Genomic DNA, 55,603 nt, shown 5'->3' with positions numbered 1-55,603 from the left:
ATGACGGGAGAACAGCCATCACTCGCGACAAGAAACTGGTGATCGGAGCCAGCGGCTTTTTGGGATCACATGTCACACGTCAGCTTGCCGCCTCGGGTGCCGACGTGCGAGTGATGTTGCGCCGCACCAGTTCCACCAGGGGCATCGACGATCTCGCGGTCGAGCGCTGCTACGGGGATGTCTTCGATGACGACGCCCTGCGGGCCGCGATGACCGGCTGTGATGTCGTCTACTACTGCGTCGTCGATGCCCGGATGTGGCTGCGTGACCCGGCGCCGTTGTTCGCCACGAATGTGGTGGGCCTGCGCCACGTGCTGGACGCGGCGCTGCAAGCCGACCTGAAGAAGTTTGTATTCACCAGCACCGCAGGCACTCTGGCGATCAGCGACAGCCGGCCGGTCACCGAGGAAGACCCGCACAACTGGCACGAGGGCGGAGCCTACATCGAAGCTCGGGTCGCGGCGGAGAACATGCTGCTGTCATACGCGCGGGACAAGGGCTTGCCCGCCGTCGCGATGTGCATATCCACCACCTACGGCCCGCTCGATTGGGCGCCCACTCCACACGGCTCGATGCTGTCTCTCGTTGCCAACGGCCGGTTTCCGTTCTATCTCGGGTATTCCTCCGAGGTGGTGGGCATCGAAGACGCCGCCAAGGCGATGCTGCTGGCCGCCGAACGCGGGCGAAGCGGCGAGCGTTACATCGTCTCTGATCGGTACATGAGCGTGCGCGAGTTGCACGCGATTGCCGCTACCGCCGTGGGCAGAAAGCCGCCGCGCATCGGCATCCCGATGTCGATGCTGCGTGCCGGCTCGCGGGTCAACGACGCGTTGGCGCGGCTGCTCGGGCGTGACCTGCCTTTCGCCTACGCCGGAATGCGGATGGCCGAATTGATGTCGCCCCTGGACCACGGCAAGGCCGAGCGCGAACTGGGATGGACACCCGAACCCGTCGAAGACTCGATCCGCAAAGCCGCGGTTTTCTTCGCTTCGCGCAACTAGTCTGCTTGCCGATCGGCGTGCGCCAGCGCCGCTGGGCCGTACTTGTTTTCGATCATCGACCAAGGGTCGGCGTACGGACCACGGCCCTCGGCGCGGTTCTGTACCTTGATCGCGATGCGCAGCACCGGCCGCAGCATCGGACCCAGGACACGTAGGACGATGCGCATTTTGCCCTGCGATTCACCAATCCAGGCCATCGTCTGTTTCCAATCGTGCTCTTGAAAGTCAAGCAGGGCTTGGGCTTCGGTGGTGTCGTACCAGCCGGTGAAACTCCAGCCCCGGTCGTCGTCGGGATCGCCGGGCAGGCCCACCGACGGACCGAGGCGACCCAGGCCGACGGCGCTCATCAGGTCGCCCTCGAGCTCGTGCTCGAGCATGACGCACGTTTCGTTTCCACCGATCAGCAGCGCCTTGCCGGAGATCGTGGCTTCGCGATCGACACCGTTGGCGAATGCCAGCGCCGCGTCTCGTGCGTCCACGGTGTGCAGGCGATTGTCGACCGGCATGGAACGCATGATCACCAGATTGTCGCCGTCGATACCCCCCGATTGGGTGTCCGGCGAGATGACGCCGGCGAGCCGGTACAGCGCATGCGGCAGACCGCTGGCCCGGATCGCGGCTTCGGCCAGCACTTTGTCCTGCCCATATTGATCGATGGGGTTGACCGGGGTATCGGGGGTGATCCGCTCCGGGTACCGGTACGGATTGCGCGAGCCGTAAACCGCGGCACTGGACGCCATCAGGAACAGTGGGGGGCGCGGCAGCGCGGTGGCAGCCGCCAAAAGGTTCTCGGTGCCGCCGACGTTGACTTTTCTTGCCAGCGCCGGATTTCGGTACGACGCCGGTGAGACCACCGCCGCGAGGTGCACGATGGCTCCCGGCTGATGCGTCATGACCAGCTCGCGCACCGCGTCGGCGTCGGTCAAGTCGACGTAGGCGGGAATCAGTGCCTCAGGCTTGGCGCTGGCCGACAATTCTTGTTGCACCGCAAGGGTTTTGTCGTTGCGCAGGTCGGTCGCGATGACCGTTCGGCCTCGATCGAGCAGGATTTGCACGCATCGCTTGCCGACCTGTCCGAACGCGCCGGTAACCAAGATGGTGTCCACAGTCATGAAGTTTCCTCCTATTTCTCCAGCAGCCGGTTGGCGAACCTGGCGGCCGTATCGCGGATCCGGTTGGAGATGTAGAACGAGAAAACCGGCGTGACGATGTCCTCTCGCAGGCGAGTTAGCTTGGAGCTCTTGATAAGCCACTGCCCGGCTATGTTTTCGTAGGTCTCGTGGTAGTGGCCGTAGCCCACCAGGTGCAGCCCGGGACCGAATCGCACGACGTCTTGCAGTGCCCACACCCCGCGCGCCGTCGTCGCCGACGTGAGTTCGATCTCGGGAGCGTGCACCTGATGCGCCGTGGCCTGCGAGGGGCGGCCGATGCTCTTGCGGGTGAACGCGACGAAGTCGTCGGCGCCGGCGATCAGCTTGCCCCCCGCCTCGGAGGTGTCGCTGACGAAGTCGTCGGCGAAGATCGCACGCCACGCCGCCCAGTCCTTGGTGTCCAGGTACCGGCAGTAACGCGCTTTGAGCTGTTTGATGGATTCGATTGCCAGCAGCGCTGCGGCCGTGTCGTCAGCTGTCACCGGCCCAGCCTGACATTTGTGCCCAATCCGAATACCGGCGGGGCCGTCAGGCCTTGAAATAGACGATCTGATGCGTGCCGGCCAGCAGCACGCCGTCGCGACTCCACACCTGCGCGCTCTGGTCGGAGTGTCCGTGCGTGAAGCGGTTGGCGTGGGCGCACGCCAGGACGTAGTCGCCGTCCAGGGCGTCAAGCTCGGCCATCCAGTGCTGGGTGCTGCGGTTGGTGCGCGGCGACCCGCAGGCCGAACACGGGGGTTTTTCACATTCGCGGGCGCCCATGAAACCGGTGTTATTTTAGATCTCCGCTGCGGGTGCCTTGGAGGGCCGGTATGACAGAGTCGTCGACGCGCGAGTTGCTGACGGCACTGGTGGCCGCGTTTGGCGATGCCGAGCGCGTCACCGAATTGCTGGCACCCAAGGCGCAGTGGTGGATCACCCCGACCGTCGGCGTGCTGGGCAGCCCGACGGTGGGGCGCGACGCGATCCGCGCCGGCATGCGCATCATTTTCGGCCAGCTCTACGCCGACGTGCACACGACCGTGCACCACGTGCTGTGCGACGGCGACCTGGGTGCCGCGCGTTTCACGATGCGGGCCACCGCGCTGTTCGCCGGCCGGCAACCATACGAGAACGAGTACACCGTCTGGGTTCAGGTCCAGGATGGATTGATTGTCCGGGTGTGGGAATACCTCGACGTCGCCCATGCGACAGGGCAATTCAGTTCCTGATCGATCGGTGTTGCGCTGACGCATGACACCATGATTACACTGTGATCACCGATGCATGACAATGCGACCGATGACGAGGAACGCGATGGCCTGGGATTTCGAGACCGAACCGGATTTCGCTGAAAAGCTCTCGTGGATGCGCGATTTCATCGATTCCGAGGTCATCCCGCTGGAACCAATCCTGGACGAGATCTCGCCCGAGGAGTGGCAGCCGGTCAAGCGCTACCTGCAGGGCAAGGTCAAGGCGCAGGGGTTATGGGGCTTGTTCCTCGATCCCAGCCTGGGCGGCGCGGGGCTGGGCCAGCTCAAGCTCGCGCTGATGTCGGAGATCATCGGCCGGTGCATGGTGTCGATGGAGCTGTTCGGGGTCCAGGCGCCCGACAGCGGGAACATGGAATTGCTGGCTCACGGCGCGACCGACGCACAAAAGCAGCGCTGGTTGTATCCCAACCTCAACGGCGAGATATCCAGCGCGTTCGCCCTGACCGAACCGTTCCTGGCCGGCGCCGACCCCACCGTCATCGCCACCACCGCCGTGCTCGACGGCGAGGACTGGATCATCAACGGCCACAAATGGTTTACTACCAACGCGTCCTGCGCGGACATCATCTTGGTGGTCGCGGAGACCGACCCCGCCGGTCGGCCGCACCGGCACGCTTCGATATTCGTGGTGCCGACGGGAACGCCCGGATGCGACATCGTCCGCGACATCCCGACCATGGCGCACCCGGACCCCGAGTTCGGCCGACGGGGCAACCACGCCGAGGTGGTGTTCACCGACTGCCGCGTGCCTGCGGACCATCTCGTCGGCCCGCGCGGCGGCGGATTTGTGCTGGCGCAACAGCGTCTCGGCGGCGGCCGTATCCATCACTCGATGCGATGGCTTGGCCAGGCCCAGCGCGCCCTGGACATCATGGGGGAGCGGGCGGTCTCGCGCCGTTCACACGGCCGGCTGTTGGGCGAACATCAGATGGTGCAAGACTATATCGCGCTGTCGCACACCGAGATTCAGGCAGCGAGGCTGCTGACCTTCCAGACCGCCTGGAAAATGGATCGTCTCGGGGCCGGCGAGGTACGTGCCGAACTGGGCATGATCAAGGCCCACGTATCGAAGGTGGTGCTCGCCGTCCTCGATCGAACCATCCAGGTATGCGGGGCGTTGGGCTACTCCGGAGACCTGCCCGTCGAATCCTGGTACCGGATGACCCGATTCGGGTCGATCGGCGACGGACCGGATGAACTGCACAAGTCCGTGTTGGCCCGGCAGGTGCTCAAGAAGTACCGGCCGGTGGAAGGTTGGCCGACCGATCATCTCCCGTCGAGGCGGCCGGCGGCCGAACAGAAGTGGCAGGCACTACGCCAGGAGGCAGGCGTCGCATGAGCATTCCCGACCGTCAGCGCGCCATCGTGATGACCGGGCCCGGCGCGCCCGTGCAGACCGTCGAGATGCCGGTGGCCGAGCCCGGACCCGGGCAGGTGCTGGTCAAGGTCAACGCCTCGAGCCTGAACTTCCATGACAACGTGAATCTGACGGGCCTGCTGCCCGGGCCCTGGCCGCGGGTCCCGATGACCGATGGCGCCGGGGAAGTGGTGGCGATCGGGCCGGGAGTCGACGACCTGCGGGTCGGTGATCGCGTGATGGGGGCGTTTCATCCGGGCTGGCACGACGGTCCGCCCAACCCCGAAGCCAAGCAGCAGGTGCCCGGCGACACCTGCGACGGCTGGCTACAGCAGTACCGGGTCGAACAAGGCAACGGCCTGGTCCGCACGCCCGCGCACCTGTCCGACGTCGAAGCCGCGACGATCCCCTGCGCGGGCGTCACGGCGTGGAGTGCGTTGGTGGAAGCCAACATCGGTGCGGGCGACGTCGTGGTGACGCAGGGCACCGGTGGGGTATCGCTGTTTGCCGTGCAACTCGCTCGGGCGCGGGGCGCCACCGTGATCCTGACCTCGTCGTCCGACGACAAACTCAAAATCGGATCGGATTTGGGGGCAACGCATCTCGTCAACTACCGGACCACCCCGGATTGGGAGACCGAGGTGAAGCGACTGACCGGCGGTCGCGGCGCCAAACTCGTCGTCGACCTGGGTGGCCCCGCAACGCTGCCGCATTCGCTGCATGCCGCGGCCATGGGCGGCACGATCGCGGTGATCGGCGTGCTCAGCGGGTTCGACACGGCGTCCGTCGCGGTCGCCGAGGTGATGCTGAACAATCTGCGCATCATCGGAATCACGGTGGGCAGCGTGCGGGCTCACCGGGAGATGTGCGAGGCGGTGGCAAGGGACGGCATCAAACCGCACATCAGCCACATCTTCGGCTGGGAGCAACTCGACGAGGCGCTTGCGGTGATGCGGGCCAATGAACACGTCGGCAAAATCGCCCTGACCATCCCATAGCCTCGCGAGGAGTGCAGACGTGCCCAGCGAACTGGAGCTCGACGCGGACCAGATCGTCGCTGCCGCAGTGGAAATCATGCGGGAAAGCGGCCTGGATGCGATCAGCATGCGCGGCGTGGCCACCCGCTTGGGCGTCACGCCGCCGCCGGTCTACTCACGAATCGGCAACAAGGACGCGCTGATTGACGCGGTCGCCGAGCACCTGCTCGACGATCTGGCGCCCGAGCCGCAACGCGACGAAACCTGGCCGGATTACGCGCGCCGTTGGACGCGGCAACTTCGGGCACGGCTGACCGACGCGGCCGACTGCCGGCTCTTCCTGCAGGCGAAGCGTCCGGCCTACCTGAAGGCATCGCGTCCGCTGCTGAAAAGCATGCGCCGCGACGGCATGTCGACCGATATGTCGGTGCGTGCCTGCCGGCTGTTGACGTGGGCGACCGTGGGTTTCGTCGCGATAGATCATCCGCCTAGCGGGCACTCGACGCGCAGGCGCGGCCGACTGGCCGGCAGCGACCCGGCGGGGGTGACGTGCGAGGAAGTCGACGAGTTGTTCGAGACGCACATCGACTACCTGATCGAAGGTATTCGCCGCGACAGCGCTTAGCCTGCGGTGTCGACACCGCCGGGGCTTGTACGATGCAGCGATGGCCAAGCCGTTGATCCCGGCCGACGACATCCTCACGCATGCGCTGGACCTGCTGGATTCCGAAGGCATCGAGGCTCTCAGCGTCCGCCGACTGTCGGCCGCGCTCAAGATCTCACCGCGCACGCTCTATCAGCAGGTCGGCAATCGCGAGGCATTGATCAGGGCGCTGGTGGCCCGCCACTTCGCGCAGCTCAAACTCGACTTCAAGGAATACGACACCTGGGAGTCGACGGCGCTGCACTGGTGCCTGGCGCTGAACGACGCCCTTCGTGCCCATCCGTTTCTGACCGAGCTGATGACCATCGACGACCGCACCGCCGTCGCAGACTATGTCAACGCCCTGCTCAAAGCCACGCTGCGGGAAGGGATTCCACGCCCGCTGGCCACCGAGTGCTGCCGCGGCCTGGCGCATCTGACGATCAACCACAGCATCGTCGAGGTGCGCGGGTTGCGCGAACCGGGGCGCTCGGAATCCGAGACGGCCAAGATCGAGCAGAATTTCCCCCGGCTGGTCGAATGGGTGATTTCCGGGGTTCGGGCCGAGGCGGACGGCGCCGACGCCAAAGCGAAGCGGTCCCGCTGATCAGCCGGAGACGCCGCCGTCGATGGTCATGAGTGACCCCGTCATGTAGCTCGACGCGTCGGAGAGCAAATAGACGACGGCGCCCACGATCTCGTCGGGTCGCCCGACGCGTCCGAGCGCGATGCGGCGCACCAGCTCCGGCAGCAGATCGGGGTTGCGGACGAAGCCAGATGCCGCATCGGTATCGAAGGTGCCGCAGATGATTCCGTTGACCCGCACGCCGGCGCCGGCGTATTCAAGGGCCGTTGCGGTGGTCAGGGCGTTCAGGCCCGCTTTGGCTGCCGCGTAGACGGTGGTAACCGGGGTGGGTTTCACCGACGCCAGTGAGCTGATGTTGATGATCGACCCGCCGCCGGTCGAGGCCATCGCCGTGGCGGCCAGCGCGGTCAACCGGGTCGGCCCTTTCAGGTTGACGCCGATCACCTTGTCGAACAACACCTCTGAGGTGTCAAGGAGTGAAGGGGCAAGTGGGCTCATGCCGGCGTTGTTGACCAGCCCGTCCAGTCGGCCCCAGCGGGCCACGGCGGCCTCGACCACGCCGGGCAGCGATTCCCAATCGCCGACGTGGCACGCCAGCGGAAAGGCTTGGCCGCCCGACTCGGTGATGGTCGCGGCCAGCGCCTCGCACGAATCGATTTTTCGGCTGGCGATCACCACTTTCGCGCCTCGTGCGGCCAGCCCGACACTCGTTGCGGCGCCCAGTCCGCGGCTGCCGCCCGTGACCAGAACGACCCGCTCCGCCACGTCGAACAGGTGGTCGGTCATTGCGCGAACCTCCTTGCACGGCTGAGCAATTCATCGATGACCGGGCCGAAGAACTCGTGGATCGGGTTTCGGGACTCGCCGCGCAGAAATTTGGCGTAGGAGGCCTCCAGGACGATCGCGAGCTTCCATGCGCTGAACACCTGATACCAGTCGAACCGGGACAGGTCGCGGCCGGTGGCCTCGGCGTAGCGCTGGATCAGTTGATCCGGTGTCTGGCAGTGAGCGCGGTCCATACCGTGCGGGACGTCCGGCGATCCCAGCGCGATCGGGTTTCCTTCCTCGGGCCAGAAGATCATCGCCCAGGCCAGATCGATCAGGGGATCACCCACCGTCGTCATCTCGAAGTCGACCACGCAGGCGATCCGGGGTGGCGGCGCCGGAGCCCAGATGACGTTGTCCAGCTTGTAATCCCCGTGCATCACGGTCAGGTCGCCGTCGGCGGGCAGGTTCGCACGCAGCCAGCCGGCGAGTTCGTCCACGCCGTCCAACTCGCGGGCCCGGTAGCCCGCCAGTTGCGCTAGCCATCGATCGACCTGGCGCGGCAGAAACCCTTGCGGGTGCGACAGTTCGGCCAGCGCGGTGCCCGTCCAGTCGACCGAGTGCAGCGCGATCAGGGTGTCGATCAGTTGTTCGCCGATCAAGCCGTGTGACGACGGATCAGCAAGCAGCGCTTCGGGGAGTCCGTCGCGACGGATCACCCCACCGTCGACGTAGGACATCACGAAGAACGGCGCGCCCAGGATCGTGGGGTCGTCGCTGCGGGCCAGCACGGTGGGCACGGCTATTCCGGCGGTGCCCAGTGTCTCCATGATGCGTGCCTCGCGGATCACTTGGTGGGCGGTGTCGGAAACCGTGGCCAGTGGCGCCCGGCGCACCACCCAGGCCCGCCCCAGCCGGTCGACGCGGAACATCTCGCAGCTGCCGCCCCCGCGAATGGGAGTCACCGACACGTCCGCGGCCTCACCCGTGGCCTCGGCCAGCCAATCGCGAAATCGGGGGACGTCGAAACCCGTTGCGGCAGCGGCCATGCCCCGGTCCTCCGAAGGTCAGTTAAAATAACGCCGATTCTGTAAACTTACCAGCCGGGATACATGATCGGCCAGGACAGGCGAACGCGTCGAGCCTGTACAGTAATTAGCCGGTGTTGTACAGTCGCCCAGCACAAGCTCAACGTTCGGATACGACAATGGCGTCGGGAGGTCATCGGTGATGACGCACAAACGGATTCGGCACCGCTGGTGACTGCCGGGACCGCGGAAACCGTCGCGGAGTTTCGCGCCCGGGCCCGGGCCTGGTTGGCCGAGAACATGCCGCGGCAGGGGCCCGCCGAGGCGGCGCTGCTCGAACGCGACGCGGAGGTGTCCTGGCACCGGGCGCGCGAACTGCAAAAGAAGTTGTACGACGGGGGATTCGCCGGCATCTGCTTTCCCCGGGAGTACGGCGGGCTCGGGCTGGGCTATGAGTACAAGAAAGCTTTCGACGCCGAGGCGCAAGGCTACGAAACGCCGTTGCTGCTCAACGTGCCGTCCTTCGCCATCTGCTGCGCGACCATCCTGGACATGGGTAGCGAGGAGCAGAAACGCACCCACATCCATGCGGCGCTGCGCGGCGAGGAAGTGCTGGTACAGCTGCTGTCCGAACCCAGCGGTGGTTCGGACCTCGCGGGCGTCATCACCCGCGCCGACCGCCGGGACGGACGGTGGATCATCAACGGCGCCAAGACCTGGAGCACGTGGGCGTTCGCCGCGGACTACGGGCTATGCCTGGCCCGGACCGATTGGGACGCACCCAAACACGAGGGGCTGACGATGTTCCTGGTGCCGCTTGCGCATCCAGGGATCACGATCAACCGCATCCAGCAGATCAACGGCTCCGTCGAATTCTGCGAAGAGTTCTTCGACGACGTCGAAGTCGGCGATGACGCCGTCGTCGGGGAACCGGGCAAGGGGTGGGAAGTCGCCTCGCGGCAGCTCTACCACGAGCGCCGCAGCATGGGCGACGGCTCGGAGTACACGAGCGGCCCGGGAATCTCTGAGGCCGAGGACGTTTCGATCGACCTGATGGCGCTGGTCGAAAAGACCAACCAGCAAGACAGCGAACGCGTCCGGGAGATGGTCGGTCGCGCCTTGGTCCACCGCGCGGTGGCCCGTCAGCTCAGTGAGCATGTCTTCCACGCGGTGGCCGGCGGGACCCTGCCGCCGAGCGCGGGATCGATCATCCGGTTGTCGATGGCCGCGACCCACGACGTCGAAACCGATGCCGCGATTGCCGTGGCGGGAACATCGGCGGCCATCGACGACGATGCGCGGTTGCTCGACATCGGCATCCGGTACCTGGGCCGCCAGATCGCCAGCATCGGCGGCGGCACCACCGAAATGGCGCGCAACGTGATCGGCGAGCGGGTGCTGAACTTCCCCCGCGAATACGCCGCCGACCGCGGCGTGCCGTTCAACCAGGTGCGGCGAAACAAGTTGTCGGAGAAAGGCGGCCGAAATTGAGCGACCAACTGCGAGACATCCGAGAGTTGGCCGGCGACGCGGACGCTTATCGTGACGAGCTGTACCGCCGCTGGACGGGTCTGCTCAGTTACCGCTACATCGGTCGCAAGCACTCGTCGATGGACATCGGCGACGTCGACGACACCGTCGTGATCCGCCGCGACATGCGCAACGAGGCGGGCGGAATCATGGTTGCGCCGCTGGCCATCTCGTCACCCGAGGGGTGTCAGACCGACATGGTCGCGGTGCCCAACCCGGTGATCGCCTCGGTGCAGATCATCGACCCCGGCTACGACGTATCCAGGGTCGAGATCGTCGGATCCGGCGTCGTGCACCAGGGCCGGACCATGGGCTATGGGCGGTGCAAGATCGTCGACGCCGACAACCCGGACCGGGTTATCGCCTTCAACGAGGGGCAGGGCGCGATCATCGGTATCCCACCGGAAGGCCTTGACAGAATGGATGTTTCTGGCACCGAGCTGGTTGTCGAGGATTCGCCCGACCTGCCGCCGCTGTGGGCCGCCTTCGGCGCCGCCAAGCGCGACGACGGGCACTGGGTGCTGCCGGCGCTGTCCGTCGAACTCGCGTCACCGGATGCGGCGTTGCACATCGGGCCTCAGCACGTCGTGCTGGAGACCGCCGCGATCGACCTGGCGGCCGACGTCGCCGGGACCCGCAAGCTCCAGGTGATCAGCTGGCACGTCATGTTCATGTCGCGCGGGAAGGTGGGGCCCTTCCGGGTGACGGGCACCGCATATGCCGGTGGTCCCGGGCGCATCGGCGTGCGCATGTTGTTGCACGACGAAGGCAATGCGGACAAGGCCGTGACCTCTGCCGCGGCGATCTTCGAGGTGGTCGGCTGACCGCACCCAAGGGCTGCTGAGATGTCGGGGTTCGGCTTCGACACGCTGGCGCTGCTGGCCGCGGTAGGCTTTGCCGGCCCGCTGGTGGCCTCGTTGCCCCGTCTGCGGATTCCGCTGATCATCGGTGAACTCCTCGCGGGACTTGTGCTCGGCAAGACCGGTTTCGGCGTGCTCGATGAGGCGAACCCGACCTTTCAGTTGTTCGCCAACATCGGCTTCGCGCTGGTGATGTTCGTCGCGGGCACACACGTGCCGGTGCGAAGTAAGCAGGTGCGCACGGCGCTGCCGCGGGCGCTTGCGCGCGCGATGCTGTGCGGTGTCGTCGCGACCGGCCTCGGTGCGGCGTTGGCGTGGCAGTTCGGCACCGGCCACGCCGCACTGTATGCGGTGCTGATGACGTCGTCGTCGGCGGCGCTGGCACTGCCGGTGATCGGCTCGCTGGGCCTGCAGGGACCGCCCGTGCTGTCACTGACCGCACAGATCGCCATCGCCGATACCGCATGTATTGTCTTGCTGCCGTTGGTAATCGATCTGCGCAGAGCGCCGACGGCGGCCCTCGGCGCGCTGGAGATCGCGGCCTGCGCCGGCTTGCTCTTCGTGATTCTGCTCGCGGTCGATCGCCGCGGCTGGCGCCAACGCGCGCATGACTATTCCGAGAAGCAAGAGTTCGCGCTGGAACTGCGGACGAATCTGCTGGTGCTGTTCGCACTAGCGGCGCTCGCGCTGCGCACGCACGTGTCGATCATGTTGGCCGGCTTCGCATTGGGCCTGGTGATCGGGTCGGTCGGGGAACCGCGACGGCTGGCGCGCCAGCTGTTCGGGATCACCGAGGGCTTCTTCGGCCCGTTGTTCTTCGTCTGGCTGGGCGCCTCGCTACACGTGCGCGAGCTGGGTGCGCACCCGAAATTGATCCTGTTGGGCGTCGCATTGGGGCTGGGCGCCGTGCTGGCACACTGCGTGGCCGGATTGCTGGGCCAGCCGATCAGCCTTGCGGTGCTCTCGGCCGCGCAGCTCGGTGTGCCGGTGGCCGCGGCCACGATCGGCAACCAGGGAAACCTGCTCGCCCCGGGCGAAGGTTCGGCACTGATGCTCGGTGCCTTGCTCACGGTCGCGTCCACCTCGATCGCCGGCGCCGTGGCGGCGCGTGGCCAAGCCAAGTAGTGGCACAAAGTCCTTCACGACTAGGGCCGTCGGGCCCTCCTCCGGCCGCGGCGGTCGCGCAATCGTTGACGTGACGCTTCACCGAAGGGAGCAATGGCTATGAATGCGAGCCTTCCCGACGCCGCCACGATCGAGACCGCCCTGGGTCTGGCTTCTCGTGCTCCCTCGGTCCACAACACCCAGCCGTGGCGCTGGCGAGTGGAGGGGGCGAGCCTGCATCTGTACTCCGACGCCGGCCGGCAGCTGCCCAACACCGACCCCGATGGCCGGGATCTGATCCTGAGTTGCGGTGCGGCACTGAATCACTGCGTCGTTGCCCTGGCGGCAATCGGGTGGCGGGCGAAGGTAACCCGGCTTCCGGATCCTGCCGACCCCAGCCATCTTGCCGCGATCGAAATGTCGCCCTACCGGGCCGATTCCCTCGATATCGCGCTCGCCGCGGCGATACCGCGGCGGCGAACCGATCGGCGCCACTACAGTTACTGGCCGGTGCCGGTCGGCGATATCGCGCTGATGGCTGCGCGGGCGGCCCGCAACGGAGTCACGCTGTGCCAAGTCGAAAACATCGACCGGCTGCACAAGATTGTGTCCCAATCCATCTGGAATCATCTCAACCACGAGTACCTCGCCGAGCTCACCGAATGGAGCGGGCGGTACGCGTCGGTGGCCGGGGTTCCCGCCCGCAATGTGCCGGTGCCCGACCCGCGGGCCAAGATTCCGGGCCGCTTGTTCGCCGGCCCCGCCCTGGCCATGCCACCGGGCAGCTCCGCCGACGACGACAACGCCGTCGTGCTTGCACTCGGAACCAGGACCGATGACCGGCTCGCGCAGCTACGGGCCGGCGAAGCCACCAGCGTCGTGCTGCTGACCGCCACGTCGATGGGTTTGGCGAGCTGTCCGGTCACCGAGCCACTGGAGGTGGCCGAAACCCGCAAGGAGGTGCATGCGGACATCTTCGGCGGCGGCCGCTACCCGCAGATGCTGCTTCGCGTGGGATGGGCGGCGATCAACGCCGACCCGCTGCCGGCCACCCCGCGACGTGAACTCTCCGACTTCGTCGAGTGGAGCGCGGACGCCCAGCACGGCGTCTAGCTGACGATCTGCAAGACCTCGTCCAACGGATGCCGCGGTGTGGGTGGGGGCACCGTTTCCATCGGCGGTGCGACCCCGACGCGGACGAGCACCTGCGGCTGGCCCGGCCCGTCGAGCAGGCCACGAACGATGTCGCGGCTCTCGGCCACTTCGATCAGGTGCGTCAGTGGGCAGGTCCCCAGACCTGCCATCGTGCATTCCAGCAAGACCGCCGATAACGCTTCACCGCAACACAATGCGTCGGATCGGGTGTCTTCCGGCGTGGACAGCAGCAGGATCTTCGACCAGTCGACCTCGACCTCGGGACGCCGACTCTGATGGCTCCTGCCGGGAAAGTCGCGCGCCAGGTCGACGCGTGGACGTTCCTCGTCGGAAACCAGCGCGCTCGGCGGAATGCCTTCGCTGACCACGAAACGTGAAGTCCACCAAGCAAGTTCCTCGTGATACGAGTAGTCGTCGCGGCGAAGCGCGGCACTGAGTTGCGAGGCGGCGGCCAACTTCGGGTGCGCATCCTCGTCGAGCACCTGCAGCGTGACGTTGCGGTCGTCGAGCGCGCGCCGCAATACCGGTTCGAACAGACTCCAGAACGTCGGCTCGGCCAACGGCAGCCGATCCGTCCGGCGCGCCAGTATGGCCTGGACGCGGTCGTCCGCCGACCTGGTGACGTGCTCGGCGCGACGGAATTCGATCGACGCCAGGTGGTCGGGGTTGTTCGGGTTCGGGAACCGTCCGATCACCGCCTCCCACCCGGCGGCCAGCATCGCGACCTGAAGATGGTCCAGGGCGCAACCGCAACTGATGATCGCTTGCCGACCCGAATGATCCGTGCCCGGCACCAGGTGGCGCCGATCGAGGAACAACCGCAGAGCCCCACCCTCGGCCACCCACCGCCAGGGCTGGCTGTTGTGCACTGACGGAGCACGGCAGGCCAATCGAACCGCTTCCGTCAAGACCTCGCTGCCCGGTGTGGTGGGCATGCCGTCAACTCCTCGTCAGGCTCGTCGTGCTATCCCTCAACCTAGGGGACGAACGGCGGCGCATGAAGGGCCTTTTGGCCCCTCCGCGGCCGGCCATACGTCCATAGCCTGAATATTGGGCGAATCGAATGATCTCACCCGGGCACGCTAGTCAGGAGCCAACATGAGCCAGCTGCATTGCAAGTCGGTGGTCGTCGGTGTCGACGGTTCGAAAGCCGCGATCAGCGCTGCCAAGTGGGCGATCGACGAAGCGATCAGCCGAGAACTGCCGTTGCGTCTGGTCCACGTCATCCCGCGTGACGAGGCGCGTAACACCCAACCCTCCGATTGGGAGATCGAGTGCGGCGAGATGGCGCTCAGCCAGGCCGACGGCGCCGTGCAAGGCGTCGGGAAGCCGGTCGAGATCGAAACAGCGCTTCTCTCAGGCGATCCCGAGCAGGTCTTGATCAACGAATCACAGGATGCGGCAATGGTTTGCCTGGGCGTCGGCAAGCGTGAATGGGGAAGCGACGAATTGCTGGGACCCACCGCCGCCGCGTTGGCGACGCAGGCACATTGCCCGGTCGCCATCATCCGCAGCGATTCCGACGAACCGCCGACGGTCGGTGGCGTGATCGGCGTTGTGCTCAACGACGAACCCGACAACGACGACGTCGTGCACCACGCCATGGAGGAGGGGCGGCTGCGCAAAGCCACTGTGCGCCAGATCGATCGGCGGCTGGACAGCTGGGTCCGGCGGTACCCGGACGTCCGTGTCGAGATCGTCGCCGCCGGGGCCGGCGCGCGGTTGACCGAAATCCACGGCAACGCAATAGACCTCGCAGTGGTGGGTCAGGCTGACGCCGACGAGATCACCGGCCTGGGTGCGCTCAACTGTCATCCGATTCCGGGCTATCCCGACTGCTCGGTGTTGCTGGTCCGTCACTGAACCGCCGGAGGAGCCTGCGATGGAGTTCGTCACGCCACGATCGATCGTCGTCGGAGTCGACGGCTCGAAAGCAGCGCTGCGTGCTGCGCACTGGGCGGTCGACGAGGCGATAAAGGGTGACGTGCCGCTGCGCTTGCTCTACGCGATCGAAAACGAAACCGGAGCCGCCGGCACGGCGGACCGGCGCGCCATCGCCGAAGCCGCGCTGCGCCGGGTCGCCGCGACAATCGAGGCGCTGAATCGGCCGGTCAAGCTCGAGACCGAGATCGCACACGACTCGCCGGTCAAAGCGTTGATCCGCGCTTCGGCAGCCGCAGCCATGGTCTGCGTGGGCGCCGTTGGCTTGCAACACTTTCGGGCGGGCCGGACCGGCTCGACCACCACGGCCGTGGCGATATCGGCACACTGCCCGGTAGCGATCGTTCGGGACCGCGATGTCCACGACCGGCAGCCGGAGCACGACATCGTCGTCGAAATCGACCGAGCTCCCGACAACGGTCTGGTGCTCGGTGCCGCGATGGAAGAAGCATTGTTGCGTGACGCCGGGCTCCAGGCCGTGATCTGCCGAAACGGCGACGATGACCGTCGGGCGCTGGCCGACCTGGATCGCCGCCTCGTGCGGTGGAAACGCCAGTATCCACAGCTGCGGGTGGAGTCGGTCGCGGTGCACGGCACCCTGATGGAATATTTGGCCAGTCGCCGCCGGTCGGTGCAGCTGCTCATCGTCGGGTCCCACGACCGCCGCCATGTGGCGGAGCTGGTCGGACCGGTGGGCAATACCGTCCTGCGCGGCGCCGACTGCTCGCTGCTCATCGTCAATCGTCAACACTTGTGAAGGGGGCGATGATGAACATGGCGCAAATCGCCCCGCCCAGCCGGCAGGAAGGACTCGCAATGGTCACGGTATTTCTCGTCGACGACCATGAAGTCGTTCGTCGCGGCCTCGCCGACTTGCTCGCCTCGGACTCGGAGCTCGAAATCATCGGTGACGCCGGTTCGGTATCCGAAGCGATGGTGCGGATACCCGCGCTGAAACCCGACGTCGCGGTGCTCGACGTGCGCCTTCCCGACGGCAACGGCATCGAATTGTGCCGAGAGCTGCTCTCCGAGCTTCCCGACCTGCGCTGTCTGATGCTGACGTCCTTCACCTCCGACGAGGCCATGCTCGAGGCGATACTGGCCGGCGCCAGCGGCTACGTCGTCAAGGACATCCGCGGCATGGAGCTGGCGCAGGCGATCAAGGACGTCGGGGCCGGCAAATCGCTACTGGATAACCGCGCCGCGGCCGCGCTGATGGCAAAACTGCGCGACAACACCGAGCCCCCCGATCCGCTCTCCGGATTGACCGACCGGGAGCGAACCCTGCTCGGACTGCTCAGCGAGGGATTGACCAACAAGCAGATCGCCGCGCGCATGTTCCTCGCCGAGAAGACCGTCAAAAACTACGTCTCGCGATTGCTGGCCAAGCTCGGTATGGAGCGGAGGACGCAGGCGGCGGTGTTCGCCTCGAAGCTGGATCAGCGGCCCACCAGACCACCGTTGCCGTAGCTCGCGTCGCAACGATCCGCTTAAGCTGGGCCAGGACGTCTTACATTGCTCAGGCTTCGTGGAGGTATCGGGTCGAGTGGCCACCGATGAGAGCGACTCGGCATTTGCCGGACTCGGCCGGCGCGGGCTGGTTGACCGAATGCATGAGCAACTCGACGAGTTGCTGGCAGGGCGCGACCAAATGGAGCAATTGCTGCGGGTGATCGTCGAGATCGGTTCAGATCTCGACCTGGATGCGACGCTGCGCCGGATCATCATGTCGGCCAGGGATTTGACGTCAGCCCCCTACGGCGCCTTGGCAATACGCGATCCCGAGGGTGCGTTGATCTCGTTTGTCCACGACGGAATCGACGACGAGACGGTCAAGCAAATCGGGCCGTTGCCCGTCGGCAAGGGAATTCTGAGCGTGTCGCTGCTCGACACCCCGGCGTTGCGGTTGCACGACCTGACCACGCACCCGGCCGCGGTGGGGTTTCCCGAGCATCACCCACCGATGCGTGCCTTCCTCGCCGTGCCGATCACCATTCGGGGAACGGTGTTCGGCAACTTGTATCTGACCCACGACGAGCCGGCCCGCGTATTCTCCGAATCCGATGAGGTCGCCGCCCGGGCTTTGGCGTTTGCGGCGGCGGTCGCAATCGACAATGCGCAAGTATTCGAACGCGAGCGCACGGCGGTGAAATGGATGGATGCCAGTCGCGAGATCACCACAGCGCTGCTGTCCAGTGCCGACTCGGAAACAAGGCCGCTGCACTTGATCGCCGAACGTGCCTGCGCCATCACCGAAGCCGAACAGGCGATCGTGCTCGTCCCGGTTGACGGCGATCTACCCGCCGACGAAAACGACACGTTAATTGTCTCCGCAGCGGTCGGGCTGAACGCCGATGAGGTTGTCGGGCAACGGGTTCCGGTGGAAGGATCCACCAGCGGCGGGGTCTTCCGCTCGGGTACGCCGCTGATCACCGAGTCGATGAGCTATCCGATCCAGGCCTTCACCGACGTCGGCGAACGCTCGGCGATCGTGATGCCGCTGCGGGCCCACGAACAGGTCGCCGGTGTGATCGCGGTCGCCCGCAACGCGGACCACCCGCCCTTCGACGACAGCTACCTCGACCTGGTCAGCGATTTCGCCAAGCACGCCGCGATAGCGCTGATGCTCGCCGAAGGCCGCGAGAACTCGCGCCAGCTGACCATCGTGGCCGAGCGCGAGCGCATCGCACACGACCTGCACGACCATGTCATCCAACGGTTGTTCGCCGCCGGCATGGACCTTCAGGGCACCGTCGCGCGGGTGCGTTCACCCGAGGTGGCCGAGCGGCTCAATCGCACACTCGACGACCTGCAAACCATCATCGAGGAGATCCGCACCACGATCTTCCAGCTGAAGTCCCCGCTGGGCAGCGATGGCGGCTTCCGGAACCGGATCCAGCGGGTGGTCGCCGACCTGACCGGTAATCGCGACATCGTCACCACGGTGCGCATGCACGGGCCGATGACCGCCGTGGGCGGCGAACTCGCCGAGCACGCCGAGGCGGTCACCGCGGAAGCCGTCAGCAACGCCATCCGGCATTCCGGTGCGACACGGCTGACCGTGGATGTCAGCGTCGCCGACATGCTGACCGTCGACGTCGCCGACAACGGTTGCGGCATTCCCGCCGACAACCCGCGCCGCAGCGGATTGGCCAACCTGTCCTACCGCGCCGAACAGGTCGGCGGAACCTGCGAAGTCAGCACCCCGGACGGGGGCGGCACCAGGGTCCGTTGGACCGCCCCGCTGGACGACCACTGACGGCGTTGCGGGGCAGGGACTTTGGTCCTGCGCTCTGAGGCCTTTGGACAGGCGCGACGTCGTACCCGGCTGCGTAGCGTCGTCGTCATGACCTACGTGATCGGCAAAGCCTGCGTCGACGTCATGGAGAAATCCTGCGTCCAGGAATGCCCGGTGGACTGCATCTACGAGGGCGACCGAACGATGTACATCAACCCCGACGAGTGCGTGGACTGTGGGGCCTGCAAACCGGCTTGCCACGCCGGTGCGATCTACTGGGAGGGCGACCTGCCCGACGACGAGCAAGTGCATCTGGGCGACAACGCCGCATTCTTCGCTCTGCCCCTACCGGGTCGCGCCGGTCCGTTGGGTTCCCCGGGCGGAGCCACCGGTTTGGGGCGAGTCGGCGTCGACACCGCGTTGATCGCGGCGATGCCACCGGCCGCGGGCTAACCCGCCAGACCCTGGTCATACATCCCTGCGCAAATGTATGGTGATCGCCAGCGTCTACGCCTGGCGCACCGACACGACAGGAGATTTGCGGTGGCAGAACGGTTGGCCGGAAAGGTCGCGCTGATCAGCGGGGGTGCGCGGGGGATGGGTGCCTCGCATGTGCGGATGCTGGTGGCCGAGGGGGCCAAGGTCGTCTTCGGCGACATCCTCGACGACGAAGGCAAGGCCGTGGCAGCCGAGGTCGGCGACTCGGCTCGTTACCTGCATCTCGACGTGACCAAGCCCGACGACTGGGATGCGGCCGTCGCGACCGCGATTGGCGAGTTCGGCGGCATCGACGTGCTGGTGAACAACGCCGGCATCATCAACATCGGCACCCTTGAGGACTACGCGCTCTCGGAGTGGCAGCGGATCCTCGACATCAATCTGACCGGTGTGTTTCTCGGCATCCGCGCCGTGGTGAAGCCGATGAAGGAAGCCGGACGAGGCTCGATCATCAACATCTCCTCGATCGAGGGCATTGCCGGCACGATCGCCTGCCATGGTTACACCGCAACGAAATTCGCTGTCCGGGGTTTGACGAAGTCGGCGGCGCTGGAGCTCGGGCCCAGCGGGATCCGGGTGAACTCGATTCATCCCGGCCTGATCAAGACCCCGATGACCGAGTGGGTTCCCGACGACCTCTTCCAGACCGCCCTGGGTCGGGCCGCCGACCCCAAGGAGGTCTCCAGCCTGGTGGTCTACCTGGCCAGCGACGAATCCAGCTACTCCACCGGCTCGGAGTTCGTGGTCGACGGCGGCACCACCGCCGGCCTAGGGCACAAAGATTTTTCCGCCGTGCAGACCGACGCCCAGCCGGAGTGGGTTACCTAAAATCTTCCGCGAGACTGTAACTGGCGACGTGCACCCGAGTAGCGTCGGCAGCTACAGTCTCGCGGCTATCAAGCGTTTGTGGTTACGGCTTCGGGCTCCTCGGCCGGCTTGGGCCACGGCGATGGGACCGGGCGTTGCCGCACGCGTTGCGGCCACCAGAACCACTTGCCCAACAGCGCGGCGATGGACGGCGTCATCAGCGACCGCACGATCAAGGTGTCGAAGAGCAGGCCCAGACCGATGGTGGTACCCACCTGGCCGATGACGGTCAGCTCGCTGACTGCCATCGTCATCATCGTGAACGCGAAGACCAATCCCGCCGAGGTGACCACCGAGCCGGTGCCGCCCATCGACCGGATGATGCCGGTGTTCAAACCGGCGTGGATCTCCTCCTTGAACCGCGCCACCAGCAGCAGGTTGTAGTCGGCGCCGACGGCCAGCAGGATGATGACCGACATCGCCAGCACCATCCAGTGCAGCTGAATGCCGATGATGTGTTGCCAGATCAGCACCGAGAGCCCGAACGATGCGCCCAGCGAGAGCAGCACGGTTCCGACGATGACCGCTGAGGCCACCACGCCTCGGGTGATGATCAGCATGATGATGAAAATCAGGCACAGCGAAGCGATTCCGGCGATCAACAGGTCGTAGGTGTTGCCGTCACTGAGATCTTTGAAAATTGCCGCGGTGCCCCCGAGGTAGATCTTCGAGCCCTCCAGCGGGGTGCCCTTGAGTGCCTCGTAAGCGGCCTTCTTGATGGCTGCGATGTGCGAAATACCTTCTTGGGACATCGGATCGCCGTCGTGGCTGATGATGAAGCGCACGGCATGACCGTCGGGGGAGATGAAGTTCTTCATGCCCTTCTTGAACTCGGCGTTGTTGAAGATCTCCGGCGGCAGGTAGAACGAGTCGTCGTTCTTGGACGCATCGAACGCCTTACCCATGGCGTTGGAGTTCTTCTGTGCCTCCTTCTGCTGATCCTGCAGACCCTTCTGGGTCGAATACATGGTCAGCATCGTCGTTTTCATGGCCTTCATGTTCTCGATCATCGACGGCATCAGCGCCACCATCTGGGGCATCAGGGTGTCGAGATGATCCATGATGGGCAGCAGGCTTTCGATGTCGTCGGTCATCGTGTCGATGCCGTCGAGGCCGTCGAAGACCGAGCGAAGCGACCAGCAAATCGGGATGTCGAAGCAGTGCTTCTCCCAGTAGAGATAACTGCGGATGGGCCGGAAGAAGTCCTCGAAATCGGCCATGTGGTTGCGTAATTCGTTGATGTCGATGGTCATGTCGTGCATCTTCTTGACCATCTGATGCATGTCGTTGGACATCTGCACGGTGATGCTGGACATCTTCTCCATGCTGTCGATGGTGGTCTGCATCATGTCGGCCTGCTTGAGCATGTCGGCCATCTGGTCTTCTTGGTACTTCTGATTCATCTGCTGGGTGACGCCCTGCATGCTGATCTGAAACGGAATCGAGGTGTGCTCGATCGGCGTGCCGTCGGGCCGGGTGATCGCTTGCACGCGACCGATTCCCGGTACCCGGAAGATCGTCTTGGCGATTTTGTCGATGACCAAGAAGTCCGCGGAGTTGCGCAGATCGTGATCGCTTTCGATCATCAGCACCTCGGGGTTCATCCGCGCATGCGAGAAGTGCCGATCGGCGGCGGCGTATCCCTCGTTGGCGGGCAGATCCGCGGGCAGATAGTTGCGGTCGTTGTAGTTGGTGCGGTACCCGGGCAGTGTCAGCAAGCCGATGAGTGCGATCCCGATCGTCATGACGAGGATCGGCCCCGGCCACCGCACGATGACCGCACCGATCTTGCGCCACATGCGAATACGCTGCGTCCTTTTGGGTTCGAGCGTCTTGCCGAAACGGGTGGCCACCGTGATGGCCGCCGGACCAAGCGTCAATGCCGCGAACACCACGACCACCATGCCGATGGCCAACGGGATACCCAGCGTCTGGAAATACGGCAGGTTGGTGAAGTGCAGGCAGAACGTCGCACCGGCGATGGTCAAGCCCGAGCCGAGCACCACGTGTGCGGTGCCGTGAAACATGTCGTAGTAGGCGTCTTCTCGGGAATAGCCTTTACCCCGGGCTTCCTGATACCGGCCGATCAGGAAGATCGCGTAGTCGGTGGCGGCCGCGATCGCCAACGTGACGATCAGGTTCGTCGCGAAGGTCGAGAGCCCGATGATCTTGTAATAGCCCAGAAATGCGACCATCCCGCGTGCGGCCGACAGCTCGAGCACCACCATCACCAGGGTGAGCAACACCGTGACGATCGACCGGTAGACCAACAGCATCATCGCGATGATCACGGTGAACGTGCACATGGTGATGATTTGCACGCTGCGGTCGCCGGCCACGTGCTGATCCGCGGACAGCGCCGCGGGTCCGGTGACATAGGCCTTCACCCCCTTGGGCGCGGGCACACTCTTGACGATGTCTTGGACGGACTCGACGGATTCGTTGGCCAACGACTCGCCCTGATTACCGGCGAGGTACACCTGGACGTACGCGGCCTTGCCGTCGTTGCTCTGAGCACCGGCCCCGGTCAGGGGGTCGCTCCACATGTCCTGAACGTGCTCAACGTGTTTGGTGTCGGCGTCGAGTTTTTTGACGATCTGGTCGTAATAGGCGTGCGCATCCGCGCCGAGCGGCTGTTGCCCCTCGAGAACGATCATGATCGAGCTGTTCGACTTGTATTCCTTGAACACCGCGCCCATGCGCTTGGTCGCGACCACCGATTGCGCATCGTCGGGGGCCATCGACACCGACCGCATCTTCCCGACCGTGTCCAGGTCGGGGACGATCGTGCTGAGCACCGCGATCACCGCGATCCAACCCAGGATGATCAGTACTGCGAATTTCCGGATGAACCGCGGGATCTTCTCGCGCACCGGCTCTGCGGCCGTGGGGATGGCGTCGGTGCGGGCGTCGTTAAACGTTGTGCTCATGCGGATTTCACCAGGCAGAAGGTCAGGGCGTGCACGCCGGTGGTTATCTTCTCGTCCTTGACTTCGTCATCGATGGTGATGCGGCAACCGAGGTAGTCGCCGTCGCTTTGCGCCGAGAGGTTCGGGAAGACCGACGGGGCGGTCGTTTTGAGGACCATCGTCCAGGGCAACGGCGCACCGTCGATGCGCTGCGGGTCAGCGGACAGATCCAAGTAGTTCACGTTGGCGTGGCTGGCCGAGCCGAAGACCTCGTACTTGACGACCTTGGGCTTGAACGGCTTAGAGTCGTCCAGCCGCGGGCTCGTCAGGATGCCGGTGTCGTTGGCGCCGAAGAAGGACTTGACCCGCACGACGGCGAAGCCGCCGACGACCATGACCGCCACGATCAAGAGCGGCAACCAAGCGTTCCGCACGATCTTCGATAGCAGCAACTACGTGAGTCCTTTTCTCGTCACCATCGTGGGGCCCGCGTACATATACCTCGCGGGCGTACGTGCGCACGAGCCGCATGACTCAGCATCGGATTTCGGCCTCGTCGTGACTTGCGCGCCCGATCGTTCCTTGCAGATGAAGCAGATGGCGCGCGACGGCGATCGTTCCGGCGCCGACGCATGCCTCGCTTTGCGGATGCGTCCCCGAACACCGCCACCAGCGCATACTACATGATGTGCATATCTTGCACATCATGCAACGTTTGCTAGCGGTGTTTCAGATCACTTTGTGAAGATGCTGTTCACCAGGGCGGCGGCCCGCTCGACATAAGGCATCGGCGTGTCGTCGGGGTCCACTGGCTCACTGCTTGCCCACTTCTCCAGGCCCGACCGCACCGCCGTCAACGCCAGTGCGGAAATCAGGGCGGCCATCTCGTCGTCCGGCTTCATGTTCTGGCGGCGCACGATGATGTCGGTCAGCTGAAGTTGAAAGCGCTCCAGGTCGGCGAGGAACGCGGCCAACACCGCGGGGGAGGTTTTGGCGAGTTCGAGCATGTGGGCGGCCTGTTCGCGCAGTGGGGGAACGTCGCGCAGATGATGCGCGGCCAGGGTGATCAGCTCCGCCAGCACCACCGAGTAGGGGGCGGGGCCGGCCGCGACGAATTCCGCGACCAGCTCGGGCGGGATGTCCGAAGGCCCGTAGGCGATGGCCGACTCTTTGTTCGGGAAGTAGTTGAAGAAGGTGCGGGTCGAGATTCCGGCTTCGGCGCAGATTTCCTCGATGGTCACCTTGTCGAAACCACGAGCGAGGGCCAGCCGCACCGCGGCGTCGCGGATGTCTGCGCTCGTCTCGCGGCGACGCCGCTCGCGCAGTCCCATTGGGTTGGCCATACCCCCATAGTTGCACGTTCTGCACATTTTGCAGTCAACTAGACCGAATGGGTTGCCGGGCTGAGTCGGCTCGCACGCCCGTTGTCAGTGCCGCGGGATCGCGAACCTTCAACGCGTACAACGTAACTGGTCGATAAGTGACCCGCTTAGCAGGGCTGGTCTTCCACGGGTGCAGCCAGGGCGGCCCACAGGTGGTCGCGCTGGCTGGCGAAGAATTTCACCGAAATCGGCGCCTTGTCCACGATGTGGTCGAACGCGTGGAATGCGCCGGGGGCGATCTCCTCATGGACCGGCACACCCGCTTCGCGCAACCGCCGTGCGTAGCCCAGACACTCCTGGTGGTAAAGATCCAAGGTCCCCACACCAATCCAGGCCGGCGCCAGACCGGACAAATCCGGACGGCGCCCCGGGGCCGCGTCGACGGGGTCTGCTCCGTCGAGGTACCACTGCCAGGCAAGTTGGTTGTCGGTTTCGGTCCACATGATGCGCTTGGGGCCGTCACGGTTTGCGCCGGTGCGATCGTCGAGCATCGGGTAGACCAGCATCTGATAAGCAAGCTTGACGTCGCCGCGGTCGTGTGCCCGCTGCGCCAACGCGGCCGCGAAATGTCCGCCCGCGCTCGCTCCGCCGACCGCGATTCGGTCCGGGTTCACCCATGGTTGGCGTGCCAGCCAGAGCAGCGCCGCATAGCAGTCCTCGAGCGGAGTCGGGTACGGGTGCTCGGGTGCGAGTCGGTGCTCGACTGCTGCTATCGCAACACCGGTCAGGCGAGATAGCTTGCGGCAGAACTTATCGTCCTGGATGGCGGTCCCCATGATGGTGCCACCGCCATGAATCCACAGCAGCGCGGGTGCCGGCCCGGGGAGACCGGCGGGGCGGTGCATGCGAACCTTGACGTGTTCGTTGACCGTCATCACCGGTACGTCGCGGAGTCGGCCGGCGTTGCCGAGGACCTGCATGATGGCGCGCTGGACCTTGTAGCCGCGGTGCAGGGCGTATCCCCGCGGCAGAAAGCGGGCGACGTTACGCAGATCGGGATCCACCGCCTGTGGCGAGGTGAAGGCATTATCGGGCAACGCGTTTGCCATGTGTGTCCTCTGCTCCCTCAAGCCGACGGGGTAGCCGGCGTGCAAGATCCGTTGCGCTCCAGGTCGAGCAGCACGCGCTTGGCGACGGGTCCGCCGCGGTAGGCACCGACGCCTCCGTCGGACCGGATCACCCGATGGCAGGGTACGACGATGGGGATCGGGTTTGTCGCGCAGGCGGTGCCCACGGCGCGTACTGCCTTGGGTGAGCCGGCCAGCCGCGCCAGCGCGGCGTAACTCGCCGTGGCACCGTAACCGATGCCGGTGTTGAGGTGTTCGAGCACCGTGCGCCGAAAGCCATGTGACAGTGACCAATCCAGCGCTATGTCGAAGCTGCGCCGGCGGCCGGCGAAGTATTCGTCGAGCTGTCGCACGATCGGATCCAGCCGCGTCGGCGCCTCGAGCATCCGTGGGCTGATCCGCTCGGACAGCGACAGCAGCACGCCGTCTGGGTCCTCGTTCGCGAAAGCCAGCCGAACCAGCCCGAGCGGTGTGGCGGCCAGCAGTAGCGGTCCTACAGCGGAATCCACTGTGCGATAGGCGATATCGAGCAGATCGTCGGCCTGGGCGTCGGATTCCAGGCGGGCGCGCAGGCGCTGCAGATGAGTTGGGTCGACGGGGTAGTGGTTGGCGAGGTCAGTCGAGGTCATGGTCATTCCTTACGGTGTCGATGAGGGGATAGGTGCGTCGCAGGGTGGCGATGCCATCGGCTGCGGCCCGGCGGGCGGCGGCAACGCTGCTGTCGAGGATGGTCGCGATCTCGGCGTAGGGCAGCCCCGCCAGATAGTGGTAGGCCACGGCCTGGCGCTGCTTGGGTGGCAGTGCGCCCACGGCCGCGTCCAGGTCGAGGTCGTGGCGATCGGCGCGGTCCCCCGCGGGGGAGTCGGGGGTGTCGGCGACCGGGATGGCCCGCCGCGCTGCCGCGCGGGTGATGTCGATGGCTTTGCGATGAGCGATCGTGACCAGCCACGCCTCGACATTGGCGTTGGCCGGCAATTGGGGGTAGGCCTTCAACGCCGCCAGGAATGTGTCCGACCAGGCGTCATCGGCGTCGCTGTAGCCGACCACGGCCCGCACCACCCGCAGCACCGTCGCGCCGTGCCGTGCCACGACAGCGTCGAACGGCAACTTGACGTGCTGATCGGCCTTCACCGTGACGATGTCCCCCTTCCTGGTGTGAAGACGTCGGGGCATGGCGGAATGTGAGAAACAATCCCATCTCACGCTTCTGGGTCAGTCATCGTCTACCAGTAAAGGAGGTTGCACAATGACCGCACGACACACGGTGATCGATAGCCCGTTGGGTGAGCTGACACTGGTTGCCGACGGAAACGCCCTGACGGGTGTGTACTTCCGGTATCACTGGCACCCGCCGACGGCGGACGCGCTCGGCCGGTACATCGAACCGGATGCCGATGAACTGTTTTGCCACACCGGCGAGCAGCTGCGCGAGTACCTGACCGGGCAACGCACCCGATTCGATCTTCCAATCTCATTGGTGGGAGACCCGTTTCGGCGCCGAATCTGGGATCTGCTCGCCGACATCGGCTATGGGCAAACGAAGACATACGGCGAGCTGGCCGCCCAGCTGGGCGACGGCACCACCGCCTACGAAGTAGGCCAGTCCGTTGGGCGCAATCCGCTGAGCATCGTCGTCCCGTGTCATCGAGTCGTCGGAAAGGACGGGGCGCTCACCGGTTACGCGGGCGGCCTGAAGTGCAAACGATTCCTGTTGAATTTGGAGGAGCCGGCGCCCGCGGCGGCCGGCAGGCTGTTCTGATGTCATCGACCTGGCGTAACCGCGTCGATGCCGCGGACTGGGAAGCGGTCGCCGCCGACATGAACGACGTCGGCGGTGCATTGCTCCCGGCGCTGCTCACCGCGACCGAGTGTGCTTCCGTCATCGCGCTTTACGATGACGACGGCCTGTTTCGCACCACCGTCGACATGGCTCGCCACCGTTACGGGGAAGGCGAGTATCGCTACTTCAAACAGCCTTACCCGGGTCCGATCGAGGCCCTGAAGCAGGCGCTCTACCCGCGGCTGTTGCCGATCGCCCGCGACTGGTGGACGAAGCTGGGCCGCGAAGCGCCATGGCCCGACTCCCTCGACGACTGGCTGGACATGTGCCATCGGGCCGACCAGATCAAGCCCACGGCTTTGATGCTCAAGTACGGCCCGGGCGACTGGAATGCATTGCATCGAGACCTGTACGGGGAACTTATCTTTCCGCTGCAGGTGGTCATCAACCTCAACGAGCCGGGCGTGGCGCACACTGGAGGCGAATTCCTGCTCGTCGAGCAGCGAGCCCGGGCCCAGTCGCGGGGGACCGCAATCACGTTGCCGCAAGGACACGGCTACGTCTTCACGACCCGGGAACGGCCGGTCCGATCGACGCGGGGGTGGTCGGCCGCCCCGGTACGCCACGGCGTGTCGGCGGTCCGTTCCGGACAGCGCTACACGCTGGGACTGATTTTCCACGACGCGGCCTGAACCGTGCCATCGTCGGCTGCGGCACCATGGTGGCATGGAACTGTACGACGTGATGCGATCGAACCCGGCAGTCCGCGAATTCACCGGCGACGCACTTCCCGATGACGTACTCGGGCGCATCCTCGACAACGCACGTTTCGCGCCGACCGGTGGCAACCGGCAGGGTGTGCGGGTCATCGTGCTGCGCGATCAGGACACTCGCGATGCGCTGGCCGATCTCGGGCTTCCCGCTGCGCGTCGCTACACCGCACAGCTCGCCAATGGTGAATCGCCATGGAATCCGTTGCAGCCGACCAACTTAGACGCGGCGGCCATCGATGCGGCCCAGCCGCCCGCCCAGATGTCGGCGCCGTTTCGTGAGGCGCCGGTGGTGTTGGTGTTCGTGGTGGATCTCGCCGTCGTCGCCGCGACCGATCAGGATCTGGATCGCATCGCGGTGGTGCCCGGCGCATCGGTGTACCCGTTCGTGTGGAATGTGTTGCTGGCGGCCCGCAACGAAGGCTACGGCGGGGTGTTGACCACGATGGCCGTCGCGGAGGAGGGGCGCATCAAGGATCTGCTCGCCATACCCGACTCGTATGCGGTCGCCGCCGTCGTGCCGCTGGGAAAGCCGGTACGTCAGGTGACGAAACTGAGGCGACGGCCGGTCAACGAGTTCGCTACGCGTGAGCGGTTCGACGGCGCGCCGTTCCCCGGCTAGCGGCGCCGCTACGCGCCAACCGCCACAGCGGCAGGCTGAAAGTGAGTTCTGGACAGATTTCAGAGCTCACTTTATGCCTGTTGTTCCACTCGTGGTAACCCAAACCCGCCGTGTCGACCGCGCTGAACGTCGACGCGCTGTTGGATGTGCTCTCCGCAAGCGCTGAAAATCTAGAACCGGGGCACGTTCGCTTTGCCGGTGCCGGTCACGGGAACGGGCAACCGGGATTTGGCGCATCCTCGGAAAGTGGTTTTCCCACCGGCAGCACATAGATGACTTCGAGGATCAACGGAGTGCTGCCGAGGTTGCGGCCGAGATGGACGTGGCCGGGACCGGCGGGTTCGACGACCGGATCACCCGGGTTGTACACGCCGTCGACCGCGCAATCGGCGGAGTAGTGGGTGAGGGTGCCTTGTTTGATTGCTCCGACGAGCGTGCCGTCGTGCCAGTGCCAGCCGGTGCTGCCACCCGGCTCAACGGTGACGTCGCGCACGATGAAGTCGCGTCCTTCTTGCGACGATTGGGTCATCAGCGCCGAATTCACGCCGCTGCCGGGCGTGGCGGAGCTACGCACGGGCGGTATCGCGAGCGTAAGCAACAGCAGTAGCGAGACAAGCCCCATGCGGCGTGAACGCATCGACGTGACCCTCACTCTTAGGGCGTAGCTAGCTGCTATTAGGCCGCGGCTACCACCGCGTCGCCTTCGCGGATGTATCGCTGCTCGATAGCGAAGTCCAGCAGCAACTTTCGCATGTTCTTGCGACCCCGATGAATACGAGACATGACCGAACCCAGTGGTATGTCCAGGATTTCGCCGATTTCCTTGTACCGGAAGCCTTCGACGTCGGCGTAGTAAACGGCCAGCTGCTGCGATTCGGGCAGCTGCTGCAGGGCCTGGCGAACCTCGGGGTCTCCGATCGCATCCAGCACTTCGGCCTCCGCGGACAATCGTCCTGCCGTCGCCTGCGGGGGTCCGGCGGGAATCAGATAGTCGCTGACATCGCCGGCCAGCCACTCCGTCGGGCGACGTTTTGCGGTGCGGTAGTGATTGATTCGCGTGTGGTTCATGATCGTGAAGAGCCACGCGCGCAGGTTTGTACCTTCCCGGAAGCTCGCAAATCCGACGTAGGCCTTGATCATGGTTTCCTGCACGAGGTCTTCGGCGTCCGCATGGCTTTGGGTATACCGGCGTGCCGCGCGGAAGAGCTGATCCCGCAGCGGTATGACGTCACGTTCGAATCGCGTTGCGAGATCGTCGAGATAGGGCTTCGGCGGGGACAGCGACATGATCGTCAACCTCGTAATCTCTGAGCTCGGTTGTGTCTCTTCATCAGAGCAACCCAGCATCATCGTGTCCAATGAATGGTTCTGATCCGAGCCATCAACTTCGGAGATGGGGCCGCGAGGAGGCTTCTGGCTAGGTCGATTGGCTTGTCGGCTGCTGCCCGGGACGAGGTGCCGAGGCCAGGATCAGCTCGGCGAGCTTGGCGGCGGCCGGCGACATCTGCGCCGGCCCGCCCATCGCAAGGTAGATCGGCCACACGATTTCTGGCTGCAACGGCACCGCACGCAGGTCCGGAAAACGGCTGGCGTCGCTGGCGGGCATGAACATGGTGCCCAATCCGTGCTGCACCAAACTGGATGCGACCCCGTAGTTGACCGCCGCTTCGTACCGAGTACGCGCCGTGATGCCGGCCGCGGTGAAGGCGTTCTCCACGACGCGGCGCAGACCGAATTCGGCGGGGAAGCCGATCAGGTTCTCGTGGGCAAGCTCGAGGATGCCGATGCGGTCGCGCTGCGCCAGGCGATGATCAGGCCTGCAGACAAAGAACATCGGCTCCTCGGCCAAGAGCCGCATATCGATACCTGTCGGGAAGCGGTCCGGCGCGGAGATGAAGGCAAGGTCGAGCGAGCCGGCGGCAATCGCCGACAGATGCGGCATCGAACCCGCCGGGCTCAGTCGCAGCATGATCTGGACGAAGGGATAAGTACGGTGGAATTCGCCCAACACGCGGGGGACGTCCAGCGCCCCAAAGGATATGAGTGAACCGACTTCGACGGTCCCGGACAACTCGCCGAGGTAGTCGTTGATCGAATCCTTTGCCAGCCGAGCGCTATGGATGATGCGACGCGCATGCTCGCGGAACAACTCGCCCGCCGGGGTCAGTTTGATCTGCTGCCTGGATCGGTTGAACAATTCCACGCCGAGTTCGCGCTCCAGCTTGCCCACCGACGTGGACAGGGCGGATTGAACGACGTGAACTCGTTGCGCCGCGCGCGAAAAGTTCATTTCGTCTGCCACGGCGATGAAGTATTCGAGCTGGCGTAGTTCCATCCGCACACCCTGTCAATGGAGTTGAGGAACATGTCAGAGGTCATCGCTGGACCCGATGCTGTGCACATGCTCCATCGAGATGTAACACCCGTCATGCCGCATTGCGTGCGCTGCAGGCGCACACGGATTCATGCCGGCGCGATGATTGCCACTGACCGTTCGAATGGCGATACTGCAGGGGCCCCGACAGGTGCACAGAGGAGACGATGCAGTGACACGAATCGCGCCATCCGCAGCCTTTGCCGACGTGCCGACCGAAGATCTCGGTCAAGGCGATCGGATCAATCTCGGCGTCGCTTCCATCGTTAGCCGCCTGCCCGCCGCGGCCGAGGCGCTGGGCGCGTTGACCGCCGCGCTTCGCAGCTGCGGGAGTTTGTCGCCCCGGCTTCTCGAACTGGTTCGACTGCGCATCGCGTTTTTCAACCAGTGCCGTAGCTGCATCGCGGTCCGCTACCAAAGTGCCATCGACGACGGCCTCGACGAGGATGCGGTTTGCTCGCTGGAGCGGCCCGCCGACGCGGACAATCTTTCGGACGCCGAGCGGTCGGCTCTTCATTTCGCCGAGCTGTTCGCGACCAACCACCTCGCCATCGACGACACGGTCTACGACGAGTTGCGTCAGCACTTCAGCGAGGACCAACTGGTGGAGCTCGGCCTGCACTGCGCTATAGCCTTGGGTGTCGGGCGGCTCTCGGCGACGTGGGACGTCAGTGACGATCTGCCCGAATCGAACGGCTCCTCTGAGCGCCTGGCCCCCTGGAACTCCGCGTCGGTCGTTGCGACCGGGTGAAGCACCCGTCTGCCCCAAAACGTCACAGTGACGTAATGCCTTGGGGCGCTGGCCTTTTGAGGATTTAAAGACTGCGTCGTCGATACTGCCTGAGGCGGTGGGCATTCGCGAGGGTGGGCGGGCCGGCGAAGGGCCGCAGCGCGGCATCGAGTCGGGCTCGGACGGCATCGGTGTCCAGGTGCATGCCGATCGCAACGAGGCAGTTGGCGAACGCTCCGGGCGTCGCGGTCGCGATGTGAATTGCGCTGCCGACCAGATTTACCGCAAAGGTGGGCGAACCTTTTCCGTATCTCATCACCACGGCGCCCTTGAGCCGGTACACACCTGCGGGAGGGTCTTCGAGCAAATCGATCAGTGCGCCCGGGTCGATTTCGCCATCGCTCGTCGCGGTGACCGAGTCGGCATGCAAGCTCTCGTGGTCGTGGGCGATCGGAGCCGTGGTGGCATCGACGAGCAGATCGCGCAACGAAAGCTGACCAGGCTCCTCGCCTGCTCCCGCTACGTCGTAGAGCAATGCCGGGTCGATCTGGCCGCCGATCGCTCCGACGACGGTGGCACGTGAATTGCGTTCTCGTACGCGTCGTTCTACCCGCTCAACCGTTGCAAGGCGATCGTCGTGGGGGAGTTGGTCGAGCTTGTTGACGACGACGAGAGAGGCCGCGCCGTAGCGAGCCGGCGAGGTACGGCCGACGTCGACCGTGTCGAAGTGTGTGGTGGCATCGATGACGTCCACCAGCCCGCCGAACCGCACGCCGGGAACGTCGCTGAAGCCGATGATCCGGGCCACCGAAACAGGCTCGGCCACACCGCTGGCCTCGACGATGACGGCATCCAGATTCAGCCGAGGATCGGCTAACTTGGTCAACGCTTCGTCGATCCCACCGTCGTCGGGCAGGCAGCAGATGCAGCCACCGGCGATGGAGGCGGGCTCGTCGACTTGCCCGGTCACCAACATGGCATCGACGTTGAGCTCGCCGAAGTCGTTGATAATGACACCGATTCGCGCTCCCGGACTGCGCAGCACATGGTTGAGCAGACTGGTCTTGCCGGCACCAAGATAGCCCGTCAAGCAGATGACAGGGATCGCTCGCACACTGGTCCTTCCCGTCTCAGACGGTAATGCTAATGATTTTCAATAAGGCGCAGTCATCCGGGGCCCAAGATTCGGCCAAATGTCGTGCCGCCCAGTGGAATTCGTCACAGTGACGTATTGTAGGCGCCGGGTCCGGGCGAGGGGGCCGCGCTTTGTGGCATGCGGCCACGGCCGATCAGGGCAGTAGTACGGCCGCGAAGGTGATGAATCGCGCCATCGACAGATCTCCGCCCGGACGCGGGATCGGTCAGCTGCGCGGCGGGTTGTCCGATCGTATCGGCTGTCGTCCCGGCGGCCGCGGCGCTTCAAGGGCAGTGCCGCACTGGACAATTCGTCACAGTGACGTTTCGGAGCCGACCTCGCGGACGGCGCAATCGTGAGCCCGGCGGACCGTGTGGGGGCTGAAGTGCGATCGCCGCGGTCGTCGCGACGATCGCGACGCAACGACCGGCCGTGGTCGATCGCGGGCGTACGCGCGGCGAGCGCCGTGAACCGCCCGGCGAGGAGTCGTTGATGCGAGCCCGTGCACCGGGATGTCAATGAGGTTCCCCCACGAACTCGGTGTATTGGTTATGCCGATAAGCGACATTATGTCAACTTAACATCACGGCCGTTCTGAGCGACCCCATCCCCGTCAACACCGCCAAATGCCCGCGCGCAATCGTCGTCGAAAGCAACGACGTCAAAGTCAGCCTCGGCTTGTTGTAGGTGCTGCTGACGCGCGCTGCGCTCAGCTTATGTCAACTTAACATCACGGCCGTTCTGAGCGACCCCATCCCCGTCAACACCGCCAAATGCCCGCGCGCAATCGTCGTCGAAAGCAACGACGTCAAAGTCAGCCTCGGCTTGTTGTAGGTGCTGCTGACGCGCGCTGCGCTCAGCATCATCGTGCGCGACATGCGGACCTACGGACAGCTCTGCCGGCCACGGCGAGACCACCGCCCAGCAACTTATCAGCTGGAAGCAAGCACCTCATTCGCCTCACCTGCTGGTGCATCTTCTTGTGCGGCGCGGCGGGCGCGGTTTTCCCGCAGTGCTTGCTGTGCGGACTCCAGGGTGATGTTGCGTGGATCGATCCCTTCCCGCTCAAAGCCTTCCACCGCAATCGGCAAGTAGAGATACTTCTGCGGGACTAGGCGCTCGAGAACTGCGTAGAGGCGCCGATACATACGCATAAAACGGAGCGTCATCTCCTCGTCCTGGGAGGTCCACTCTAAGTTGAACAACTCCCGCACATGGGGCGGAAAACTATTGGCAACGACATTCCGCCGCGCCGCCCACCAGGGCCACACAAATTTTTTCATGACTGCAGGCCACCACCGCGGCGCCGGGCGGCTCTCCAAAAATTGTTCCAGCATGACCTGAGTTACCTGTGAGTTCACCAAATAATTATGCTCGATGTTTTCCAGATACCGCTCGAAATTGTCGTAGGTATCCGGCTGAGGGCTATCGTCCACCCCCCACATGCTGTACCACTCCTTGGATTCCTCAAATAGCTGCTCCTTCATCGCACGTGGCATGGAACCGTCGAAATACAGCTGCTCAGTTATTATGATCAATAGGTGATAAAAGAAGGTGACATGGGCAAAGTAGAAGGTCTCCGCATTTAGGGCATGGTAGGTACCCTCGTGCAGTGCGCCTTTGACGGACTTGTGCATATTCCGAGTCTTCAGTCCGTATTTCTTCGCGTCCTCCGGAGCGCCGTACACCGCGCCATAAATGTACTCACGAGATCTCTGGCGCCGTTCTTTATATATCTTGGCGCGCGCACCGAAAGAACTGTCGCCGGTGAAAAGAACAGAATTCGTGGTCGCTTTCGCCATCTGCGGCCACGCCCCCGCAATGGTGCCCACCACCCCGCTGCCGAAAAATATCACATCAAGACGCCCCCAATACTTCCATATCAGGGAGTCAGCGGGAATCGGATGCTGAAAAAGATCTTTCCGCGACAAACTGTTATCGCCGGTAAATTCCGTCACCGTAGTGTCTTGCGGAATCACGAGCTCTGGATCGAACGTTGTCTGCATGATTTTCTTAAGTGCCCTGATACCCCGGACCGCCACGTCAACTCCCTGCGTTGCCCCATACCCATTAATTGGTTCACCTCAGTACCCGGACGTGTACACCCCCAGCCTCGGGTAGCTGATGTCTTCATCACCTAACCATCGCTATGTCGACTGTGTCTTGGGTTTGCGTCGTTCCTTGGCGCCGGTTTTGACTTCCTTCTCGGCGGCGATGTCGCGTTCAGGGTGTCTTCGTACGGGTTCGCCGGTAGCTATGCGCCCGCCCAGGAAGTCAAAGCCCTTGTTGCACACGGCATCTAGAGCCTGCTCGGAGAACACCTCGCCACGAAACCAGAATCGCCCGCTGCCTGACCGAGTGGACGAGAGTGCTATCCCGCCGGAGTCGTACCCAGGGTGACGTCGCCGCGAGGCCGCCGCCGGGCCGGGCCGTACCCGCTGCTAACCCATCGTCAAGATCGCGCCCGCGGAGACGCCAATCACCGTCACAAGGGCCACCAAAATCACGGTGATCGACGCGCGCACGATCTCTGCTTCCGTGAGTCGCCAGTGCGGCCTCGACTCGACGAGAACGGTGTTCCTGCGACGAGCACCTGCGTTGATGCTTGCAACCGCCAAAAGGAGATCGTCACGCGCGTCTTGGTCGACCAGATTGTGCTCGGCGATTGCGGTGGTCATATCAGCCCCCAGGCTTGCGGACGCCGATAGGCGTCATTGGGAGGCCGATAGCTTCGGCCTTCTGGTTTGTCCAAAGATACGAGTGCGAGATCACGATTGCGGTAACGATGCTTAACGGTCACGGCACACATTCGTGCTCTCGGACTGCGCGGCGAGGCGTATAGGCTCTGGTAGAGAATTGCTTCTTCAGTTGTGCGCCAACCTATTTCGTTGTCCAATATCGAAATGAGCCCGGTAGCCGAATTCGACTTCATCATCGTGGGAGCAGGCAGTGCGGGCTGCCTGCTCGCCAATCGGCTCAGCGCCGACCCTGACCGCCGTGTGCTCCTGATTGAGGCGGGCGGCAGAGACAACTGGTTCTGGATCAAGGTGCCGGTGGGCTATCTGTACACCATCGCCAACCCCCGCACCGACTGGTGCTTCACGACCGAGGCCGACCCAGGCCTGGCCGGCCGCAGCATTCACTACGCGCGCGGCCGGGTGATCGGCGGCTGCTCGTCGATCAACGCCATGATCCACATGCGCGGACAGGCGAGCGACTACGACCGGTGGGCGCAGGCCACCGGCGACGAGAGATGGCTTTGGGGTGGCCCGGACACCCCAGGCGAGACACTGGCGATCTACAAAAAGTTGGAGGACTACTTCGGCGGCGCCGACGACTGCCACGGCGCCGGTGGCGAGATCCGTGTCGAGCGGCCACGTGTGCGCTGGAAGATCTTGGACGCCTGGCAGGCCGCCGCTGCCGAGGTCGGCATCGACCCGATCGACGAATTCAACCGGGGCGTCAACGCCGGCTCTGCGTACTTTCACGTCAACCAGCGGCGTGGTCGTCGCTGGTCGATGGCCGATGCCTTCCTGCATCCCATCGCTCACCGGTCGAACCTCACCGTCTATACACACACCCAGGCCTTGCAGATTCTGATGGACGACCAGGTCCCGGAAAATCAGCGTCGCGGTGCCTGGACGACGGCCCAGCGCCGCGTCACCGGCCTTCGGCTTCTCAGGGGCGGCCAGATCATCGACCTCCGAGCCCGCCACGAGGTGATCCTCAGCGCTGGGGCTATTGGCTCACCGCATCTGATGCAGGTCTCGGGTCTGGGCCCAGCCGGCCTGCTTACCCAGCATCACGTGCCGGTGGCCGTCGATCTACCGGGAGTGGGCGAAAACCTGCAGGACCACCTGCAGCTTCGAACGATCTACCGGATCCGGGGCGCCCCGACCGTCAACACGCTGTACCGGAACTGGATCACCCGTGCGGGCATGGGACTTCAGTACCTGCTGCTGCGATCGGGGCCCATGACGATGCCGCCGTCTACGTTAGGGGCTTTCGCCAGGAGCGACCCCGCCCTGGAAAGCGCCGATCTGGAGTGGCATGTGCAGCCCTTGTCGTTGCCGAAGTTCGGCGAACCCCTGCACCCCTTCGGAGCGATCACTCCCTCGGTCTGCAATCTGCGACCCAGCTCGCGAGGCCATGTGCGCATGGCCAGTGCAGATCCCCTGACCTACCCGAAGATCTTCTGCAATTACCTGTCGACCGACGCCGATCGTCAAATCGCCGTCCGGGGCCTCCGGATGACCCGGCAGATCATGGCGGCGCCGGCGCTGGCGCGGTACGACCCGCAAGAGTTGCTTCCCGGCTCGCAACTGGTGAGCGACGAAGACCTGCAGCGGGCGGCCGGTGAACTCGGTACGACTATTTTCCATCCGGTGGGTACCTGCGCGATGGGAAGTTTCGACGCCCACGGGCGACCGCATTCGGCCGCCACGGTGCTCGACACCGACTGCCGCGTGTATCGCGTCGCCGGCCTTCGAGTGGTCGATGCGTCGGCTATGCCCACGATCATCTCCGGCAACACGAACGCGCCGGTCATGCTCATCGCAGAGCGCGCAGCGCGGGCGATTGTCGGATAAGTCGGTTACTGGCGACGCCTAAGCCGCTCCCCCGCATGCAGGGCGAGTACGTCGGCAAGGTTTCGTCGGGTTGTACTCGACCTCGCCGTGCTCGAATGTCGACACCTGCAGGCCGCCGACCAGGTGAGTCACTATCACTACTCCCCGTGCGTCCGCAGTTCCCAGGGCCGCATGCGGTGTTGAACTCAGCTGAGCCGTACGCCGAGGGAAGAGTCGAAATCCCCCAGGCCATTGCGGGCCAGGCCCATCACCAGCAGGCCCGGCGCCGCGGCTTTGGCTGGGTCGCGGCTGATCACCTCGACGGTGTTGCCGCCCTTGACCGCCATAGCGCCTATGCCGCTGGCCATGTTGCCCGAGCCGATGATGCTGATGCTGCTCATAAAGTGTCCCCGCCTTGGTTGCGGATCTAAAAGGTTGACTACTTAGCTTTATGAAGGATTGGTGATGTGTCAACCAATTGAGATAGTATGAGTTCGATGGAAGCGAACTGGCTGAACGCTCGTGAAGACCGTGCCTGGCGGGCCTTCATGCACGCGCATCACCAACTCGTCGCACACCTGAACCGGGGCCTGCAGGAATCGGGCCTGTCCGGGGCCGACTACGAGGTCCTCGCGGTGCTTTCGGCTCTCGACGGGGACCGCATGTCCGCCCGCGACCTGTGCAACGCACTGGGTTGGGAGAAGAGCCGTGTCTCGCATCAGGTGCGGCGCATGCAGGACGACGGCCTGATCTGCCGCGAGCCCAACCCCGACGACGCCCGCAGCACCATGGTCTGCCTGCTGCCGGCCGGCCGCGCCGCGATCGAGAAGGCGGCGCCAGGGCATGTAGCGGATGTCCGCCGGAACTTCATCGATCTGCTTACCCCTGCTGAGCTCGACATGGTGGCCGCCCTCAACGAACGAGTCCTGCACCACCTGGCTGCAAACGACGACTCCCCTGCCGAAGACGTGCCGTCGTAACCTGCAGCTGACGAACGGCTGATCCGGAATGCCCACGCCGAGTTCTTTTGTCGCGGCGTGAGGTATAGCCGAACGGTCACCGTTCGGTATCCATTAGGGACTGCAACCGCGTTTCGGCTGGCGCAGGTCTATCGGTAACAACAGTCACATCGTTAACATCGCGCGATGCACAGTGTGCCCCCGCAGGTTAGCGATGTGCGAACTGTTTCCCGCCGCGACGCGCTCCGGTACGCTGCCGCGTTGGCCGGTCTGGGTGCCGCATCGGTAGCCTGCGGCATGCCCACGGCGGCGGCCGCCGCCCCTCCCCGACTGATCGACTTCGCCGCGCGCCAGATTCCGGCGCAGCAGATCCGAGCTGCCGGCTATAGCGGGGTGGTCAACTACGTTTCGGAGTCGCGTCCCGGCTCATCGTTTGGCGCCAAGCCGATCACGCGGTCCTACGCCGATTCCTTGAAAGCCGCGGGACTGGTGATCGTCAGCAACTACCAATACGGCAAGCCGGGAGGGTCGGCACCGTCGGACTTCACGCGGGGCTACGCGGGCGGCGTCGCGGACGCGCGCACCGCCTGGCAGCTGCACACCGCGGCGGGCGGCGGCCAAAGCGCGCCGATTTTCTTCACCATCGACGAGGACATCAATCGGGACACCTGGAATCGCACTGCGCTGCAGTGGTTTCGCGGAATCAACTCGGTTCTCGGGGTTCAGCGCACCGGTGTCTACGGAGGCATCCGGGTGTGCCAGTGGGCCGCGGCCGATGGCGTTGTCGGGTCTTCGAGCACACCTGGCCGCCGGTGGCTGTGGCAAACTCGGGCCTGGTCCGGCAATCAGGTTCACCCCGCCGCCGTTCTCTACCAGAGGGTCGTGAGCACCGCGTCCAATCCCGGGCCGAAGGTCGGCGGACTCGAAGTCGACGTCAACGACGTGCTGGCTTCCGATTGCGGCCAGTGGAACCTCCATGGGGGCCATCCAAGTGGTGATGTGCGGTAGCGACGAGATCGCTGCCCGCAATTCGAGCTAGAGCCCGGATGGCACGACCTTGCCGTCTACTGTCACCGCGACCTGGCCGGTCGTCGGGTTGTACTCGATCTTGCCGTGCTCGAAGGTCGACACCTGCAGGTCGCCGACGGTGTTCACATCGCTGGTGGGCAAACCCAGCGGACCTGCCGAACCGTTGGTGCCGGTGACAGCGGGCGTGCCGTCCGGACCGCGTGGGACATTCCAGGCCTCGCGGATCTTGCCCACGATGATGTATGCGGGCGTACCGGCCTGGTTGTTCTTCGCGATGATCGCGCCGCCCTGGAACTGCTGGAATACCACGCCGCTCTCCCGCGTCCCCGCGTTGCGGTCACCCGTCAGCGGCTTGCCGAGAGCCTGCCTCTGGCTCTCGGTGGCCGACGAGTATTTGGCGGCGATCGGCCCCGTCAGAGTCACCTCGACGTCGTCCACGCCGACGAGCTTCACCTCCGTGGGCAGAGCCGGCGCGTGAGAAGTAGAGGTGGCGCTCGCCTTGGCCTGAGGCGGTGCCGACGCGTCGACGCTCTTGCCGTTGCCGCAGCCCGCGGTCATCAGTGCGACGGCGGCCAGGCCGACACCTGCCGCGTGGCGGTAGGCGATGGTTCTCATGGGCTTCCCCTCGCGTGCGCGGGCGATCGCGGTCTTGGTAGCTCCGAACGAACTTACAACGGGGCCATATCGCCGGGACCGCCGACTGTAGCTGACTCTTTGAGGAGATTGCGTGCGCCTGTTCGGAAAGAAGAAGCAGCCCGAAAGACTTTCCGCAGATGCCAAGGTCTACTACTCCACCCCTTTCGGTGACACGAAAGACGGCAAACACAAGCCGTTCTTGCTTGAACGCGAGGGTGTTTGGTACTTCCCGGTCTTTCGCAGCCCGGATTCGATGAAACAGTTCTACGAGCGGATGAACCGCGCCGTGTACGTGATACTCGAGGGTGACGTAAAGACGGTGATGGACAGCAACCGTTCAATCGAGTTGATGAAACGAGTAGGGGTCGTGATTGAACCCTTGAGTGATCATCCGGTTGAGATCATGCCTGACTCTTGAAGTGCTCTTGTAGCTTGGGGTACAGCTCGACGACGTCCTCCACGCCCAGAAGCTCTTTCGGCAGTTCGATTTCGCGGACGGACTGCCCGGGCCCAGCGACCGGCCCACCCGTTCCCGCCTCGGGTCTAGTTGAGGCCCGTTTACCGGCGGTGCCGACGATGTTCGAGCGATCGTCAACGATCACAGTGATTTTCATGGCTATCCTCACTCAGGTGTTGAGCGGTAGGTCGCTGAATTTGATGAATTGGAGCACGAACGGCACGGCGACGCTGCTGTCGTTTCGGATCTTGAATTCGTAGAACACCTCGGGTGCGTGATCGTCGCCCGGGCCGCCGCGACACATCGCGAAATCGTATGTGACCAAGACGTTTCGGGCGGTATTGTTGCCTCCTTGGGATCTCCCCTTAGGGATCGCCCGAAACACGATCGGGCCCTGGTTTGGTCCACCGCTTGGCCCCGGGTCCGTGAAGAAGTTCCAGTTCCAGTACTGGACGGAATTCGCAGCGATGGTCCAATTGCCGTCGACTTGCCAACGTACGGGCATATCGGCCCCCTAGTTTATCGGTCGTGCGCCGTCGTCGGCGCCTGATGGAAAGGTAGTACCGACTCATCGCGAGAGCGTGAGTAGTTCACTACTTGAATCGGTGGTCCGAGCCCGGCGTCAGCGTTCGATCACTGTCACCGAGCCATGGTTGAGGTCGCTGCTGACATAGGCGAAGTGGGTGGTGGGGTCGACGGCGATGGCGAGCGGATTGTTACCGACGGCAAGGATTCCGGTGACGATGCGCCTCGTGGTGTCTATCACCGAGACGGACGCGCCGCTGTAGTTGGCCACGTACGCGGTGTTTGTCGGCGGGTCCACCGCCACGCCCGCGGGGCGTTGCCCGACGGGAACGCTAGCGGTGACGCCGAGGCCGATGGTGTCGACGAAGGACACCGATGCATCGTCGCCGCTGGCGATATAGGCCGTGTGCGATGCGGTGTCGATGGCGATACCGGCCGGGTGGACGCGAAGCGCGACAGAACCGATGACGGTTCGGTTCGTGGTATCGATAACCGTCACCGTCGGATCGGCAGTGGTGACAAACAAGCGGTGAGCGGTTTGATCGATGGCTACGCGGCTTGGACCTTTCCCGGTGGGCACCGTCGCCGTCACGGTATGCGTCGTCGTGTCGATGACTGAGACCGATGCGTTGTCACCGTTTGTGGCATAGGCGATCCGGGCATCGGGGTCGACCGCTACTCCGCCCGGATGGCTGCCGACCCCTATTTTGGCGACGACCTTGCTGCTGGCGATGTCGATGACCGACACCGAGGCGTCGTCGTAGTTGGTGACGTATACGGTCCGGGTCGACGGATCCACGGCAACACCGACGGGATGGCGTCCCACCGCGGTCGTGGCTGTGACCGTGCGGCTGGTGGTATCGACCACCGAGACGGAGTTGGAACCGGTGTTCGCGACATAGGCGCTGTGTCCGGCCGGGTCGACCGCGATGCCGAAGGCGCCGTTGCCCACCCGTATCGAGGCGGCGATCGTAGGTGGACCACTCGGCACCGCCGTCGCTACCGCACTGGGTGTGCCTCCCGCGCCAGGCGCCGCCGGTGGCGGGGCGACCGCAGTCGTCTGGGTAGGTTCAGTCGTGGATGTGTGTGGGCGCAGAAGGTAGACGCTCGCGCCTCCCGCCACCACCACCGCAATCACTGCGGCGACCACCCAGGATCGTTTGACGCGTGTGCGGTTGCCCGCCATGGGCTGCGACGGATCGCGGGGCAATGGTTTTGGCGCGGGCATCGTTGGCTCACCCGAGGCCTCGTGTGTGGGCGCAGGGGCAGTGACGGTGTGCGACTGCACATTTGGGTCCTGCGCACGGAGCGGCACCGTGATCGCGTCGCGCGCGGCGCGTGCCATATCCACCGGGGTGGCGTAGCGCTGCCCGGGGTCTTTGGCCATGCCGGTGGCGATGACCGCATCGAACGCCGGCGGCGCGCCGGAGTCGGACGGTCGCGGCGGCGGGGTCGACAGATGCCCTGCCACTTGTTGCTCGATGCTGTCGCCCGGAAATGGGGAGCCGCCCGTCAAGCACTCATAGAGCACGCAGGCAAGCGCGTAGATGTCCGAGCGTGCGTCGGCCTGACCGACTCTGAACCGCTCCGGTGCCATGTAGCGCAGCGTGCCGACCACCGCGTCCGTTCCGGTCAGACCGGTCTCGCCCACAACGCGCGCGATCCCGAAATCGATCAGATACGCGAAGTCGTGTTCATCGAGCAAGATGTTGGAGGGCTTGATATCTCGATGAACCAATCCAATCTTGTGCGCGGCGTAGACGGCCTGGGCCACCTGCTCGACAATGTGGACCGCGCGTGAGGGCGACATCGCTGCGGAGGCCAGCACGGTTGCCAGGTCGCGGCCCTCGATCAGCCGCATGTCAACGAATAGTCGCCCGTCGATCTCGCCGTAGGTGTGAATTGGCACCACGTGAGGGTTGTTCAATCGTGCCGCTGCGTGGGCCTCGCGACGGAATCGCTGTTGAAACGTCCTGTCGGCAGCAAAATGCGCCGGGAGGACTTTCAGCGCGACCAACCGATCGGTGACGGTGTCGTAGGCTCGCCAGACCTCCCCCATGCCGCCTCTGCCGAGCAAACTGATTAGGCGGTACCGGCCGAACGGGGTCCCTTCCACCGAAACCTCCCGACAGCTGCAATTCAGCAACACGATAGTCCACCGCCGGTGCGGCAGACCAGCAACGGTTGCGCCGTGGCGCTCTGCCCGAATCCGCAGCATATTGCCCACCGCAAATAGCCGGCGCCGACCCGGACGACCTAGCCGGAAATGCGGCCGGAAAGCCGCCTTCGTTAGAATCCGTCATGTCTTCAATTATGTTGAAGCGCAACACAATACATTGCCGCGGTCGATGCGTCTCCGGATATTTCCGCTAAAGATGCTGTTCGGCAGCAGGACTCACGACGAGCGGGAGCCGGGTTGACCGGCCGCAAGGCGAAAGACGCCGGTTTGTAGGCGCCGCTGCTCGTACATGGCCTGATCGGCGCGCTCCAGGACGGCATCTATGGATCGGCCATCTTCGGGCCGGTGTGCTGCGGAGCCGATCGTCAAAGCGATACAGATCTCGGTGCCGTCGGCGAGGTTGATCGGTGTCCTTTGCACCTGGTTTGCTATTCGCTTGGTGAGGTGCGTGAGCCCGCGATCGTCAACGGCGTCGGTGATGACCAGGAATTCGTCGCCACCCCAGCGGGCGACGAGACCATCGTCTCCGACGGCCGCGGTTAGGCGGTCAGCGACCTCGATCAACAGTTCGTCGCCGGCTCGGTGGCCGTATCGGTCGTTGATGGACTTGAATTGCTCGATGTCGCAGAACAGGATGCCGTAGCGTTTGTCGGCCGCGTCGAGTTGTTCGAGCTGGCTCCACGCAGCGGAGCGGTTGGCAATCTTGGTCAGGGTGTCGGTGGTGGCTTGGCGCGCCAATTCGGCCTCTCGCATGCGGTCGGCGGTGACGTCCAGGATTTGTGAGACGAAGCAACGAGGCTGGTTCCGGTGGCCCTGCACGAGGACCGCGGTGAGGTCGCACCATACGATCCGTCCATCGGCGGCGATGAAACGCTTGTCCATGCGGTAGCTGCGGCGACGCCCGGCGAGGCACTCACCAAGCAGAGCCAAGTCGGCATCCAGATCGTCGGGATGGGTGATCTCCTGGAAGGTGAGGCCTGCCAAGGCCTTTCTGCCGTAGCCGAGTATCGTCCGCAGCGCCCGGTTGGTGCGCTGGAACGAGCCGTCCAGGCCGACGACGGCCATACCGATGGGCGAATGCGTCAGGGCCAGCTCGAACCGTCGTTCTCCGAGCAGGTCGAAAACATCGAACGACTGATCGACTGGTTCCGCGACGGCACCGCAGGGCGCAAAACCGTGGGTGTGGGATTGGGGCCTGCTGAGGTAGTAACCCTGCGCCCAGGGGATGCCGGCAGCGCTTATGGCGTCCAGTTCGCCCTGGCTCTCCACCCCTTCGGCGATGACGGTCGCGCCGATCTGCGCGGCGAATTCGGCAATGGACTGGGCCAGTCGCCGCCGGGCATCGTCGGCGTCGATATTGCGCGTGATGGACTGATCGATCTTGATGAATTCTGGTGCTAACTCCAGCACGTGAGAGAACGAGGAGAAGCCGGCGCCGACGTCATCGACCGCCACCCGCATACCCCGTGCCCGGCATGCTTCGAGCACATCGTCGAGAGCATCGTAGTTCTCCACGGCATCATGCTCGGTGATCTCCACGACGAGCCGCGACGGGTCGACGTCGGCGAGCAACTCGGACCAGGGAGTCAGCAGCACCGCCGATGGCGAGATGTTCACGGCGCCGAACACATCGTCGGGCAGCTGAGGCAGCAGCGACAGAGCGCGCGCGATGACCGCGGTCTCCAACTCGATGTCCAAGCCCAACTGGGCCGCCTGGCCGAAAACAAGATCGGGTCGAAACGGTTCGCACGGGAAGCGCGCGAGCGCTTCGACGCCGACCACCCTGCCAGTCCAGACATCGTGCATCGCTTGGAAGATGACCTCGAAATCGCGTTCGGCCACCACTCGGCGGATGCCTTCGCGCTGCTCGGCGCGGATTGTCGTCGAGTCCGCCGGCAATTCCATCAAGGCGCCGATGAGGTCGGCCATTTTGTTGACGATTCGAAGGTCGGCATCGGCAAGATGCGGCTTTGCCTCCTGGCTCACCGCACCCACCATCCCGACCGTGGAGCCATCCGGGCCGAGCAAGGGAACGCCCACAAAAGCGCCCAGCCGCAATTTCTGTGTTCGGGGCAGGACGGAGGCAGTTCTATCAGCCGACGTGTCCGGAATGACGGCGGGCAGCCGCCCATCGATGACGCGGACGCTATACGACCCGGACAGCGATGATCGGTCGCCGGGTGCGACGCCCAAGGCGTCGGTGTCGCCGTCGATCACCTCGAACACCTGCATGCCTTGGTAAAACGACGCTATCCACGCCGTGTCAAGACCTAGGCGACGCCGCAACAGGCCCAAGAGGGTTCGAACCAACTCCACGGAATTCGCTGGTTGGGCACTCGTTGGGTGCGGCCCCTGCCCCTCGGCCCCCATGGCGATATGGTAAACCGGCCTGCGGGACCTGGGGCTTGGAATCGGGTGGATTTGCGGGCACGCGACCGCAGAGTTCGAATCCGCGTTCTCACAATGCTCAAACGCTAGTTGAAACGAGCGACCCTGCTTCTTGGGAAGGGCGCTGAGATCTGGTTGTTGGCAACCGGTTTAAGCGCTTCTGCAATAAGTCGCACACAGGAGGTGTTCTGGTCAGAAGCAACACACTGCGGCGATCGTAGGAGCAGTCGATGACCAACGTGGCAGGACGGTCAGAGCGCGCGTTCGTTCCACTACATTCCGCCGACCTGATCGAGGATGTCACGGTCGGCGACGTCTTGCGGCGAACAGCGCAAGAAGTCCCCGACGCGATGGCGCTCGTTGAGGGTCTGCCACCAGGTCAGGATCGGCGTGAATGGACCTACAACCAGCTGTTGACGGAGTCCGAGCGCGCTGCGCGCGCAATGCTCGAGCACGTCGATCCGGGTGAGGCCGTTGCCCTTTGGGCCAACAACGTGCCCGAGTGGATTCTTGTGCAGATGGGCGCGGCCCTTGCGGGAGTTACGTTGGTGACGGTCAACCCGGCGCTTCAACGCGACGAGGTCGACTACGTACTTCGCAACTCGGGCGCCGCAGCGGTCTTCTACGTCGATGACTATCGAGATACCAGCCTGGCTGGATGCCTCGAGGAACTCGCACCGCGATTGCCGGCCCTACGTACCAGTATTCGACTGGCCGAGTGGGAACAGTTCTGCGCCAAGGGAATCGACAGCACACCACTTCCCGCGGTAGGGCCCGACGACGTCGCACAGATTCAATACACCTCCGGAACCACGGGTCTGCCGAAGGGCGCCCGGCTGCGGCACCGTGGCATTGTCAACAATTCCCGGCTGGCCTGCGTCGATCGGCTGTTGGTGCACGACGCTGCTCTGGTTTCCGCGATGCCGCTGTTCCACACCGCGGGATCGGTGCTGCTGACATTGGGCGCGATCCAGACGCGCTGCACGCAGGTCTTGATGCCGTACTTCGATCCGGAAGTGCAGCTCGCGTTGATCGAATCGGAGCGCTCCGCCGTCTTCGGCGGCGTCCCCACCATGCTGCGCGCACTTCTAGATCATCCCCGCTTCCCGCGCACCGATCTCTCCTCGGTCGTCGTAGCGCTCTCGGGCGGATCCCAGGTCGAGCCCCAGTTGGTGCGAGAAGTCGAAGACCGCGTCGGCGCGTGCATGGTGATCATGTACGGCCAAACGGAATGCTCGCCCGGTATCACAATGACCCATCCCGACGATCCCCCCGAGGTCCGGATCTCGACGGCTGGCCGCACCCTACCCGGCGTTGAGATGAAAATCGTTGACCCAACAGATAACTCACGCACAGTCCCGGTCGATGACGTGGGCGAAATATGCACCCGCGGCTATCACGTCATGATCGGATACCACGACGATCCGGCGCGGACCGCCGACACCATCGATGCCGACCAGTGGCTACACACCGGGGACCTGGGTCTGCTGGACTCAGACGGCAACCTGCGGATCGTCGGTCGACTGAAGGACATGGTCATCCGTGGCGGTGAAAACATCTACCCCACCGAGATCGAGGCGGCGCTGCTCGATCACGAAGCCGTCGCCACCGTCGCGGTGACCGGCGTACCCGACACCTACTGGGGTGAGGAAGTGGCGGCCTTTGTCCAACTTCGCCCCGGTGCGCACGCCACCTCCGAGTTGCTCCGTGAATATGCTGCGCAACGGCTGGCCAAGCACAAGGTCCCCCGCCACTGGTACTTCCTCGACGAGTTTCCGTTGAACGCCACCGGGAAAATCGTGAAAGCCGAACTGCGCAATATGGCTCTTCGAGACCTCGCCATCCGGACCTGACACTTCCGCGCGCAGAACAGCCATGCGCCACAACCTGATTCAGGCGACCGCTTCATCGCTGCTGCATGCCGGCTCATAGAGCAGGCGCGCGTCGGACGCCAAGGTCGACTCGGAATGCAGCCCCGCTAGCAACGGACGGCAAAAGGAGCACACATCGCGGCCGATTGTGGGATATCCGCACGCGGGGCAGCAGTCGATCGCCACGGTGTCAACCTCCTCAACGCCTCATACCTGGTGCAGGATTCGTTACCCATGGCCGCGGCGATTCAAACTTGGCACGCTCGCGGCTGCTGGTCGGCCGCGCGTCACGTGCAAAGCGAAGGGGCGTCGCACACATTGCCGGGGCAATAGGTCGAGTGTGCGGCATTGACCATGGTCCCGACGTCCGGCAACGTCACGCTCCTCTTGTCCAGGTGGGCGTGGACCTCATCGGCGATCTGTTGTGGCGTCCAACCCCAGGTGAGGTCGTAACAGATCAGGTGCGCCTCCCCGATGAGTGCCTCCTCGGTCTGGGGCGGCCACGTCAGGCCCACGGCGCGCAATTGATTGAGGTATGCCTCGTCTTGGGGAGTAATGGCATTCGCAGTCGCGGCGCTACCGACCAGCGCGGCGCCAGCCATCATGGGGATCGCGAGCCAGCGAAGTGAGGGCATTTGGTTCCCTTCCGTTCTTTTTGGCGTTAGCAAGTGCGCCGGCAACGGCACAGCAGCACAAATAAAGACAATAGCGAACGGCTGGCAGTGCGGTTCGTCGAATGAGAATGCGACCGATCAGGCGGCGCGCCGGTAGCGACATGCGGATGAGCGCGGGCTGTGCTGCCGGGTTCACCCGCTGCGATCGACAACATCGGTGACCAGTCGGCAAATCGCTCGTCCAGCCGTAATTCCTTGCGCTGAGGCCTATCTCACATTCCCGATTCGCAGCGCGGGCGCACCATCGCCGCCGCGGCGACCGTTTTCGAATTGCAGATGGTCCGCATTTCTACAGCGATCGGAAGCGTCAGTTGAATGCCGTGCATGCCTTTCGTGACGATGCCCTGGGCGAGCTCGACGCCCTCGGTATCGTCGCCGCATTGCAAGCCAGTCGAGTGTCGGTACCCGAGGTGGTCGAGGCCGCCATCGCGCGAACCGAGGCGGTGAATCCCGTTCTCAACGGGCTGGCCTTTGCGGCCTTCGACCGTGCGCGGGCCAGAGCCAAGGCAGCCGACGGCGAAGGTTTCTTCGGCGGGGTGCCCAGTTTCCTCAAGGACTGTGAAGCCGTGGCAGGGATGCCGACCACGGCGGGCAGCGACGCGTGGGAACCCCGACCGGCTCGGGCGCACGGTGAATTCGCCGGCGCGTACCTGGCCCTGGGAATGGTGCCGCTCGGCCTGACACGCATGTCGGAATTCGGGTTCAACGCGGCAACCGAGCATCCAAGGTTGGGTGCGGTTCGCAACCCGTGGAACCCGGATCACACCGCCGGCGGATCATCCTCCGGTTCCGCGGCGTTCGTCGCGGCCGGTGTAGTGCCGATCGCACAAGGCAACGATGCCGGTGGATCGATTCGAATTCCCGCTTCGTGCAATGGATTAGTCGGTCTGAAGCCGTCGCGGGGTCGGCTTCCGATGGACAGGCGGATGCGCCGGTTGCCGATCGCCCTCATCGAAAACGGGGTGCTGACCCGCTCGGTGCGCGACACCGCGGCGTTTTACCGCGAGGCCGAGCGGCTGCACCGCAATCCAAATCTGCCGGGCATCGGCGACGTCAGCGCGCCGGGACGCGCCCGCCTGCGGATTGCCGTATGCACGCAACCGGGCGTGGGCACGTGTAGCGGTGCGGTCGCGGAGTTGGCGTTGAAGACCGCGTCGCTGCTCGAGGAGCTCGGGCATCGCGTCGAACAGGTGGATCACCCGTTGGTGTCGGCGTCCTTCGCCGACGACTACCTGACGTTCTGTTCGTTTTGCGCGCATTTCCTGATGGCACAGGTGCGGGTGAGCCGCCACATCGGTGGCCCCGCCGTCGACCGCGGCAAGCTGGACAACTTCACCCTCGGTCTGGCTCGACGGGGTCGCCGCAATCTGCACCGAATGCCGCGGGTGATCGATCGGTTGAAACGTATGCGACGAAGCAGTGCCAGATTCTTCAACGACTACGACGCGGTGCTGACCCCGACACTCAGCCGGGAAACGCCACGAATCGGGTACTTTGACCCCAGCGCCGACTCTCAACAGGTCATCGATCGGCTCACCGACTGGGTCGCCTTCCTGCCGCAGTACAACATCACCGGGGAGCCGTCGATCTCGCTCCCCTTGGCCAAATCGGTGGACGGCATGCCGGTGGGAATGATGCTGGCGGCCGACGTTGGGCAGGACGCCCGGTTGCTGGAGCTGGCCTACGAACTCGAAGAGGCGCAACCGTGGCGACGACTCCAGGCGGCCTAGCACCGCGAGACGCGGGGCAGCCGCGCACGGAATTGTCGGCGGTCGATCACCTGATGTTACGAGGTGAGGCAAATCCGCGCTTCCGCTCGGGGTTCATTTCGGTGGAAATCCTTGACACCAAGCCGGATTGGGATCGTTTTCGGGCTCGCGCCGAGGATGTCTCCCGACGGGTGTTGCGGCTGCGCCAGAAGGTCGTCGTGCCGTTGCTGCCCACGGCCGCACCGCGCTGGGTGACCGATCCCGACTTCAACATCGACTTCCATGTTCGGCGAGTGCGCGCCCCGGAACCTGGCACCTTGCGCGAGGTGTTCGATATGGCCGAGGTGATGCTGCAGTCGCCGCTGGACCTTGCTCGTCCGTTGTGGACCGCGACCCTCGTCGAGGGTCTGACCGACGGCAAGGCCGCGGCACTGCTACACCTCAGCCATGCCGTCTCCGACGGAGTGGGCAGCGTGAACATGTTCATGCCGGTCTACGACCAGGAACGCAACCCGCCCGCGGAAGCGACTCCCCCGCAACCGATCCCACAAGACCTATCCGCCAACGAATTGATGCGAGAGGGCGTCGGTCGGCTGCCCGGCGCCCTCGTCTGCGGGGTCCGGGCAGTGCTGTCCACGGTCGGCCGCGCGGCCCGTGACCCAGCGGCAACGGTGGCGGACGCCCTCGGCTACGCGCGCTCGGGTGCGCGAATCCTCAAGCCGGCCGCCGAGCCGTCGCCGTTGCTGCGCAGCCGCGGGGTTTCGACTCGGACCGAAGCGGTCGACCTGGACCTGGGCGTGCTGGACGACGCGGCCAAAGCGTGCCGCGCATCGATCAATGACGTCTACCTCGCCGGCCTGTGCGCCGTGTTGGGGCGCTACCACTCGGCGCTTGGCGTTCCGATCGGCACGCTGCCGATGGTGGTGCCGGTGAACCTGCGCACCGAAGCCGACCCCGCCGGCGGCAACAACTTCGCCACCGTCAGTCTGGCGGCTCCGGTCGGCACGGCCGACCCGCTGCGGCGTGTCGAAAAGATCCGCACGCAGATGACCCGGCGCCGGGAGGAACGCGCCAAGGGACTGATCGGCGCGGTCGCGCCCGCGCTGAGCGTGCTGCCCACAGCGGTGTTGCTGCAGCTGATGCTCCGGTCGGCCGCCGCCACCGACGTACTGGCCACGAACATTCCTCTGTACCCGCAGGACACCTACCTATGCGGCGCAAAAGTGCTGCGGCAGTATGGGCTTGGCCCGTTGAACGGTACGGCGGTGGAATTCGCGCTGGTGTCCAGGGGCGGGACCTGCACTGTCACCGCACGCTATGCCCGGGGCGCAGTTCAGCGGGAAAGGCTGTTCGCCCAATGCCTGCTGCAGGGGTTCGACGAAGTGCTCGCCCTGGCCGGTGACCCCGCGCCGCATGCCGTGCCCGCATCCTTCCGCGTGCCGGACAGGTTGCTGATGGCTCGCGACCGCGGCCGACGTATCCCGGCCGGCCGGTCGTAGCCAACCGGGCAAATCAGCGGCGAGCGTGGGTCCGCGACGCCGGAAAACCACGTGGTTGTAGCGTGACGCCGGTGAAGTCTCTCCGGGTGTACTCTTCGATCGCGCTCGCGGCCAGTGCCGCGGCAACCGTGCTGATGCTCGCTGGAACGACCACGGCAACCGCGGCCGGCTCCTGCCCGACCGCGGCACCACCGGCCGGTGGAACACCTGACTGGACCCTGGCCGGGAGCACCGGCAGTGTCGCCGTCACCGGATCCACGGATACGACCGCACCGCGTGTGAGCGTGACGGCACCGTTCAGCGTGACCCAGACGCAGGTGCACACGCTGCACGCCGGAGATGGGCCCGTGGTCTCGAGCACTGCCACGGTTTCCGTCTGCTACATGGGTGTCAACGGACGTGACGGGTCCGTGTTCGACAGCAGCTACGAGCGGGGCGCACCGGTCGACTTCCCACTGACCGGCGTCGTGCCCGGCTTCCAGAAGGCCATCGCGGGACAAAAGGTCGGGTCTACGGTTGCCGTCGCGATGGTTCCCGCGGACGGCTACCCTCAAGGCCAGCCCAGCGCCGGAATCCGGCCGGGCGACTCGCTCGTTTTCGCGATCAAAATCCTCAGCGCCGCCGGCTGATCCGAGACGGCGGCCACAGTCGGCCCTTCGCCAGAAGTGGCGGCGGTCATCGATCACGAGACTGAACCGGTTCCGGCCTCGACCGCGACGAGCAACCGGCGCGATCATTTCTGTTGCAATGCAACTCGTTTCGAACCGCTCGTGCTCAAGCCAGAAAACGCGCGTCTTGAGACACCGCCCGATTAACCATGGCGCCACGGCTCACCTCATGCCTAGGCTGACGATTATGTGTGGCGGTGGTGGCAACGATGTCGGCGCGGTGGCACCCCGCGTTCTCCAGGGCGCGGCGGTCGACCCGATCGCGCTCGAACCGGTCGACGAGTTGGTGATCACGACTCTGGTCGACAACAGCTACGACGGCTTGTTGACCGACATGGGCCCGGCGCAGCGAATGCCGATGACGCGCACGCCGGCGGTCCAGGCGGCCCAGTTCGGCGGCGGCACCACCGTCGCCGGAATGATTGCCGAACACGGGTTCTCGGCGCTGGTCACGGTGCGCCGCGGCGGTCGATCCCACACGCTGTTGTTCGATACCGGGGTCTCACCGGACGGGATGGCGACCAACATGGAGCGGCTGGGCGTCGATGTCGACGACATCGAGGCTGTCGTTCTCAGCCACGGCCACTTCGACCACGCCGGCGGATTCGCCGGGCTGTCCCGGCTGCGGGGCCGCACCGGTCTGCCGTTGACAGTGCACCCCCTGGTCTGGAGTCAGCGCCGCATCGCCGTGCCGGGACGGCCGGAGTGGGAACTCCCCACGCTTAGCCGGACTTCGCTGCAAAACGAGGGCTTCGAGGTGATCGAGCGGCGCCAGCCTTCAATTCTGCTTGACGGGAGTGTATTGATCACCGGCGAGATCGACCGCACAACCGATTTCGAGACCGGAATGCAGTTCCACGAGGCGTATCGCGACGGTCGATGGGAGCCCGATCCTCAGATACTCGACGATCAGGCGCTCGTGGTTCACGTGCGTGGGCTCGGGCTTGTGGTATTGACGGGATGCGGCCACGGCGGGGCGATCAACATTGCGCGGCACGCGATGCGGCTCACCGGTGTCGATCGGCTCCACGGCCTGCTCGGCGGCTTCCACCTGACCGGTCCCGGCTTCGAGCCGATCATCGAACCCACCGTCGATGCGCTCGTCGAGCTATCTCCCGGCCTGGTCGTCCCGGCACACTGCACGGGATGGCGGGCCCAGGTCCGGTTCGCCACATCGCTGCCGGACGCTTTCGTACCCAACGCAGTCGGTACCTCGTTCGTGCTCACCGCCGCCTAGCAGTTATCACTAAGTGCTGCAACCTCTTTCGGTTGCCGTCCCGATAGCGCGGGCGTAGCGTGCCCCCATGACGAATAGATTCAAGGCGTGCATTGCTGTCTCGAGCGCGGCATTGATCATCGGCGGGAGCCTGTCCGGCGCGGCCCGCAGTGGCGCTGACGGGTGCGGCGATGTCGGCCCGGGCGGCGTGCCACCGAGCGGCTGCACCGATCCCACGCCAACTCCATCAGCGCCGCGGAATGATCCCCCGTGGTTTGCGGCGGTGCAACAGCGCGACCCGCAATTCGCCGGTTCGTATCAGGGGATGCGCGAGCGGATCCTGAAGGACGGAGCCATACCCGCCAAGTACAAGCTGCTGATGGGCATGATCACCGACACGATCGCAGCGCATCCCGACGGGGTCAGGGGGCTCGCCGACAATGCGCGTGCCGCGGGCGCTTCGGAAGCCGAAATCACCGAGGCCGTCGAGGTCGCATACCTCTACGGCGGTACTGCCGCGCTCGTGATGGGCGTCAACGCCTTCCCCGGCGGCTAGCGGTTCAGGGCAGTGCGGCCGCCGTCACCGCTCTTGCCCCGCCCCGGTTTTGCGGGTCGGTCCTGCCGGTGTTCGATGCGCGCTGAGCCAGCACGACGGGCGTGGCCGCGATGCCGTTGAATCTCGACGCCGAGACCATCGAGTAGGCGCCCATCAGCGGACTGACCACCACATCGCCCACGGCCAACTGGGGCATTGGATAGTCGCGGGCGATCACGTCGATGCCGTCGCACGTGGGTCCGCCCAGCGTCACGGGTTGGTGCGGCAACCATGTTTCGTCGAGTTCGCGTAGGGCAAGTATCGGCGGTTCCACATCGACCACCACGTTTGAGTAGCTTCCGTAGACACCATCGTCGAGGTAGTGCCACAGCTGACCCTCGCGGGTCGACGTGCCGACGACAGTGCTGAGCAGAGTCATGCACTCGGCCACCAGGAACCGGCCCGGTTCGGCGAGCAGGGTGAACTCCGCGCGTCGCGATCCGAACGCCTCATCGATGGCCGAGGAGATGGCGCTGATCGGCGGTATGGGTTCGCGGTAGGTGACCGGAAATCCGCCGCCGATGTCGATGGTGCGGGTGGCAACGCCCAAAGTTCGGCGCACCTGGTCGACGAGGCCGAGCGTTGCCCGCGCCGCCGTCCGGTACGGCTCGGCCGACGTCGCTTGGCTACCGACGTGGAAGCTGAAGCCGCCAAACCTGACCCCGGCGCCGATGACCTGCTTGACCACCGCCTCGGCTTGGGCCGGAATGACACCGAATTTGCTCGAAAGATCGCATTTGGCAGATGTATTGGGGAACGACAGCCGCACCAGAACCTCGATGTCGGCCGGCCTGCCGATGAACTTCTGCGCCTCCAGTGGGTTATCGACGACAAAGGTGCGGATACCTGCTCGATACGCGTAGTCGATGTCGGCAGGCTTCTTGATCGGATGGGTGTGAATGCAGCGGTTCATCGGCAGTCCCAAGCCGCGAAGCACGTCGACCTCGCCGCTGCTTGCGACCTCGAAGCCACCGCCACAGTCGGCCAGGGCGGTCACGACCGCCGGGTGCGGCAGTGCCTTAACTGCGTAGTGCAAACCGAATCCGGGCAAGTGATCGCTCAGCAGTCGATACTGCGTGACCACTCGCTCGAGGTCGAGCACCAGCAGCGGTGTGCCGTGTTCGGCCAGCAGGCGTTCCCATTGGTGTGCCGCCGCCTGCCGGCGCAGCGAATCGCGCAGCCGCGACCGTATGTCTGCATGCATCCGTGAGCTCCTCGTCGTTTGCCTGGCGTGGGGCGGATACGTCTTGCCCGTTCGTAGCTGGTGACCGCACGCAAGAAATGCGACACTAGAGTTCATCATGTCGAAAACCTGTCCAACGGAACGGGATTCGAGCAATCAGAACCGTACTGCCGTCGCGCAAACCTTATTTGCCCATGTGCTCGTCCACAGCACATCGAGCCGGTGTTTGTCAGGTATTCGCTGACGACGTCCCGCTGTTATACAGCCGTTCATTACCGGCAACGGATGGTGTCCTACGTGCGCTTATTCTGAGCACGTGCCATGGCGTGACGAGCCCCGACCGACAACGAGGGTTTGGCATGCGATCGGCCTGGCGGCGTATCTGTCGATGCTCGCTCTTTATGCCGCGGCAGGGTACTTCTACGGAGCCGGATTCAGCTCTGCGTTCCTATCGGTGCTCGGCGCCTCCGCGGTCGTCGCGGCGGTCGTCGCGTTGGTCGGCCGATGGCGAGGTTGGCAAGAGCGGCGCGCCCTGCTGTTCGGGTGGCCGGCGGCGGCGCTGCTCGCGACGGTTCTGGTGGGAGTTGTTGCGCCGGCCGCGACCCAGAACTATCCGGGCATCGTCACGGTCACGTTCGCCTACATCGGCCTCACGTGCCGGCGCTGGCGCTCGCTCGCCTTTGTCCCACTCGGCGTCGCCGCGTTCGTCGTCGGTGGCAGCAAG

At 64.7% G+C, this 55,603-nt stretch carries 60 protein-coding genes and 1 pseudogene (2 of these 61 only partly in view); 33 read left to right on the top strand and 28 right to left on the bottom strand.

The window, feature by feature from the left end:
* A protein-coding gene (locus BN973_RS16790; RefSeq protein ID WP_036469516.1) for a phosphotransferase family protein crosses the window boundary here: on the top strand, positions 1-4 show its 3' end. It extends 1,070 nt beyond the left edge of the window; only the last 4 of its 1,074 coding nucleotides appear in the window; its start codon lies beyond the left edge, outside the window; it ends in the stop codon at positions 2-4.
* 13 nt (positions 5-17) lie between these two features.
* Complete coding sequence (locus BN973_RS16785; RefSeq protein ID WP_036469515.1) at positions 18-1,001, top strand: NAD-dependent epimerase/dehydratase family protein; 984 nt, start codon at positions 18-20, stop codon at positions 999-1,001.
* Here the strand turns inward: BN973_RS16785 and BN973_RS16780 are convergent.
* The 3 genes and pseudogenes from BN973_RS16780 to BN973_RS31080 all read right to left on the bottom strand — a co-directional run.
* The gene (locus tag BN973_RS16780) at positions 998-2,113 is read right to left on the bottom strand and encodes an NAD-dependent epimerase/dehydratase family protein (RefSeq protein ID WP_036469514.1); all 1,116 of its coding nucleotides are present in this window, start codon (positions 2,111-2,113) and stop codon (positions 998-1,000) included. The genes BN973_RS16785 and BN973_RS16780 overlap by 4 nt on opposite strands.
* An 11-nt stretch (positions 2,114-2,124) precedes the next feature.
* Positions 2,125-2,634 carry a nuclear transport factor 2 family protein gene (locus tag BN973_RS16775; RefSeq protein WP_036469513.1) on the bottom strand — a complete coding sequence of 170 codons (510 nt, stop codon included), beginning with the start codon at positions 2,632-2,634 and terminating at the stop codon, positions 2,125-2,127.
* Between the two features lie 46 nt (positions 2,635-2,680).
* A pseudogene (locus BN973_RS31080) lies at positions 2,681-2,830 on the bottom strand (thioesterase family protein); the annotation flags it as partial.
* 134 nt (positions 2,831-2,964) lie between these two features.
* On the opposite strand from BN973_RS31080, the gene BN973_RS29965 reads away from it, so the two are divergent.
* The 5 genes from BN973_RS29965 (at position 2,965) to BN973_RS29955 (ending at position 6,989) form a co-directional block, all read left to right on the top strand.
* Positions 2,965-3,363, top strand: a complete 399-nt coding sequence (locus BN973_RS29965) for a nuclear transport factor 2 family protein (protein ID WP_051641313.1) — start codon at positions 2,965-2,967, stop codon at positions 3,361-3,363.
* 70 nt (positions 3,364-3,433) lie between these two features.
* On the top strand, positions 3,434-4,744 hold the full coding sequence (locus BN973_RS16760) for an acyl-CoA dehydrogenase family protein (protein WP_330981737.1): 1,311 nt from the start codon (positions 3,434-3,436) through the stop codon (positions 4,742-4,744).
* The gene (locus BN973_RS16755; RefSeq protein ID WP_051641312.1) at positions 4,741-5,760 is read left to right on the top strand and encodes a zinc-dependent alcohol dehydrogenase family protein; all 1,020 of its coding nucleotides are present in this window, start codon (positions 4,741-4,743) and stop codon (positions 5,758-5,760) included. Before BN973_RS16760 ends, BN973_RS16755 begins: the two co-directional genes overlap by 4 nt.
* Before the next feature lie 19 nt (positions 5,761-5,779).
* Positions 5,780-6,364: a TetR family transcriptional regulator gene (locus BN973_RS29960; protein ID WP_051641311.1), complete on the top strand. Its 585-nt coding sequence runs from the start codon at positions 5,780-5,782 to the stop codon at positions 6,362-6,364.
* 40 nt (positions 6,365-6,404) lie between these two features.
* Positions 6,405-6,989, top strand: coding sequence for a TetR/AcrR family transcriptional regulator (locus BN973_RS29955; RefSeq protein ID WP_051641310.1), 585 nt, complete (start codon positions 6,405-6,407; stop codon positions 6,987-6,989).
* Here BN973_RS29955 and BN973_RS16740 read toward each other — a convergent pair whose 3' ends face one another.
* Positions 6,990-7,754 (bottom strand): SDR family NAD(P)-dependent oxidoreductase, encoded by a 765-nt coding sequence (locus BN973_RS16740; RefSeq protein ID WP_036469508.1) that lies wholly within the window; start codon positions 7,752-7,754, stop codon positions 6,990-6,992.
* Positions 7,751-8,782, bottom strand: a complete 1,032-nt coding sequence (locus tag BN973_RS16735; protein ID WP_051641309.1) for a phosphotransferase family protein — start codon at positions 8,780-8,782, stop codon at positions 7,751-7,753. The genes BN973_RS16740 and BN973_RS16735 overlap by 4 nt, the downstream gene beginning before the upstream one ends.
* Before the next feature lie 210 nt (positions 8,783-8,992).
* On the opposite strand from BN973_RS16735, the gene BN973_RS16730 reads away from it, so the two are divergent.
* The 4 genes from BN973_RS16730 (at position 8,993) to BN973_RS16715 (ending at position 13,368) form a co-directional block, all read left to right on the top strand.
* Entirely contained in the window at positions 8,993-10,252 is a 1,260-nt protein-coding gene (locus BN973_RS16730; RefSeq protein ID WP_036469506.1) for an acyl-CoA dehydrogenase family protein, read from the top strand.
* Entirely contained in the window at positions 10,249-11,115 is an 867-nt protein-coding gene (locus BN973_RS16725; protein WP_036469503.1) for a hypothetical protein, read from the top strand. Before BN973_RS16730 ends, BN973_RS16725 begins: the two co-directional genes overlap by 4 nt.
* A 21-nt stretch (positions 11,116-11,136) precedes the next feature.
* Positions 11,137-12,276 (top strand): cation:proton antiporter, encoded by a 1,140-nt coding sequence (locus BN973_RS16720; RefSeq protein WP_036469501.1) that lies wholly within the window; start codon positions 11,137-11,139, stop codon positions 12,274-12,276.
* Positions 12,277-12,375: 99 nt separating this feature from the next.
* Complete coding sequence (locus BN973_RS16715) at positions 12,376-13,368, top strand: Acg family FMN-binding oxidoreductase (RefSeq protein ID WP_036469500.1); 993 nt, start codon at positions 12,376-12,378, stop codon at positions 13,366-13,368.
* On the opposite strand, the gene BN973_RS16710 is transcribed toward BN973_RS16715, so the two are convergent.
* The gene (locus tag BN973_RS16710) at positions 13,365-14,345 is read right to left on the bottom strand and encodes an Acg family FMN-binding oxidoreductase (RefSeq protein ID WP_036469498.1); all 981 of its coding nucleotides are present in this window, start codon (positions 14,343-14,345) and stop codon (positions 13,365-13,367) included. The two genes, BN973_RS16715 and BN973_RS16710, sit on opposite strands and share 4 nt — an antisense overlap.
* Before the next feature lie 163 nt (positions 14,346-14,508).
* On the opposite strand from BN973_RS16710, the gene BN973_RS16705 reads away from it, so the two are divergent.
* The 6 genes from BN973_RS16705 (at position 14,509) to BN973_RS16680 (ending at position 19,915) form a co-directional block, all read left to right on the top strand.
* On the top strand, positions 14,509-15,273 hold the full coding sequence (locus BN973_RS16705; protein ID WP_036469496.1) for a universal stress protein: 765 nt from the start codon (positions 14,509-14,511) through the stop codon (positions 15,271-15,273).
* Between the two features lie 19 nt (positions 15,274-15,292).
* Complete coding sequence (locus BN973_RS16700) at positions 15,293-16,108, top strand: universal stress protein (RefSeq protein ID WP_036469495.1); 816 nt, start codon at positions 15,293-15,295, stop codon at positions 16,106-16,108.
* A gap of 59 nt (positions 16,109-16,167) precedes the next feature.
* Positions 16,168-16,821 carry a response regulator gene (locus BN973_RS16695; RefSeq protein ID WP_036472572.1) on the top strand — a complete coding sequence of 218 codons (654 nt, stop codon included), beginning with the start codon at positions 16,168-16,170 and terminating at the stop codon, positions 16,819-16,821.
* A gap of 139 nt (positions 16,822-16,960) precedes the next feature.
* Positions 16,961-18,610 carry a sensor histidine kinase gene (locus BN973_RS16690; protein ID WP_084163629.1) on the top strand — a complete coding sequence of 550 codons (1,650 nt, stop codon included), beginning with the start codon at positions 16,961-16,963 and terminating at the stop codon, positions 18,608-18,610.
* 87 nt (positions 18,611-18,697) lie between these two features.
* Complete coding sequence (fdxA, locus tag BN973_RS16685; RefSeq protein WP_036469491.1) at positions 18,698-19,042, top strand: ferredoxin; 345 nt, start codon at positions 18,698-18,700, stop codon at positions 19,040-19,042.
* A gap of 90 nt (positions 19,043-19,132) precedes the next feature.
* Positions 19,133-19,915: an SDR family oxidoreductase gene (locus tag BN973_RS16680; protein WP_036469489.1), complete on the top strand. Its 783-nt coding sequence runs from the start codon at positions 19,133-19,135 to the stop codon at positions 19,913-19,915.
* A gap of 68 nt (positions 19,916-19,983) precedes the next feature.
* On the opposite strand, the gene BN973_RS16675 is transcribed toward BN973_RS16680, so the two are convergent.
* Together BN973_RS16675 and BN973_RS16670 are read right to left on the bottom strand one after the other, a co-directional pair.
* Positions 19,984-22,884, bottom strand: coding sequence for an MMPL/RND family transporter (locus tag BN973_RS16675; protein ID WP_036469488.1), 2,901 nt, complete (start codon positions 22,882-22,884; stop codon positions 19,984-19,986).
* On the bottom strand, positions 22,881-23,258 hold the full coding sequence (locus tag BN973_RS16670; RefSeq protein WP_232232099.1) for an MmpS family transport accessory protein: 378 nt from the start codon (positions 23,256-23,258) through the stop codon (positions 22,881-22,883). The genes BN973_RS16675 and BN973_RS16670 overlap by 4 nt, the downstream gene beginning before the upstream one ends.
* Between BN973_RS16670 and BN973_RS31395 the strand changes: the two genes are divergently transcribed.
* A complete protein-coding gene (locus tag BN973_RS31395) occupies positions 23,257-23,550 on the top strand; it encodes a hypothetical protein (RefSeq protein WP_169718221.1) in 294 nt (97 codons plus the stop codon). The two genes, BN973_RS16670 and BN973_RS31395, sit on opposite strands and share 2 nt — an antisense overlap.
* A gap of 47 nt (positions 23,551-23,597) precedes the next feature.
* Here BN973_RS31395 and BN973_RS16665 read toward each other — a convergent pair whose 3' ends face one another.
* From BN973_RS16665 to BN973_RS16650, 4 genes are all read right to left on the bottom strand, one after another.
* Positions 23,598-24,206, bottom strand: coding sequence for a TetR family transcriptional regulator (locus BN973_RS16665; RefSeq protein WP_036469485.1), 609 nt, complete (start codon positions 24,204-24,206; stop codon positions 23,598-23,600).
* A gap of 146 nt (positions 24,207-24,352) precedes the next feature.
* Positions 24,353-25,294 (bottom strand): alpha/beta hydrolase, encoded by a 942-nt coding sequence (locus tag BN973_RS16660; protein WP_036469483.1) that lies wholly within the window; start codon positions 25,292-25,294, stop codon positions 24,353-24,355.
* A 17-nt stretch (positions 25,295-25,311) separates the two neighbouring features.
* Entirely contained in the window at positions 25,312-25,941 is a 630-nt protein-coding gene (locus BN973_RS16655; RefSeq protein ID WP_051641308.1) for a methylated-DNA--[protein]-cysteine S-methyltransferase, read from the bottom strand.
* A complete protein-coding gene (locus tag BN973_RS16650) occupies positions 25,928-26,485 on the bottom strand; it encodes an RNA polymerase sigma factor (RefSeq protein WP_084163430.1) in 558 nt (185 codons plus the stop codon). Before BN973_RS16650 ends, BN973_RS16655 begins: the two co-directional genes overlap by 14 nt.
* Positions 26,486-26,558: 73 nt before the next feature.
* On the opposite strand from BN973_RS16650, the gene BN973_RS16645 reads away from it, so the two are divergent.
* The 3 genes from BN973_RS16645 to BN973_RS16635 are packed head-to-tail and all read left to right on the top strand — an operon-like array spanning position 26,559 to position 28,484.
* A complete protein-coding gene (locus BN973_RS16645) occupies positions 26,559-27,071 on the top strand; it encodes a methylated-DNA--[protein]-cysteine S-methyltransferase (protein WP_036469481.1) in 513 nt (170 codons plus the stop codon).
* Complete coding sequence (locus BN973_RS16640) at positions 27,071-27,784, top strand: 2OG-Fe(II) oxygenase (protein ID WP_036469480.1); 714 nt, start codon at positions 27,071-27,073, stop codon at positions 27,782-27,784. The genes BN973_RS16645 and BN973_RS16640 overlap by 1 nt, the downstream gene beginning before the upstream one ends.
* Positions 27,785-27,818: 34 nt before the next feature.
* Positions 27,819-28,484 (top strand): nitroreductase family protein, encoded by a 666-nt coding sequence (locus BN973_RS16635; RefSeq protein WP_036469478.1) that lies wholly within the window; start codon positions 27,819-27,821, stop codon positions 28,482-28,484.
* Positions 28,485-28,689: 205 nt separating this feature from the next.
* Here BN973_RS16635 and BN973_RS16630 read toward each other — a convergent pair whose 3' ends face one another.
* The 3 genes from BN973_RS16630 to BN973_RS16620 form a co-directional block, all read right to left on the bottom strand.
* Positions 28,690-29,121: a cupin domain-containing protein gene (locus tag BN973_RS16630; RefSeq protein ID WP_036469476.1), complete on the bottom strand. Its 432-nt coding sequence runs from the start codon at positions 29,119-29,121 to the stop codon at positions 28,690-28,692.
* 38 nt (positions 29,122-29,159) lie between these two features.
* A complete protein-coding gene (locus BN973_RS16625; protein WP_036469475.1) occupies positions 29,160-29,771 on the bottom strand; it encodes a sigma-70 family RNA polymerase sigma factor in 612 nt (203 codons plus the stop codon).
* A 130-nt stretch (positions 29,772-29,901) separates the two neighbouring features.
* The gene (locus BN973_RS16620) at positions 29,902-30,819 is read right to left on the bottom strand and encodes a LysR family transcriptional regulator (RefSeq protein ID WP_036469474.1); all 918 of its coding nucleotides are present in this window, start codon (positions 30,817-30,819) and stop codon (positions 29,902-29,904) included.
* A gap of 163 nt (positions 30,820-30,982) precedes the next feature.
* On the opposite strand from BN973_RS16620, the gene BN973_RS16615 reads away from it, so the two are divergent.
* A complete protein-coding gene (locus BN973_RS16615; protein WP_051641307.1) occupies positions 30,983-31,609 on the top strand; it encodes a carboxymuconolactone decarboxylase family protein in 627 nt (208 codons plus the stop codon).
* Between the two features lie 64 nt (positions 31,610-31,673).
* Here the strand turns inward: BN973_RS16615 and BN973_RS16610 are convergent, their stop codons facing one another.
* The 4 genes from BN973_RS16610 to BN973_RS16600 all read right to left on the bottom strand — a co-directional run bounded on the left by BN973_RS16610 (position 31,674) and on the right by BN973_RS16600 (position 35,401).
* Positions 31,674-32,702, bottom strand: coding sequence for a CobW family GTP-binding protein (locus BN973_RS16610; RefSeq protein ID WP_036469472.1), 1,029 nt, complete (start codon positions 32,700-32,702; stop codon positions 31,674-31,676).
* 953 nt (positions 32,703-33,655) lie between these two features.
* Entirely contained in the window at positions 33,656-34,729 is a 1,074-nt protein-coding gene (locus BN973_RS16605) for an oxygenase MpaB family protein (protein WP_084163628.1), read from the bottom strand.
* 141 nt (positions 34,730-34,870) lie between these two features.
* On the bottom strand, positions 34,871-35,044 hold the full coding sequence (locus BN973_RS31735) for a hypothetical protein (RefSeq protein WP_232232098.1): 174 nt from the start codon (positions 35,042-35,044) through the stop codon (positions 34,871-34,873).
* A 120-nt stretch (positions 35,045-35,164) separates the two neighbouring features.
* Entirely contained in the window at positions 35,165-35,401 is a 237-nt protein-coding gene (locus BN973_RS16600) for a hypothetical protein (protein ID WP_036469471.1), read from the bottom strand.
* Positions 35,402-35,626: 225 nt separating this feature from the next.
* On the opposite strand from BN973_RS16600, the gene BN973_RS16595 reads away from it, so the two are divergent.
* Complete coding sequence (locus BN973_RS16595; RefSeq protein ID WP_036469470.1) at positions 35,627-37,312, top strand: GMC family oxidoreductase; 1,686 nt, start codon at positions 35,627-35,629, stop codon at positions 37,310-37,312.
* Positions 37,313-37,497: 185 nt separating this feature from the next.
* Here the strand turns inward: BN973_RS16595 and BN973_RS31730 are convergent, their stop codons facing one another.
* Positions 37,498-37,692 carry an NAD(P)-binding domain-containing protein gene (locus BN973_RS31730; RefSeq protein ID WP_036469469.1) on the bottom strand — a complete coding sequence of 65 codons (195 nt, stop codon included), beginning with the start codon at positions 37,690-37,692 and terminating at the stop codon, positions 37,498-37,500.
* Positions 37,693-37,788: 96 nt separating this feature from the next.
* Here BN973_RS31730 and BN973_RS16585 point away from each other — a divergent pair, with 96 nt between their 5' ends.
* Positions 37,789-38,271, top strand: coding sequence for a MarR family winged helix-turn-helix transcriptional regulator (locus BN973_RS16585; protein ID WP_036469467.1), 483 nt, complete (start codon positions 37,789-37,791; stop codon positions 38,269-38,271).
* 165 nt (positions 38,272-38,436) lie between these two features.
* On the top strand, positions 38,437-39,258 hold the full coding sequence (locus BN973_RS16580) for a DUF1906 domain-containing protein (protein WP_036469466.1): 822 nt from the start codon (positions 38,437-38,439) through the stop codon (positions 39,256-39,258).
* 27 nt (positions 39,259-39,285) lie between these two features.
* On the opposite strand, the gene BN973_RS16575 is transcribed toward BN973_RS16580, so the two are convergent.
* Entirely contained in the window at positions 39,286-39,894 is a 609-nt protein-coding gene (locus BN973_RS16575; RefSeq protein ID WP_036469464.1) for an LGFP repeat-containing protein, read from the bottom strand.
* A 112-nt stretch (positions 39,895-40,006) separates the two neighbouring features.
* Here BN973_RS16575 and BN973_RS16570 point away from each other — a divergent pair, with 112 nt between their 5' ends.
* Entirely contained in the window at positions 40,007-40,333 is a 327-nt protein-coding gene (locus BN973_RS16570; RefSeq protein ID WP_036469461.1) for a hypothetical protein, read from the top strand.
* On the opposite strand, the gene BN973_RS16565 is transcribed toward BN973_RS16570, so the two are convergent.
* From BN973_RS16565 to BN973_RS16550, 4 genes are all read right to left on the bottom strand, one after another.
* Positions 40,317-40,529, bottom strand: coding sequence for a hypothetical protein (locus BN973_RS16565; protein ID WP_139830228.1), 213 nt, complete (start codon positions 40,527-40,529; stop codon positions 40,317-40,319). The genes BN973_RS16570 and BN973_RS16565 overlap by 17 nt on opposite strands.
* 12 nt (positions 40,530-40,541) lie before the next feature.
* The gene (locus BN973_RS32010; RefSeq protein ID WP_269147645.1) at positions 40,542-40,676 is read right to left on the bottom strand and encodes a hypothetical protein; all 135 of its coding nucleotides are present in this window, start codon (positions 40,674-40,676) and stop codon (positions 40,542-40,544) included.
* A gap of 318 nt (positions 40,677-40,994) precedes the next feature.
* Entirely contained in the window at positions 40,995-43,013 is a 2,019-nt protein-coding gene (locus BN973_RS16555) for a serine/threonine-protein kinase (RefSeq protein WP_084163427.1), read from the bottom strand.
* 279 nt (positions 43,014-43,292) lie between these two features.
* The gene (locus BN973_RS16550; RefSeq protein ID WP_330981736.1) at positions 43,293-45,308 is read right to left on the bottom strand and encodes an EAL domain-containing protein; all 2,016 of its coding nucleotides are present in this window, start codon (positions 45,306-45,308) and stop codon (positions 43,293-43,295) included.
* Positions 45,309-45,694: 386 nt separating this feature from the next.
* Between BN973_RS16550 and BN973_RS16545 the strand changes: the two genes are divergently transcribed.
* Positions 45,695-47,317, top strand: a complete 1,623-nt coding sequence (locus BN973_RS16545) for an AMP-binding protein (protein WP_036469448.1) — start codon at positions 45,695-45,697, stop codon at positions 47,315-47,317.
* Positions 47,318-47,622: 305 nt separating this feature from the next.
* Here BN973_RS16545 and BN973_RS16540 read toward each other — a convergent pair whose 3' ends face one another.
* Both BN973_RS16540 and BN973_RS31385 read right to left on the bottom strand, forming a co-directional pair.
* On the bottom strand, positions 47,623-47,970 hold the full coding sequence (locus tag BN973_RS16540) for a DUF732 domain-containing protein (RefSeq protein WP_139830229.1): 348 nt from the start codon (positions 47,968-47,970) through the stop codon (positions 47,623-47,625).
* A gap of 251 nt (positions 47,971-48,221) precedes the next feature.
* Complete coding sequence (locus BN973_RS31385; RefSeq protein WP_198049004.1) at positions 48,222-48,395, bottom strand: hypothetical protein; 174 nt, start codon at positions 48,393-48,395, stop codon at positions 48,222-48,224.
* Here BN973_RS31385 and BN973_RS16535 point away from each other — a divergent pair.
* The 5 genes from BN973_RS16535 to BN973_RS30570 all read left to right on the top strand — a co-directional run bounded on the left by BN973_RS16535 (position 48,321) and on the right by BN973_RS30570 (position 53,657).
* Positions 48,321-49,739, top strand: coding sequence for an amidase (locus BN973_RS16535; protein ID WP_036469446.1), 1,419 nt, complete (start codon positions 48,321-48,323; stop codon positions 49,737-49,739). The genes BN973_RS31385 and BN973_RS16535 overlap by 75 nt on opposite strands.
* Positions 49,715-51,217, top strand: a complete 1,503-nt coding sequence (locus tag BN973_RS16530) for a wax ester/triacylglycerol synthase family O-acyltransferase (RefSeq protein WP_051641303.1) — start codon at positions 49,715-49,717, stop codon at positions 51,215-51,217. Before BN973_RS16535 ends, BN973_RS16530 begins: the two co-directional genes overlap by 25 nt.
* Positions 51,218-51,279: 62 nt before the next feature.
* Positions 51,280-51,846: an FKBP-type peptidyl-prolyl cis-trans isomerase gene (locus BN973_RS16525; protein WP_036469444.1), complete on the top strand. Its 567-nt coding sequence runs from the start codon at positions 51,280-51,282 to the stop codon at positions 51,844-51,846.
* 226 nt (positions 51,847-52,072) lie between these two features.
* Positions 52,073-53,122, top strand: coding sequence for an MBL fold metallo-hydrolase (locus tag BN973_RS16520; protein ID WP_036469442.1), 1,050 nt, complete (start codon positions 52,073-52,075; stop codon positions 53,120-53,122).
* Positions 53,123-53,189: 67 nt separating this feature from the next.
* Entirely contained in the window at positions 53,190-53,657 is a 468-nt protein-coding gene (locus tag BN973_RS30570) for a carboxymuconolactone decarboxylase family protein (protein WP_084163426.1), read from the top strand.
* Positions 53,658-53,661: 4 nt separating this feature from the next.
* Here the strand turns inward: BN973_RS30570 and BN973_RS16510 are convergent, their stop codons facing one another.
* Entirely contained in the window at positions 53,662-54,900 is a 1,239-nt protein-coding gene (locus BN973_RS16510; protein WP_084163425.1) for a type III PLP-dependent enzyme, read from the bottom strand.
* A 295-nt stretch (positions 54,901-55,195) separates the two neighbouring features.
* Between BN973_RS16510 and BN973_RS16505 the strand changes: the two genes are divergently transcribed.
* Positions 55,196-55,603: the 5' portion of a GGDEF domain-containing protein gene (locus BN973_RS16505; protein WP_036469440.1), read on the top strand. Its footprint extends 543 nt past the window's final position; the window shows 408 of its 951 coding nt (coding positions 1-408); the start codon lies at positions 55,196-55,198; its stop codon lies off the right edge, out of view.

It is taken from the genome of Mycobacterium triplex, from assembly GCF_000689255.1.
In the GTDB taxonomy this organism is placed as follows: Bacteria; Actinomycetota; Actinomycetes; order Mycobacteriales; family Mycobacteriaceae; genus Mycobacterium; species Mycobacterium triplex.
Note: the sequence above shows the minus strand (reverse complement) of the source record. Positions and strands in the feature narration are given on the sequence as shown.

Bases quoted from the DNA above. Each gene is read 5' to 3' on its own strand.
- BN973_RS16780 (WP_036469514.1), bottom strand. From the start codon at position 2,113: ATGACTGTGGACACCATCTTGGTTACCGGCGCGTTCGGACAGGTCGGC.
- BN973_RS29965 (WP_051641313.1), top strand. From the start codon at position 2,965: ATGACAGAGTCGTCGACGCGCGAGTTGCTGACGGCACTGGTGGCCGCG.
- BN973_RS16760 (WP_330981737.1), top strand. From the start codon at position 3,434: ATGACGAGGAACGCGATGGCCTGGGATTTCGAGACCGAACCGGATTTC.
- BN973_RS16755 (WP_051641312.1), top strand. From the start codon at position 4,741: ATGAGCATTCCCGACCGTCAGCGCGCCATCGTGATGACCGGGCCCGGC.
- BN973_RS29955 (WP_051641310.1), top strand. From the start codon at position 6,405: ATGGCCAAGCCGTTGATCCCGGCCGACGACATCCTCACGCATGCGCTG.
- BN973_RS16740 (WP_036469508.1), bottom strand. From the start codon at position 7,754: ATGACCGACCACCTGTTCGACGTGGCGGAGCGGGTCGTTCTGGTCACG.
- BN973_RS16735 (WP_051641309.1), bottom strand. From the start codon at position 8,782: ATGGCCGCTGCCGCAACGGGTTTCGACGTCCCCCGATTTCGCGATTGG.
- BN973_RS16720 (WP_036469501.1), top strand. From the start codon at position 11,137: ATGTCGGGGTTCGGCTTCGACACGCTGGCGCTGCTGGCCGCGGTAGGC.
- BN973_RS16715 (WP_036469500.1), top strand. From the start codon at position 12,376: ATGAATGCGAGCCTTCCCGACGCCGCCACGATCGAGACCGCCCTGGGT.
- BN973_RS16710 (WP_036469498.1), bottom strand. From the start codon at position 14,345: ATGCCCACCACACCGGGCAGCGAGGTCTTGACGGAAGCGGTTCGATTG.
- BN973_RS16705 (WP_036469496.1), top strand. From the start codon at position 14,509: ATGAGCCAGCTGCATTGCAAGTCGGTGGTCGTCGGTGTCGACGGTTCG.
- BN973_RS16700 (WP_036469495.1), top strand. From the start codon at position 15,293: ATGGAGTTCGTCACGCCACGATCGATCGTCGTCGGAGTCGACGGCTCG.
- BN973_RS16695 (WP_036472572.1), top strand. From the start codon at position 16,168: ATGGTCACGGTATTTCTCGTCGACGACCATGAAGTCGTTCGTCGCGGC.
- BN973_RS16690 (WP_084163629.1), top strand. From the start codon at position 16,961: ATGCATGAGCAACTCGACGAGTTGCTGGCAGGGCGCGACCAAATGGAG.
- fdxA (WP_036469491.1), top strand. From the start codon at position 18,698: ATGACCTACGTGATCGGCAAAGCCTGCGTCGACGTCATGGAGAAATCC.
- BN973_RS16675 (WP_036469488.1), bottom strand. From the start codon at position 22,884: ATGAGCACAACGTTTAACGACGCCCGCACCGACGCCATCCCCACGGCC.
- BN973_RS31395 (WP_169718221.1), top strand. From the start codon at position 23,257: ATGACCGCCACGATCAAGAGCGGCAACCAAGCGTTCCGCACGATCTTC.
- BN973_RS16670 (WP_232232099.1), bottom strand. From the start codon at position 23,258: ATGGTCGTCGGCGGCTTCGCCGTCGTGCGGGTCAAGTCCTTCTTCGGC.
- BN973_RS16665 (WP_036469485.1), bottom strand. From the start codon at position 24,206: ATGGCCAACCCAATGGGACTGCGCGAGCGGCGTCGCCGCGAGACGAGC.
- BN973_RS16660 (WP_036469483.1), bottom strand. From the start codon at position 25,294: ATGGCAAACGCGTTGCCCGATAATGCCTTCACCTCGCCACAGGCGGTG.
- BN973_RS16655 (WP_051641308.1), bottom strand. From the start codon at position 25,941: ATGACCTCGACTGACCTCGCCAACCACTACCCCGTCGACCCAACTCAT.
- BN973_RS16650 (WP_084163430.1), bottom strand. From the start codon at position 26,485: ATGCCCCGACGTCTTCACACCAGGAAGGGGGACATCGTCACGGTGAAG.
- BN973_RS16645 (WP_036469481.1), top strand. From the start codon at position 26,559: ATGACCGCACGACACACGGTGATCGATAGCCCGTTGGGTGAGCTGACA.
- BN973_RS16640 (WP_036469480.1), top strand. From the start codon at position 27,071: ATGTCATCGACCTGGCGTAACCGCGTCGATGCCGCGGACTGGGAAGCG.
- BN973_RS16635 (WP_036469478.1), top strand. From the start codon at position 27,819: ATGGAACTGTACGACGTGATGCGATCGAACCCGGCAGTCCGCGAATTC.
- BN973_RS16630 (WP_036469476.1), bottom strand. From the start codon at position 29,121: ATGCGTTCACGCCGCATGGGGCTTGTCTCGCTACTGCTGTTGCTTACG.
- BN973_RS16625 (WP_036469475.1), bottom strand. From the start codon at position 29,771: ATGTCGCTGTCCCCGCCGAAGCCCTATCTCGACGATCTCGCAACGCGA.
- BN973_RS16620 (WP_036469474.1), bottom strand. From the start codon at position 30,819: ATGGAACTACGCCAGCTCGAATACTTCATCGCCGTGGCAGACGAAATG.
- BN973_RS16615 (WP_051641307.1), top strand. From the start codon at position 30,983: ATGGCGATACTGCAGGGGCCCCGACAGGTGCACAGAGGAGACGATGCA.
- BN973_RS16605 (WP_084163628.1), bottom strand. From the start codon at position 34,729: ATGCAGACAACGTTCGATCCAGAGCTCGTGATTCCGCAAGACACTACG.
- BN973_RS16600 (WP_036469471.1), bottom strand. From the start codon at position 35,401: ATGACCACCGCAATCGCCGAGCACAATCTGGTCGACCAAGACGCGCGT.
- BN973_RS16595 (WP_036469470.1), top strand. From the start codon at position 35,627: ATGAGCCCGGTAGCCGAATTCGACTTCATCATCGTGGGAGCAGGCAGT.
- BN973_RS31730 (WP_036469469.1), bottom strand. From the start codon at position 37,692: ATGAGCAGCATCAGCATCATCGGCTCGGGCAACATGGCCAGCGGCATA.
- BN973_RS16585 (WP_036469467.1), top strand. From the start codon at position 37,789: ATGGAAGCGAACTGGCTGAACGCTCGTGAAGACCGTGCCTGGCGGGCC.
- BN973_RS16580 (WP_036469466.1), top strand. From the start codon at position 38,437: ATGCACAGTGTGCCCCCGCAGGTTAGCGATGTGCGAACTGTTTCCCGC.
- BN973_RS16575 (WP_036469464.1), bottom strand. From the start codon at position 39,894: ATGAGAACCATCGCCTACCGCCACGCGGCAGGTGTCGGCCTGGCCGCC.
- BN973_RS16565 (WP_139830228.1), bottom strand. From the start codon at position 40,529: ATGAAAATCACTGTGATCGTTGACGATCGCTCGAACATCGTCGGCACC.
- BN973_RS32010 (WP_269147645.1), bottom strand. From the start codon at position 40,676: ATGTGTCGCGGCGGCCCGGGCGACGATCACGCACCCGAGGTGTTCTAC.
- BN973_RS16550 (WP_330981736.1), bottom strand. From the start codon at position 45,308: ATGCAGGTGTTCGAGGTGATCGACGGCGACACCGACGCCTTGGGCGTC.
- BN973_RS16545 (WP_036469448.1), top strand. From the start codon at position 45,695: ATGACCAACGTGGCAGGACGGTCAGAGCGCGCGTTCGTTCCACTACAT.
- BN973_RS16540 (WP_139830229.1), bottom strand. From the start codon at position 47,970: ATGCCCTCACTTCGCTGGCTCGCGATCCCCATGATGGCTGGCGCCGCG.
- BN973_RS16520 (WP_036469442.1), top strand. From the start codon at position 52,073: ATGTGTGGCGGTGGTGGCAACGATGTCGGCGCGGTGGCACCCCGCGTT.
- BN973_RS30570 (WP_084163426.1), top strand. From the start codon at position 53,190: ATGACGAATAGATTCAAGGCGTGCATTGCTGTCTCGAGCGCGGCATTG.
- BN973_RS16510 (WP_084163425.1), bottom strand. From the start codon at position 54,900: ATGCATGCAGACATACGGTCGCGGCTGCGCGATTCGCTGCGCCGGCAG.